At 66.7% G+C, this 53,815-nt stretch carries 62 protein-coding genes and 1 tRNA gene (2 of these 63 only partly in view); 28 read left to right on the forward strand and 35 right to left on the reverse strand.

Going from position 1 to position 53,815, the window contains the following annotated elements:
• The 5 genes in view from H8S47_RS03115 to H8S47_RS03135 are tightly spaced (at most 54 nt apart) and all read left to right on the forward strand, a layout consistent with a single transcriptional unit that may run on beyond the window.
• On the forward strand, positions 1–403 hold the end of the coding sequence (locus H8S47_RS03115; protein WP_328805410.1) for a type III polyketide synthase. It extends 662 nt beyond the left edge of the window; the window shows 403 of its 1,065 coding nt (coding positions 663–1,065); its start codon lies off the left edge, out of view; it ends in the stop codon at positions 401–403.
• Positions 400–1,080: a methyltransferase domain-containing protein gene (locus tag H8S47_RS03120; RefSeq protein WP_187502469.1), complete on the forward strand. Its 681-nt coding sequence runs from the start codon at positions 400–402 to the stop codon at positions 1,078–1,080. Before H8S47_RS03115 ends, H8S47_RS03120 begins: the two co-directional genes overlap by 4 nt.
• Positions 1,059–2,147 carry an NAD(P)/FAD-dependent oxidoreductase gene (locus tag H8S47_RS03125; RefSeq protein ID WP_187502470.1) on the forward strand — a complete coding sequence of 363 codons (1,089 nt, stop codon included), beginning with the start codon at positions 1,059–1,061 and terminating at the stop codon, positions 2,145–2,147. Before H8S47_RS03120 ends, H8S47_RS03125 begins: the two co-directional genes overlap by 22 nt.
• A 54-nt stretch (positions 2,148–2,201) precedes the next feature.
• Positions 2,202–2,612, forward strand: a complete 411-nt coding sequence (msrB, locus tag H8S47_RS03130) for a peptide-methionine (R)-S-oxide reductase MsrB (protein ID WP_187502471.1) — start codon at positions 2,202–2,204, stop codon at positions 2,610–2,612.
• A 44-nt stretch (positions 2,613–2,656) separates the two neighbouring features.
• Positions 2,657–4,876: a transglycosylase domain-containing protein gene (locus H8S47_RS03135; protein ID WP_187502472.1), complete on the forward strand. Its 2,220-nt coding sequence runs from the start codon at positions 2,657–2,659 to the stop codon at positions 4,874–4,876.
• Here the strand turns inward: H8S47_RS03135 and H8S47_RS03140 are convergent.
• From H8S47_RS03140 to H8S47_RS03150, 3 genes are read right to left on the reverse strand one after another with little or no spacing between them, the layout of a single operon-like run.
• Positions 4,852–5,526 (reverse strand): M48 family metallopeptidase, encoded by a 675-nt coding sequence (locus H8S47_RS03140; RefSeq protein WP_187502473.1) that lies wholly within the window; start codon positions 5,524–5,526, stop codon positions 4,852–4,854. The two genes, H8S47_RS03135 and H8S47_RS03140, sit on opposite strands and share 25 nt — an antisense overlap.
• Positions 5,527–5,552: 26 nt before the next feature.
• A complete protein-coding gene (locus H8S47_RS03145; RefSeq protein ID WP_398457037.1) occupies positions 5,553–5,987 on the reverse strand; it encodes a YcgN family cysteine cluster protein in 435 nt (144 codons plus the stop codon).
• Positions 5,984–6,577, reverse strand: a complete 594-nt coding sequence (locus H8S47_RS03150; protein WP_187502549.1) for an SCO family protein — start codon at positions 6,575–6,577, stop codon at positions 5,984–5,986. The genes H8S47_RS03145 and H8S47_RS03150 overlap by 4 nt, the downstream gene beginning before the upstream one ends.
• Before the next feature lie 78 nt (positions 6,578–6,655).
• Here H8S47_RS03150 and H8S47_RS03155 point away from each other — a divergent pair, with 78 nt between their 5' ends.
• Positions 6,656–7,261, forward strand: a complete 606-nt coding sequence (locus H8S47_RS03155; protein ID WP_235982573.1) for an ankyrin repeat domain-containing protein — start codon at positions 6,656–6,658, stop codon at positions 7,259–7,261.
• 174 nt (positions 7,262–7,435) lie between these two features.
• Here the strand turns inward: H8S47_RS03155 and H8S47_RS03160 are convergent, their stop codons facing one another.
• The 11 genes from H8S47_RS03160 to H8S47_RS03210 form a co-directional block, all read right to left on the reverse strand.
• Positions 7,436–7,945: an MmcB family DNA repair protein gene (locus H8S47_RS03160; protein ID WP_187502474.1), complete on the reverse strand. Its 510-nt coding sequence runs from the start codon at positions 7,943–7,945 to the stop codon at positions 7,436–7,438.
• A gap of 171 nt (positions 7,946–8,116) precedes the next feature.
• A complete protein-coding gene (locus H8S47_RS03165) occupies positions 8,117–8,746 on the reverse strand; it encodes a cell wall hydrolase (RefSeq protein WP_235982574.1) in 630 nt (209 codons plus the stop codon).
• A 189-nt stretch (positions 8,747–8,935) separates the two neighbouring features.
• A complete protein-coding gene (locus H8S47_RS03170) occupies positions 8,936–9,262 on the reverse strand; it encodes a DUF1491 family protein (RefSeq protein WP_187502476.1) in 327 nt (108 codons plus the stop codon).
• Positions 9,259–9,762, reverse strand: coding sequence for a PaaI family thioesterase (locus H8S47_RS03175; RefSeq protein ID WP_187502477.1), 504 nt, complete (start codon positions 9,760–9,762; stop codon positions 9,259–9,261). The genes H8S47_RS03170 and H8S47_RS03175 overlap by 4 nt, the downstream gene beginning before the upstream one ends.
• Positions 9,722–10,189: a PTS sugar transporter subunit IIA gene (locus H8S47_RS03180; protein WP_187502478.1), complete on the reverse strand. Its 468-nt coding sequence runs from the start codon at positions 10,187–10,189 to the stop codon at positions 9,722–9,724. The genes H8S47_RS03175 and H8S47_RS03180 overlap by 41 nt, the downstream gene beginning before the upstream one ends.
• Positions 10,190–10,291: 102 nt before the next feature.
• On the reverse strand, positions 10,292–10,903 hold the full coding sequence (gene hpf / locus H8S47_RS03185) for a ribosome hibernation-promoting factor, HPF/YfiA family (protein WP_187502479.1): 612 nt from the start codon (positions 10,901–10,903) through the stop codon (positions 10,292–10,294).
• 61 nt (positions 10,904–10,964) lie between these two features.
• Positions 10,965–11,657: a DNA polymerase III subunit epsilon gene (gene dnaQ, locus H8S47_RS03190; protein WP_187502480.1), complete on the reverse strand. Its 693-nt coding sequence runs from the start codon at positions 11,655–11,657 to the stop codon at positions 10,965–10,967.
• 15 nt (positions 11,658–11,672) lie between these two features.
• Entirely contained in the window at positions 11,673–12,248 is a 576-nt protein-coding gene (gene coaE, locus H8S47_RS03195) for a dephospho-CoA kinase (RefSeq protein ID WP_187502481.1), read from the reverse strand.
• Positions 12,245–13,057, reverse strand: coding sequence for a shikimate dehydrogenase family protein (locus tag H8S47_RS03200; RefSeq protein ID WP_187502482.1), 813 nt, complete (start codon positions 13,055–13,057; stop codon positions 12,245–12,247). Before H8S47_RS03200 ends, coaE begins: the two co-directional genes overlap by 4 nt.
• A gap of 285 nt (positions 13,058–13,342) precedes the next feature.
• Positions 13,343–13,933, reverse strand: coding sequence for a Maf family protein (locus H8S47_RS03205; protein ID WP_187502483.1), 591 nt, complete (start codon positions 13,931–13,933; stop codon positions 13,343–13,345).
• A complete protein-coding gene (locus tag H8S47_RS03210; protein WP_187502484.1) occupies positions 13,930–14,763 on the reverse strand; it encodes a pyruvate, water dikinase regulatory protein in 834 nt (277 codons plus the stop codon). The genes H8S47_RS03205 and H8S47_RS03210 overlap by 4 nt, the downstream gene beginning before the upstream one ends.
• Positions 14,764–15,091: 328 nt before the next feature.
• Here H8S47_RS03210 and hemE point away from each other — a divergent pair, with 328 nt between their 5' ends.
• From hemE to H8S47_RS03230, 4 genes are all read left to right on the forward strand, one after another.
• Positions 15,092–16,141, forward strand: coding sequence for a uroporphyrinogen decarboxylase (gene hemE, locus H8S47_RS03215; protein ID WP_187502551.1), 1,050 nt, complete (start codon positions 15,092–15,094; stop codon positions 16,139–16,141).
• The gene (locus H8S47_RS03220) at positions 16,138–16,599 is read left to right on the forward strand and encodes a CopD family protein (RefSeq protein ID WP_187502485.1); all 462 of its coding nucleotides are present in this window, start codon (positions 16,138–16,140) and stop codon (positions 16,597–16,599) included. The genes hemE and H8S47_RS03220 overlap by 4 nt, the downstream gene beginning before the upstream one ends.
• A gap of 286 nt (positions 16,600–16,885) precedes the next feature.
• The gene (gene rho, locus H8S47_RS03225; protein ID WP_031395107.1) at positions 16,886–18,142 is read left to right on the forward strand and encodes a transcription termination factor Rho; all 1,257 of its coding nucleotides are present in this window, start codon (positions 16,886–16,888) and stop codon (positions 18,140–18,142) included.
• Between the two features lie 227 nt (positions 18,143–18,369).
• On the forward strand, positions 18,370–19,089 hold the full coding sequence (locus tag H8S47_RS03230; protein ID WP_187502552.1) for a TerC family protein: 720 nt from the start codon (positions 18,370–18,372) through the stop codon (positions 19,087–19,089).
• Positions 19,090–19,360: 271 nt separating this feature from the next.
• Here H8S47_RS03230 and H8S47_RS03235 read toward each other — a convergent pair whose 3' ends face one another.
• Positions 19,361–20,062, reverse strand: coding sequence for a dienelactone hydrolase family protein (locus tag H8S47_RS03235; protein WP_187502486.1), 702 nt, complete (start codon positions 20,060–20,062; stop codon positions 19,361–19,363).
• Complete coding sequence (locus H8S47_RS03240) at positions 20,059–20,532, reverse strand: methylated-DNA--[protein]-cysteine S-methyltransferase (RefSeq protein ID WP_187502487.1); 474 nt, start codon at positions 20,530–20,532, stop codon at positions 20,059–20,061. The genes H8S47_RS03235 and H8S47_RS03240 overlap by 4 nt, the downstream gene beginning before the upstream one ends.
• Positions 20,533–20,588: 56 nt before the next feature.
• On the opposite strand from H8S47_RS03240, the gene H8S47_RS03245 reads away from it, so the two are divergent.
• The 6 genes from H8S47_RS03245 (at position 20,589) to H8S47_RS03270 (ending at position 26,289) form a co-directional block, all read left to right on the forward strand.
• On the forward strand, positions 20,589–20,825 hold the full coding sequence (locus H8S47_RS03245) for a DUF6489 family protein (RefSeq protein ID WP_187502488.1): 237 nt from the start codon (positions 20,589–20,591) through the stop codon (positions 20,823–20,825).
• Positions 20,826–20,832: 7 nt separating this feature from the next.
• The gene (mnmE, locus tag H8S47_RS03250) at positions 20,833–22,110 is read left to right on the forward strand and encodes a tRNA uridine-5-carboxymethylaminomethyl(34) synthesis GTPase MnmE (protein WP_187502489.1); all 1,278 of its coding nucleotides are present in this window, start codon (positions 20,833–20,835) and stop codon (positions 22,108–22,110) included.
• A 54-nt stretch (positions 22,111–22,164) separates the two neighbouring features.
• Positions 22,165–24,000, forward strand: coding sequence for a tRNA uridine-5-carboxymethylaminomethyl(34) synthesis enzyme MnmG (gene mnmG, locus H8S47_RS03255; protein WP_187502490.1), 1,836 nt, complete (start codon positions 22,165–22,167; stop codon positions 23,998–24,000).
• Positions 24,001–24,062: 62 nt separating this feature from the next.
• The gene (gene rsmG, locus H8S47_RS03260; protein ID WP_235982576.1) at positions 24,063–24,617 is read left to right on the forward strand and encodes a 16S rRNA (guanine(527)-N(7))-methyltransferase RsmG; all 555 of its coding nucleotides are present in this window, start codon (positions 24,063–24,065) and stop codon (positions 24,615–24,617) included.
• Complete coding sequence (locus H8S47_RS03265) at positions 24,614–25,396, forward strand: ParA family protein (RefSeq protein WP_055874932.1); 783 nt, start codon at positions 24,614–24,616, stop codon at positions 25,394–25,396. Before rsmG ends, H8S47_RS03265 begins: the two co-directional genes overlap by 4 nt.
• Positions 25,393–26,289, forward strand: a complete 897-nt coding sequence (locus H8S47_RS03270) for a ParB/RepB/Spo0J family partition protein (protein ID WP_187502492.1) — start codon at positions 25,393–25,395, stop codon at positions 26,287–26,289. Before H8S47_RS03265 ends, H8S47_RS03270 begins: the two co-directional genes overlap by 4 nt.
• A gap of 301 nt (positions 26,290–26,590) precedes the next feature.
• Here the strand turns inward: H8S47_RS03270 and holA are convergent, their stop codons facing one another.
• The 4 genes from holA to H8S47_RS03290 are packed head-to-tail and all read right to left on the reverse strand — an operon-like array spanning position 26,591 to position 31,252.
• Positions 26,591–27,610, reverse strand: coding sequence for a DNA polymerase III subunit delta (gene holA / locus H8S47_RS03275; RefSeq protein ID WP_187502493.1), 1,020 nt, complete (start codon positions 27,608–27,610; stop codon positions 26,591–26,593).
• Positions 27,607–28,137: an LPS assembly lipoprotein LptE gene (gene lptE, locus H8S47_RS03280; RefSeq protein ID WP_187502494.1), complete on the reverse strand. Its 531-nt coding sequence runs from the start codon at positions 28,135–28,137 to the stop codon at positions 27,607–27,609. The genes holA and lptE overlap by 4 nt, the downstream gene beginning before the upstream one ends.
• Positions 28,134–30,809: a leucine--tRNA ligase gene (gene leuS, locus H8S47_RS03285; RefSeq protein WP_187502495.1), complete on the reverse strand. Its 2,676-nt coding sequence runs from the start codon at positions 30,807–30,809 to the stop codon at positions 28,134–28,136. The genes lptE and leuS overlap by 4 nt, the downstream gene beginning before the upstream one ends.
• Before the next feature lie 11 nt (positions 30,810–30,820).
• Positions 30,821–31,252 carry a DUF3576 domain-containing protein gene (locus H8S47_RS03290; RefSeq protein ID WP_187502496.1) on the reverse strand — a complete coding sequence of 144 codons (432 nt, stop codon included), beginning with the start codon at positions 31,250–31,252 and terminating at the stop codon, positions 30,821–30,823.
• 292 nt (positions 31,253–31,544) lie between these two features.
• Between H8S47_RS03290 and H8S47_RS03295 the strand changes: the two genes are divergently transcribed.
• Positions 31,545–32,252 carry a hypothetical protein gene (locus H8S47_RS03295; protein WP_187502497.1) on the forward strand — a complete coding sequence of 236 codons (708 nt, stop codon included), beginning with the start codon at positions 31,545–31,547 and terminating at the stop codon, positions 32,250–32,252.
• Between the two features lie 320 nt (positions 32,253–32,572).
• On the opposite strand, the gene H8S47_RS03300 is transcribed toward H8S47_RS03295, so the two are convergent.
• A complete protein-coding gene (locus H8S47_RS03300) occupies positions 32,573–32,995 on the reverse strand; it encodes a thiamine phosphate synthase (RefSeq protein WP_328805411.1) in 423 nt (140 codons plus the stop codon).
• A 127-nt stretch (positions 32,996–33,122) separates the two neighbouring features.
• Between H8S47_RS03300 and H8S47_RS03305 the strand changes: the two genes are divergently transcribed.
• Positions 33,123–33,797, forward strand: coding sequence for a YggS family pyridoxal phosphate-dependent enzyme (locus H8S47_RS03305; RefSeq protein WP_187502499.1), 675 nt, complete (start codon positions 33,123–33,125; stop codon positions 33,795–33,797).
• Positions 33,794–34,456, forward strand: coding sequence for an HAD family hydrolase (locus H8S47_RS03310; RefSeq protein WP_187502500.1), 663 nt, complete (start codon positions 33,794–33,796; stop codon positions 34,454–34,456). The genes H8S47_RS03305 and H8S47_RS03310 overlap by 4 nt, the downstream gene beginning before the upstream one ends.
• Positions 34,457–34,654: 198 nt before the next feature.
• Here the strand turns inward: H8S47_RS03310 and H8S47_RS03315 are convergent, their stop codons facing one another.
• From H8S47_RS03315 to H8S47_RS03335, 5 genes are all read right to left on the reverse strand, one after another.
• A complete protein-coding gene (locus tag H8S47_RS03315) occupies positions 34,655–35,134 on the reverse strand; it encodes a YdcF family protein (protein ID WP_187502501.1) in 480 nt (159 codons plus the stop codon).
• Between the two features lie 41 nt (positions 35,135–35,175).
• Positions 35,176–36,219: a GTP cyclohydrolase II gene (gene ribA / locus H8S47_RS03320; protein ID WP_187502502.1), complete on the reverse strand. Its 1,044-nt coding sequence runs from the start codon at positions 36,217–36,219 to the stop codon at positions 35,176–35,178.
• The gene (locus H8S47_RS03325) at positions 36,216–36,998 is read right to left on the reverse strand and encodes an exodeoxyribonuclease III (protein WP_187502503.1); all 783 of its coding nucleotides are present in this window, start codon (positions 36,996–36,998) and stop codon (positions 36,216–36,218) included. Before H8S47_RS03325 ends, ribA begins: the two co-directional genes overlap by 4 nt.
• 133 nt (positions 36,999–37,131) lie before the next feature.
• A complete protein-coding gene (locus H8S47_RS03330) occupies positions 37,132–37,284 on the reverse strand; it encodes a hypothetical protein (RefSeq protein ID WP_175518116.1) in 153 nt (50 codons plus the stop codon).
• A gap of 81 nt (positions 37,285–37,365) precedes the next feature.
• Positions 37,366–37,452 (reverse strand) — tRNA-Leu (locus H8S47_RS03335).
• Positions 37,453–37,564: 112 nt separating this feature from the next.
• Between H8S47_RS03335 and H8S47_RS03340 the strand changes: the two genes are divergently transcribed.
• Positions 37,565–38,929, forward strand: coding sequence for an MATE family efflux transporter (locus H8S47_RS03340; RefSeq protein ID WP_235982577.1), 1,365 nt, complete (start codon positions 37,565–37,567; stop codon positions 38,927–38,929).
• Positions 38,930–39,062: 133 nt separating this feature from the next.
• Here H8S47_RS03340 and H8S47_RS03345 read toward each other — a convergent pair whose 3' ends face one another.
• Positions 39,063–39,845 carry an MJ0042-type zinc finger domain-containing protein gene (locus H8S47_RS03345; protein ID WP_187502504.1) on the reverse strand — a complete coding sequence of 261 codons (783 nt, stop codon included), beginning with the start codon at positions 39,843–39,845 and terminating at the stop codon, positions 39,063–39,065.
• A 164-nt stretch (positions 39,846–40,009) separates the two neighbouring features.
• Here H8S47_RS03345 and ftsE point away from each other — a divergent pair, with 164 nt between their 5' ends.
• From ftsE to H8S47_RS03365, 4 genes are read left to right on the forward strand one after another with little or no spacing between them, the layout of a single operon-like run.
• Entirely contained in the window at positions 40,010–40,726 is a 717-nt protein-coding gene (gene ftsE, locus H8S47_RS03350; RefSeq protein ID WP_187502554.1) for a cell division ATP-binding protein FtsE, read from the forward strand.
• Positions 40,723–41,622: a cell division FtsX domain-containing protein gene (locus H8S47_RS03355; RefSeq protein ID WP_187502505.1), complete on the forward strand. Its 900-nt coding sequence runs from the start codon at positions 40,723–40,725 to the stop codon at positions 41,620–41,622. Before ftsE ends, H8S47_RS03355 begins: the two co-directional genes overlap by 4 nt.
• Complete coding sequence (locus H8S47_RS03360; protein ID WP_398457019.1) at positions 41,619–42,155, forward strand: YdcF family protein; 537 nt, start codon at positions 41,619–41,621, stop codon at positions 42,153–42,155. The genes H8S47_RS03355 and H8S47_RS03360 overlap by 4 nt, the downstream gene beginning before the upstream one ends.
• Positions 42,152–42,832 (forward strand): lysophospholipid acyltransferase family protein, encoded by a 681-nt coding sequence (locus H8S47_RS03365; RefSeq protein WP_187502506.1) that lies wholly within the window; start codon positions 42,152–42,154, stop codon positions 42,830–42,832. Before H8S47_RS03360 ends, H8S47_RS03365 begins: the two co-directional genes overlap by 4 nt.
• A gap of 158 nt (positions 42,833–42,990) precedes the next feature.
• On the opposite strand, the gene H8S47_RS03370 is transcribed toward H8S47_RS03365, so the two are convergent.
• Together H8S47_RS03370 and hisC are read right to left on the reverse strand one after the other, a co-directional pair.
• Positions 42,991–43,899: a prephenate/arogenate dehydrogenase family protein gene (locus H8S47_RS03370; protein WP_187502507.1), complete on the reverse strand. Its 909-nt coding sequence runs from the start codon at positions 43,897–43,899 to the stop codon at positions 42,991–42,993.
• Positions 43,899–44,996: a histidinol-phosphate transaminase gene (hisC, locus tag H8S47_RS03375; RefSeq protein WP_398457722.1), complete on the reverse strand. Its 1,098-nt coding sequence runs from the start codon at positions 44,994–44,996 to the stop codon at positions 43,899–43,901. Before hisC ends, H8S47_RS03370 begins: the two co-directional genes overlap by 1 nt.
• A 384-nt stretch (positions 44,997–45,380) precedes the next feature.
• On the opposite strand from hisC, the gene metX reads away from it, so the two are divergent.
• The 4 genes from metX to H8S47_RS03395 all read left to right on the forward strand — a co-directional run bounded on the left by metX (position 45,381) and on the right by H8S47_RS03395 (position 48,037).
• Positions 45,381–46,547, forward strand: coding sequence for a homoserine O-acetyltransferase MetX (metX, locus tag H8S47_RS03380; RefSeq protein WP_187502509.1), 1,167 nt, complete (start codon positions 45,381–45,383; stop codon positions 46,545–46,547).
• The gene (locus H8S47_RS03385) at positions 46,544–46,978 is read left to right on the forward strand and encodes a GNAT family N-acetyltransferase (protein ID WP_187502510.1); all 435 of its coding nucleotides are present in this window, start codon (positions 46,544–46,546) and stop codon (positions 46,976–46,978) included. Before metX ends, H8S47_RS03385 begins: the two co-directional genes overlap by 4 nt.
• Positions 46,975–47,562: a methionine biosynthesis protein MetW gene (gene metW / locus H8S47_RS03390; protein ID WP_187502511.1), complete on the forward strand. Its 588-nt coding sequence runs from the start codon at positions 46,975–46,977 to the stop codon at positions 47,560–47,562. The genes H8S47_RS03385 and metW overlap by 4 nt, the downstream gene beginning before the upstream one ends.
• 94 nt (positions 47,563–47,656) lie before the next feature.
• Positions 47,657–48,037, forward strand: a complete 381-nt coding sequence (locus tag H8S47_RS03395; RefSeq protein WP_187502556.1) for a response regulator — start codon at positions 47,657–47,659, stop codon at positions 48,035–48,037.
• On the opposite strand, the gene H8S47_RS03400 is transcribed toward H8S47_RS03395, so the two are convergent.
• The 6 genes from H8S47_RS03400 to H8S47_RS03425 all read right to left on the reverse strand — a co-directional run.
• Positions 48,034–49,566, reverse strand: coding sequence for a sensor histidine kinase (locus tag H8S47_RS03400; protein ID WP_328805412.1), 1,533 nt, complete (start codon positions 49,564–49,566; stop codon positions 48,034–48,036). The two genes, H8S47_RS03395 and H8S47_RS03400, sit on opposite strands and share 4 nt — an antisense overlap.
• A gap of 5 nt (positions 49,567–49,571) precedes the next feature.
• The gene (gene ssb / locus H8S47_RS03405; RefSeq protein WP_187502512.1) at positions 49,572–50,165 is read right to left on the reverse strand and encodes a single-stranded DNA-binding protein; all 594 of its coding nucleotides are present in this window, start codon (positions 50,163–50,165) and stop codon (positions 49,572–49,574) included.
• A gap of 8 nt (positions 50,166–50,173) precedes the next feature.
• Complete coding sequence (feoB, locus tag H8S47_RS03410; RefSeq protein ID WP_187502513.1) at positions 50,174–52,048, reverse strand: ferrous iron transporter B; 1,875 nt, start codon at positions 52,046–52,048, stop codon at positions 50,174–50,176.
• Between the two features lie 9 nt (positions 52,049–52,057).
• The gene (locus H8S47_RS03415) at positions 52,058–52,333 is read right to left on the reverse strand and encodes a FeoA family protein (RefSeq protein ID WP_187502514.1); all 276 of its coding nucleotides are present in this window, start codon (positions 52,331–52,333) and stop codon (positions 52,058–52,060) included.
• Between the two features lie 181 nt (positions 52,334–52,514).
• Positions 52,515–53,168 (reverse strand): COQ9 family protein, encoded by a 654-nt coding sequence (locus H8S47_RS03420; protein ID WP_187502515.1) that lies wholly within the window; start codon positions 53,166–53,168, stop codon positions 52,515–52,517.
• Positions 53,165–53,815: the 3' portion of a DMT family transporter gene (locus H8S47_RS03425; RefSeq protein WP_187502516.1), read on the reverse strand. The gene runs 345 nt beyond the window's last position; only the last 651 of its 996 coding nucleotides appear in the window; its start codon lies off the right edge, out of view — the gene reads right to left on this strand; the stop codon is at positions 53,165–53,167. The genes H8S47_RS03420 and H8S47_RS03425 overlap by 4 nt, the downstream gene beginning before the upstream one ends.

Raw genomic sequence — 53,815 nt, forward strand, 5'->3', positions numbered from 1 at the left:
CGCACTCGCCGATACAGAGGCTTTGATCCGCTGGGACGTCACCGATGCGGGCTTTGCGATGCACCTGTCCGGCGAGGTTCCCGCGCGGATCGCCACGGCGTTGGCGGATACCGAGTTTCGCGCGATCGTCAGCGATGGCCGGCCGCCGGAGACGATCGACGGCTGGGCGGTGCATGCCGGCGGCCGATCGATCCTCGACGCGGTCGAGCATGCGATGCAGCTCAAGCCCGAGGCGCTGGCGGCGTCGCGGCAGGTGCTGGCGGACAACGGCAACATGTCGTCGGCGACGTTGATGTTCGTGTTCGAGCGCCTGCTCGCCGGGCCGCCGATCGCGCACGGGGTCGCGCTCGCGTTCGGGCCGGGACTGGCGGCGGAGGGCTTCGGGTTCCGAAGCGCGCCATGAGCCTAGCCATTCGCAGCCAGGCCGAAGAACTGATGGACGCCGACGACCTCGATGCGGCGACTTATGCGGACGTCGTCGGCGATCTCGCCACTGTCAACACGGTGACGATGGCGCGCCGCCCGACGCTCGATTTCCTGGCGCGGGCAACAGCCGGGCGGACACGCTTCCGGCTGCTCGACGTGGGCTTTGGCGACGGCGACATGCTGCGCCGGATCGCGCGCTGGGCCGAGGCAAAGGGCATCGAGGCGCAGCTGGTCGGCGTCGATCTCAACCCGCGCAGCGAACAGGCGGCGCGGGCGCATGGTGGCGACATCCGCTATGTCACCGGCGATTATGCCGACCTTGCCGACGAGCCCTGGGACGTGATCGTCAGCAGCCTCGTCGCGCATCACATGACCCATGACCAGCTCGTGGCGTTCCTGCGCTTCATGGAGGCGCACGCAAGCGCCGGGTGGTTCGTCAACGACCTCCATCGTCACGGCTTCGCGCATTGGGGCTTCCCCGTCCTCGCGACCCTGGCGCGCTGGCACCCGATCGTCCGTCACGACGGCACGCTGTCGATCGCGCGCAGCTATCGCCCCGACGAATGGCCGCCGCTGCTCGCCGAAGCCGGTATCACCAAGGGGAAGGTCCGCCGCGTCTTCCCGTTCCGGTTATGCGTCGAACGCCTGCGCTGATCGTCGGCGGCGGGCTCGCCGGGGCCGCGACCGCGATCGGCCTCGCGCGCGCCGGTCTGCCGCATCTGCTCGTCGAACGATCGCGCGAGACCGGCGATGCGATCTGCGGCGGGTTCCTCAGCTGGCGGACACTGGAGACGCTCGCCGACCTCGGTATCGATCCCGACACGCTCAACCCCGAGCGCGTGACGCGCGCCCGCATCTACGCGGGTACGCGACGCGCGGATGCCGCCCTCCCCCGTCCCGCGGTGTCGGTCACGCGCCACCGGCTGGACACGGTCATGCTGGCGGAAGCCGCACGGCTCGGCACGCCGGTCGAGCGCGGCGTCACCGTGCGCGAGATCGACGGCATGACGGTCCGCACCGCGGACGGCGCGACGTTCGCCCCCGACGCGCTGTTCCTCGCCAGCGGCAAGCACGACGTTCGCGGGATGGCGCGGCCGGAAGGCGCGCGCGGCGCCGACCCGACGCTGGGGTTACGCGTCCGTATCGCCCCCTCCCCGGCGCTCCGCGCGGCGCTCGACGGCGGAATCGAGCTGCACCTGTTCGACCGCGGCTATGCGGGCCTCGCGATGCAGGAGGACGGCACCGCGAACCTGTGCATGGCCGTGCATCGATCGAGGCTTCAGGCCGCTGGATCCCCCGCGCAGTTGCTCGATGCACTGGGTCGCGAGATGCCAGCGCTCGGCGAATGGGTCGCCCTGATCGACGGACGCGCACCGATCGATGCGATCGCCAACGTGCCCTATGGCTGGCGGCAGCGCGCGGGCGTCGACGCGACATTCCGGCTCGGCGACCAGGCCGGCGTCATCCCCTCGCTCGCCGGCGAAGGCATGGGCATCGCGCTGGCCAGCGGAGCCGCGGCCGCCGACGCCTATGTCCGCGGCGGTCCCGCTTCGGCAGCGCGGTGGCAGGAGGATTTCGCCCGCCGCCTCGCCCGCCCGATCGGCATCGCCAGCATCGTCCGCCAGGTCGCCGAAAGTACGCGGGCAGCCTGGTTGCTGCCGCTGATGCGCCCTTCCCTGATCCAGGTGATCGCCAACGCGACGAGAATAGGCCAGACCTAGAGCCCGTCCCTACGCCATATTGAAATCCGTCCCGCCAGCACGAGATTCAAACCCATGGACCAACTCAATCTTTCCGAAGCCGAGTGGCGCAAGCGACTCACCCCCGAGCAATATCATGTGCTGCGCGAGGCGGGGACCGAGCGTGCGTTCGCGGGCGCACTCAACGACAACAAGGCCGACGGCATCTATCGTTGTGCCGCGTGCAGCAACGAACTGTTCGACAGCGCCGACAAATATGATTCCGGCTCGGGCTGGCCCAGCTTCACCCGGCCGATCGGTCCCGACGCCGTCACCGATCACGCCGATCGCAGCCACGGCATGACCCGTATCGAGACGCGGTGCGCGCGCTGCGACAGCCATATGGGGCATGTCTTCCCGGACGGTCCGCCGCCGACCGGCCAGCGCTATTGCATGAATTCGCTGTCGCTCGAATTCCGACCGCGCAAAGCGAACGCTGCGGCTTGATGCTGCTTGTAGGGCGGGGACATCGCGCGTAATTCTGCGGCCACATGGCTCGTACGCGTTCTGCTTCCCCGTCCCGTCGGTCCCCAACTCCCCCGGCGTCACGCTGGCGGCGACGGCTGGTCGTGTTCCTGCAGCTCTGCGTCGGGATCGGCGTTCTCGCGCTCGGCGCGCTGGCGATCGCGGTGTACGTCGCGATGTCGCAGCTCCCCAGCTTCGACAGCCTGAAATCGTCGCCCAACGGCCAGATGATCCGCGTCCATGCCGCCGACGGCACCGTGATCGTGTCGATGGGCCCGAGCTTCGGCGAATGGCTCCCTTACGGACAGATCCCCAAGGTCATGCGCGACGCGACCGTGTCGGTCGAGGATCGCCGCTTTCGCTCGCATATCGGCGTCGATCCGGTTGGTGTCGCACGCTCGGTAAAGGTGCGGTATGACCGCGGTCACTGGACGCAGGGCGGCTCGACGATCACGCAGCAGCTGGCACGGACCGTCTTCCTCAACAACCAGAAGAAGTTCGGCCGGAAATTCCGCGAGGCGATCCTCGCATTCGCGCTCGAATGGAAGTTCAGCAAGGACCAGATCCTCGAACTCTATCTGAACAAGGTCTATTACGGCGGCGGGGCATACGGGATCGACGCGGCGAGCCGGAAGTTCTTCGGCCACGGCGCGGATCACCTGAGCCTCGCCGAGGCCGCGGTCATCGCCGGCCTGGTCAAGGCACCGTCCAACTACTCGCCGACCGCCGATGCCGAGGCCGCGATGGGCCGCGCCGGCGTCGTGCTGGAGACGATGCAGGAAACCGGCGCGATCACCGCGTCCGAGGCTGCCGATGCGGACGTATCCGGCCTGAAACTAGCGCCTGAGCCCAAGCAGAACAGCGTCCGCTATTTCACCGACTGGGCGCTGCCGCAGCTCGACACGCTGATCGACGAGACCACCGAGCCCCTGGAAGTCTGGACGACGCTCGATCTCAACATGCAGCGTCAAGCCGATGCGGCGATCCGCGCCAATGCCCCGGCCGGCGCACAGGGCGCACTGGTCGCGCTCGATCGTGGCGGCGAAGTGCGCGCGATGGTCGGCGGCAAGGATTACGTCTCGTCGATCTACAACCGCGCGACGCAGGCAGTCCGCCAGCCGGGCTCGGCGTTCAAGCTGTTCGTCTACCTCGCCGCGCTGGAGGCGGGCCACAAGCCGGAGGATTCGGTCGTCGACGAACCCGTCACGATCCAGGGCTGGAGCCCGCGCAACGATTCCCGGCGCAACTCCGGCGCGGTGTCGCTACGCACCGCCTTCGCCTATTCGCTCAACACCATTGCCGCCAAGCTGGGCCAGGAAGTCGGCTTCAACACGGTCGCCGACATGGCGCGCCGGTTCGGCATCACGACGCCGGTCAACGTGCATCCGTCGATGGTGCTCGGCACGTCCGAGGTCCGCGTGATCGACATGACGCGCGCCTTCGCGTCGGTCGCCAGCAAGGGCGTCGCGGTCACGCCGTACGGAATCACGCGCGTCACCGCGAACGGCCAGACGATCTACACGCATGAGGTCGATCGCAGCCATGTGCTCGTCGCGCCCTATGTCGCCGCCGAGATGACCGATCTGCTCCAGACCGCGGTCAACACCGGCACCGGCCGCGCGGCGCAGATCGGCCGCCCGGTCGCAGGCAAGACGGGAACGACCAGCTCGTCGAAGGATGGCTGGTTCCTGGGCTTCTCCAGCGGCATCACGACCGGCGTGTGGATGGGGCGTGACGACGCCAAGCCGATCGCCGGGCTGCATGGCGGCCAAGCACCGGCGCGTGCCTGGGCGGCGTTCATGAAGCCCGCGACCGCCAACCGTCCGATCGAGCAGTTCGATACGAAGGTGACCCTGCCCGAGTGGCAGCTCGAACCCGACGAGGAGAGCTATTTCGGCCAGCCCGACAATGGCCAGATGGCGGTCGACGCCGACGGCAATCCGATCGATCCAGGCGAGCCGCCGGTACCGACCGACGCGCAGACCGGCGATACGATCCCGCGGCCAGATGCGGATCAGCCCGAGACGCCGGCCGCGCCACCGGCCCCACCGCAGCAGATGAATCAGGACTGGATCGACCGTGTCACCGGCCGCAACCAGCCGCGTCAGGAGCAACCGGCAGGACGCCAGCCGCTAACCCGCGACGTGCCGCGCGATAGATATCAGGACGGCCGATACCAGGACGGCCGATACCAGGACGACCGCAACCAGGATCGCCGGTATCAGGACGATCGCCCGAACCAGTGAAGTTCGGCGCCATGCGTGCGTAACCAGACGCGCGCGGGCGTAGGATCCTCGCCGTAGAGCTGCTCGACCAGCGCGTGGAAGACCGGCGCGTGGTTCATGTGGACGCGGTGCGCGACTTCGTGTGCGACGGTGGCGCGACGGACCCAGCTCGGCGCGAGGATCAGGCGCCAGCTGTAGCGGATCACGCCGCTCGACGCGCAACTGCCCCAGCGGCCCTTGGCATCGCCGACCGCGACCTGCGCGACGCTCACCTTCGCCTTGGCGGCATATTCGGCAGTTTCGGTTTCGAGCACGGCGAGGGCGGTGCGTTTCAGCCACGCCTCGACACGCCGCGCGATCGTTTCGGTCGGCCCCGACAGCGACAAGACCGAGCCTTCGCGTACCACGGCGCGGCGGCTGCCCGGCGTCCACTCGATCGTCAGCGGTTCGTCGGCGACGGTCACGACAGCGCCGGGGACGAAGGGGCGGGGCTGGGGGAGCAATGCGCGCTGTTCGGCGATCCAGCCAGCCTTGTCCTCGGCCCAGGCCAGCGCCTGCTTCAGCGCCGCCCGCTTGGGCAGGACGAGCCGCGCGCGGCCGCTCGCAGGATCGATCGACAGTCGCGCACGACGGGCGCGAGGGTGACGGACGATCTCCAGGCCTTCTATCATCGGGCGATCACGAGGCGATCACCGGCTCACAGTTCGCGGTCGATCACGTGATATTCCAGCTCACCCGCCTCGTCCTCGCTGACGGTCCAGCCGCGCACAGATTGCTTGGCGCGGTGGACGGCCTCGCGATCGCCGCAGACGAGGTAATGCCACTCGGGGAGTTGCTCGCCGGCCGCACGCAGGCGGTAGGCGCAGGTCGAGGGCAGCCAGTCGATCCCGTGGACATTGCCGGTCGTCAGCCGCACGCATTCGGGCACATAGGCGTGGCGATGGCGGTAATCGGAGCATTGTCCGCTGCGCCGGTCGAGCAGGCGGCACGAGACGTTGGTCGCGACGAGCTCGCCGGTCTCCTCGTCCTCGAGCTTGTGGATGCAGCATTTGCCACAGCCGTCGCACAAGGCTTCCCATTGGCCGCGGTCGAGTTGCTCGATCGGCGTATCTTCCCAGAAGCGCGCGCTCACGATACCCAGCGCTTGATCTCTGTCGCCACCGCGTCGGGCCCTTGTTCCTGCGGCAGCAAAGCGATCGGCTTGCCGTCCGGGTCCATCAGATAGGCCTGGCGGCTGTGGTTTACGAGGTAGCCGCCGCCGGGGGAGGGGTCGCCCTTGCTCGAATACACCGCATATTCTGTCTTGATCCGGTCGATCGCTTGCGGACTGCCGGTCAGGCCGACCATCCGCGGGTGGAACGCGGAGACGAACTCCTTGAGCTCCGCGGGGGTATCGCGCGCCGGATCGACCGTCACGAACACCGGCACGATCTTCGCGGCGATCGCGGGGTCGCTCGCCTCGAGCTTTTTCACCGCGGCACCGATCGCCTGGACATCCGTCGGACACACATCGGGACAGAAGGTGTAGCCGAAATACATGATCCGGTATTTGCCCGCGAAGTTGCGCTCGGTGACGGCCTGCCCGTTCTGGTCGGTCAACGCGAAGGGACCGCCGATCCGGGCGCCTTCGAGCGGCGGTTTGGCGGCGGGCTGGGACGAGTTGCAGGCCGCCAACGCCAGGGCGGGCAGGGCGAGCGAACAAAGGATGAAACGAAGGGTCATGATGCCGCCAGCCTTGATCTGTTCGCTACTGCGGCGCAAGCGTCGCCAATATCCAGGACGAACCAAGGAAGTCTCTCGATGCGTATTCGCCTGATGCTCGCCACCGCCCTTCTCACGCCCGCGCTCGGTATGGCGGCGCCCGCCTTCGCGCAGGGCCAGTCGGAGGGGTACAAGTTCCTGTCCGCGGTGCGCGACGCCAAGAACAACGAGGTGCTCGAGATGCTCGGCCGCCCGGGCAGCAGCATCATCAATACGCGCGACGTGACGAACGGGGAGGGCGCGCTCCACATCGTCATCAAGCGCGGCGACGAGGTGTATCTGCGCTTCCTGCTGCAAAAGGGCGCCGACGCGAACCTGCGCGACGGCAAGGGCAACACGCCGCTGCTGCTCGCGGTGACGCTCGGGCAGACGGGCATGATCCCGATCCTGACTGCGGCGGGGGCGAACCCGAACCTCGGCAACTCGGCCGGCGAAACGCCGCTGATCCGCGCTGTCCAGCGCCGCGACGTGGGGATGATCCGCGTGCTGCTGAACGAGAACGCCGATCCCGACCAGGCGGACATCATCGCCGGCATGTCGGCGCGCGACTATGCCAAGCAGGATGGGCGTAACCCGGTCGTGTCGAAGCTGCTGGCGGATGCGCCGAAGAAGGTGCGGAAAGCGGTATCTGGGCCGAAGTTCTGAGTTTGAGCGGCGGTCGCTGAGGTCGCCGAGACCACGACGCGCTCCCCTCCCTGGAAGGGAGGGGCTGGGGGTGGGTCGGCCGGCTCGTGACGCAACCGTTGCACGGGTACGGAAACCGACCCACCCCCGACCCTCCCTTTCAGGGAGGGGGAAGAAGACGTGACGCGTTCCCCTCTAAAACGCCAAACCATCAGCATCCGGGTCCATCTGCGCGATCAACCGGCGCGCGGCCCGCCTGGCGAACGCCAGCGTGCAGCGTTTGCGGGCATGGGCGGGCAGGGGGGTGGTATGCGCCTCCCGCACGATCGCCGCGTCGTAGCGATCCGCGACGATGATCCCGGTCCGCTCGGGCAGGAACGCAGGCCCCTGCAACGGCCCGACGTCGAACCCCGCGGGCACCGCCCAGAAATACCGGTCGCAATGCCCGAGATAATCCGGCCACTTCCCGTCGCCGAGCAGGTCGGCGCGTGACACCTTGATCTCGACGATGACGATCTGACCGCGCGCATCCACCGCCATCAGATCGGCCCGGCGGCCGCCGTCGAGCGGCACTTCGGTCATCGCGGTGAGATCGTGCCGCAGCAACATCCGGATGACCCCGCGCGCCACGTCGGCGGCGCAGAGGGTCGAGTCCTGGGGGGATCCGGGTTTGTCGATGCAGGAGTCCGGCGGCATGTCGAGCATGCCCCGGAAATAGAACAATCCGCGAACGAGGCAAGCTCATTCACGGATTGTGATCGTGTTCTCAAAGGATTGTGCGCTCGCCCCTTACCCGTTCGCCCTGAGCGAAGTCGAAGGGTGTGCCCCGAGTAAAGGTGCTTCGACTTCGCTCAGCCCGAACGGGCCGGGGTCGTATCAGCGATAGAAGACGTGGTTGCCGATCGAGGCGACCTTGATCGCGCGAACCGAAGGGCGGCGATCGGGGGTGTTGAAGTAGAGCGCCTTGTCGGCCGGGCTGTTCCAGGCACTCGCAAGAGCGACTTTGGCGACGGCGACCGCGGTGCGATACGAGGCACCCTTGGTGATGGTCGGGATCTGGCCACCGCGGACGAAGCTGAACTGGCCGCGCTGCTTGACGACGGCGCAGACGTCGGCGGGGAAACGACCCGACTTGGCGCGATTGATGATGACTTCGGCAACCGCGAGCTGGCCGGTCAGCGGCTCGCCCTTGGACTCGAAATAGATCGCGCCGGCAAGGCACTGGAGCGCGTCGTCGGCGGCGGCGCTATCCTGCGCGGCAACGGCCTGGGCAAGCGTGTCGAATTCTTCTTCCTCGGCAGGAGCGAGCTGCTCAGGGGCAGTCTTCTCGATTGCGGTCTTCTCAACGGCGGCAACGGGCGTTGCGGCGGGAGCGACCTGCGGAACATTCTGCGGGGAGAGGGCGTTTAGATTTGCGAGAGCGGTCAGGCTGACCGTGGTACGATCGATACCGGTCGCATGGCCGGGTGCGCTGTTGCCGAGCAGGCCGGCGAGAGAGAAAGTCATGGCCGCGATCGTCGCAGCCCGCTGAAGAATGGTCATTCAAGCTTATTCAGATGCGGTGAGACCGTGGAGTCGATCGTACGAGCCGACCGTCCAGGCATCTCCCCGACTGCGTAACTGATCCGGATCGCACCCGTCCCAGCACAACGCCAATCAATGTTGCAATCCCCCTCTATTGGGGGGGCTTTCGAGTCAATCGTCGAGGATCGTTTCAGCGGCGAACCGTTCCGCCGCTGCGATGTCCACCTCGACGACCCACAAATCCGGGTCGCGCGCGCGCCTGCGCCGCCAATAGCCGTCGAGGTCTTCGGCAGGGGTCGAGTCGATCAAGGCGGTCCGTCCGTCTGGTCCGATTCCACGCTCCAGCAGCCGGGGAGGAGCCCCTTTGTCGATCGCGATGACGAGGATCGCGCCGCCCTGTGCATCGCCTTTCGCCATCACCGCGCCGAAGCCACCCGCGTCGTTGACCCGGCGGAGAAGGGCGCTGACGAGCACGCCGCTGGGGAGCCGACCGCTCATGCCGGCGCGCGGTATCCAGGCAGCCCGGCCAGCGCGATCCGCGAGCGCATGAACGTGCCGGTGCCCCGCGCGGCTTCTTCGCCGTCCGCATCGATCAGCCGGGCGTCGGCGACGAACACGCGTCGCTTGCCGCTGATCCAGCGACCCTCGGCGATCACCGGGCCTACTTTGAGCGGGCGGGTGAGCAGCAGGTTGAACGCGGTCGTCAGCAGGAAGCGATCGGTGACGAGGCTGTTCGACGCATAGAACGCGGCATCGTCGAGCATCTTGAAATAGCTCGTACCGTGCGCGGCGCCGCCGGCGTGATAATGCCGCTCGTCGATCGTGAAATGGATCCGCGCGACCCCGGCCTCCGGGATTTCCAGCGACGATTCGAAGAACCGATTGATCGGCGCCTGCGCATACAGCGACTCCAGCGCACGGAAATGCGCCTCCGCGCCCGCGGTGTTAGAGGAAGACTCAGGCTGCATCGCGCACCTCGTCGGCGGTGAACAGCGCATAGAGCGCATCGGGCGAACCGGCGCCGCGCAGTTTCTCCAGAAACGCCTTGTCGCGCAACCGCCGCGAGACGCGGGCGAGCGCCTTTAGATGCACCGCCCCCGCGTCGGTCGGCGACAGCAACATGAAGACGAGGTCGACCGGCAGATCATCGACCGCCTGGAAATCGACCGCCTGCGCCAACCGCACGAACACGCCGGTGACCTGCGCGAGCCCCTCGAGCTTGGCATGCGGGATCGCGACACCGCCGCCGAACCCGGTCGAACCAAGCTTTTCGCGCGCCGTCAGTCGCTCGGCGATCGTCTTTGCATCCGTATCGACGATTTCGGCCGCTATCGTCGCGATATGCTGGAACACCGCCTTCTTGTTGGTGGCGATCACGCCCGTCTGTACTGCGTCGGGACGCAGCATATCGCTGAAATCGGTCATTGTGTTCAATGTCTCAAGCGCCCCCGCGCGCGTCCGCCTTAGCGGGTTGCGCGGGGGCGTAAAGGCGCGGCCATCAGACCCGCGTCCTTATGGACCCTTCTTTTACTGGGGAGGGGAGGCCGCCCCAGTCGAAGCGGCCCGCTGTGGCTCGACCCAACCGATCGTGCCGTCGCCGCGCTTGTAGACCATGTTGTGCGCGCCGGTGCCCGCATTCTTGAACAGCAATGCCGCGGTGTTGCGCAGATCGAGCATCATCACCGCGTCGGACACGCTGGCCTCGGGAATGTCGACGCGCGTTTCGGCGATGATCAGCGGTGCGTCCGCGACATCGTCCTCCTCGACGCTCTCCTGGAACAGCGTGTAGCCGGCATTGTCATAGCCGTTGCTCTCGGCCATCGCGACCGCTTCGCCGGCATGGCGGTCCTTCAGGCGACGCATGTAGCGGCGGAGCTGGGTTTCGATCTTGGCCGCTGCGCCATCGAAGGCCGCACGCGCGTCATAGGCGTCCGAATGCCCCTTGAGCACCAAGCCCTTCATCACGTGCGCGACGATATCGCACTTGAAGCCGGCATCGTGCGGTCCCTTGCCGAACGTGACCTCGGCCGAGATGGCGCGGGAAAAATACTTGTCGGCGATACCCTGGAGTCGGTCTTCCACATGGCTGTTCAGTGCTTCGCCAGTGTCAACCTGGTGACCAGAAATCCGGATATCCATTATCGTCTCCTTGTCGGCGTTACGTAGTTCGGGTGGTCCTGTTGGCTCCACCCTGCCAGCGTCATCCGGACGCCACGGCCCCCCAAATCGGATCCTTGATCCCCTTCATAAACGCCGCATGCGCCGCAAGGTCTCCCTCGCTCACTGCGAAAATGCGTGGCGGACGAACGACCCGAGGCGCCAGTGCGACGATCGGAGTCGACGCGCCGGGGCCGGTGTCGCTGAGCAGGCCGAGGCCGATCTGGCGACCGCCCATCAGCTCGACATAGACCTGCGCCAGCAGCTGCGCATCGAGCAGCGCGCCGTGCAGCACGCGGTGGCTGCGATCGATTCCGAAGCGCGAACACAGCGCGTCGAGCGAATGCTTGGCACCGGGATGACGGCTGCGCGCGATCTGCAGCGTGTCGATCATCCGCTTCATGTGGATGATCTGACGGCCGCATTTGGTCAACTCGCCGTTGAGGAACGAGAAGTCGAAGCCCGCATTGTGCGCAACCATCGGTGCATCGCCGACGAACTCTAGCAGATCCTCGACCGCATCGGCGAACCTCGGCTTGTCGGACAGAAATTGTGCGCTCAGCCCGTGGACGTTGAACGCCTCGACCGGCATGTCGCGATCGGGATGATAATACGCGTGGAAGGTGCGGCCCGTCTCGACCCGGTTGACCATCTCGACGCAGCCGATTTCGACCATGCGGTCGCCCCCGGAAAAACTGAGGCCGGTGGTTTCGGTATCGAAGACGATCTCGCGCATCGATATGGTATCGGCTCAGATTTCCAAGGATGCAAGCACTGCCCGGACTTGCGCGCGTGTCTCGTCGATGCTCGTATCGGTGCGGATGACATGGTGCGCGCGGGCGCGTTTTTCGGCGTCGGGGGTCTGGCGCGCGAGGATCGCGGCGAACTTCTCCGGGGTCATGCCGGAGCGGGCGAGCACGCGTGCGCGCTGCACGTCCGGCGCCGCGGAGACGACGACAATCGAGTCGACCCTTTGGTCACCGCCGGTCTCGAACAGGAGAGGGACGTCGAACACGACTCGCTTGCCGGCGTGCTCCGCGAGAAAGGCGGCGCGCTCTTCGCCGACCGCCGGGTGGACGATCGCCTCGAGTCGCTTGATCGCGGCGTCGTTGCCGAACACCGCCGCGCCGAGTTTGGCACGGTCGACTGCGCCGTTCGCGGTCGTCCCCGGGAAGGCGGCTTCGATCGCGGGGACCAGCCGACCGCCGGCGCTCTGCAACCGATGAACGGTCGCGTCGGCGTCGAATACGGGCACTCCCTCGTCGGCGAACATCGCAGCGACGGTCGACTTGCCCATGCCGATCGAGCCGGTCAGCCCGATGATCATTTGACCAACAATGCCCGGAGGTCCTCGTCGCAATCGCGCGGTGGTTCCACGTGGAACAATATCTCGAATGCGACGGCCGCCTGGCCAATCAGCATTTCAAGGCCGTCGACGGTTTCGAGATCCCGCGCACGGGCCGTTTTCAGCAGACCCGTTTCGAGCGGCGAGTAGACGATGTCGTAGACCAGCGAGTCCGGGTCGAGCGCGCCGAGGTCGATATCGAGCGGCGGCTGACCGGTCATGCCCAGCACGCTGGCGTTGACGAGCAAGCGCGAGGGCGGGGCGGCGGGGCCGATCGGCAGTGCCTGACCCTTGAGCCCGAACGCCGACAGCAACGCTGCACCCTTGATCGGATTGCGGTTGAGGATGGTCACCGGCCCGACGCCCATCCGCGACAGCGCGAACAGGATCGCGCGGGCTGCGCCGCCGGCGCCGATCACCGTGACGGGCTGGCCGGCGATATCGAGATCGTCGATCGGCGCCCAGAATCCGGCGGCATCGGTGTTGGTGCCGATGCAGTCACCCGCCTGGTTGCGGAACACGGTGTTGATCGCGCCGATCGTCCCGCGGACATTGCCGGGGTCGGAAACGTGGTCGAGCGCGGCGAGCTTGTGTGGCATCGTGATGTTGCACCCGCGCCAGGCTGGGTCGGCTTTCCGCTCAGCGAAGTATGTGGGGAGCGCGTCCGCGGTGACGTGCTCGTGGCGATATTCCGCATCGATCCCGAGCGCGTCGAGCCAGAAGCCGTGGATCAGCGGGGACTTGGACTGGGCGATCGGATCGCCGATCACTTCTGCGTAAGGGCGGGTCATTAGAGGCTCCGGTGAACTCGGTTTAGTCGATGCATTTGCATAAATAGGCACACCACGCTCTTCCCGTCATCCCAGCGAAAGCTGGGATCTCCCCGTTTGGCGGGCGTTGTCTGCCTCGGGAGATACCCAGCGTCCGCTGAGGTGACGGACGGGGGTGCGGGCGGGGCTACAAACCACTCCGTCACCCCGGACTTGTTCCGGAGTCCACCGTGCCGCGAACTCACATCTCTCGATTTTGTGGAGCCGTGGATGCCGGAACGAGCCCGGCATGACGGAAGGGGGAGGTTACGCCGGCAGCTCACCACGTACGCGGAGGAAATCGAGAACGTTGAGCAGCGGCATGCCGAGCACGGTGAACTGGCTGCCCTCGATCTTGGCGAACAGCTGTGCGCCCGGGCCTTCGATCCGGTAACATCCGACGCAGCCGGCAATCGCCGGCCATTCCGCATCGAGATACGTTTCGATAAACGCCTCCGACAACGGGCGGACGTGCATCTTCGCGCGCTCGACGTGCCGCCAGATCGCCTGGCCGTTCTCGGCGATCACTGCAGCGCTCCAGAGGTCGTGCCGTTTGCCGGACATCAGCCGGAGATGCGCCGCCGCATCGGCCCGGTCGACTGGCTTGTCGAGGATCGTACCGTCCTCCAGCGCGACCAGCGAGTCGCTGCCGAGAACGAGATAGCCCGGCATCCGCGCCGACACCTTCAACGCCTTCAACTCCGCCAGCGCATCGGCGAGATCGCGCGGCGACAGATCGCGCAACGCAGCCTTCGCCGCATCCTCATCGACCCCCGCAAACGTCGCCTCGAACGGCACGCCCGCCGCCGTCAGCATCGCACGACGCGACGCGCTTTGCGAGGCTAGGATCAGGCTCATGCCTCGACCTTCGCGACGTCGTCGCTCCGCCGCTGGTTACACAAGGCAATGATCGCCGCCGCGGTTTCCTCGATCGAGCGCCGCGTCACGTCGATCACCGGCCAGCCATTGTCGGCGAACATCCGCCGCGCAAACGCGAGTTCGCGCATCACCGCCTCCTCCTCGACATAGGACGTATCCGGCTGCTGGTTGAGCGACAGCAACCGGTTGCGCCGCACCTGGATCAGCCGGTCGGCGCTGGTCGTAAGCCCGACAATCAGCGGGTTCTTCAGGCCATAGAGGATCTTCGGCGGGGGGCTCTCGACCACGATCGGAATGTTCGCGGTCTTGTAGCCACGGTTGGCGAGATAGATCGAGGTCGGCGTTTTCGACGAGCGCGACACGCCCGCCAGGACGATATCCGCCTCCTCCCATTCCTCCCACGCGATCCCGTCGTCGTGCGCGATCGTCCACTGGATCGCATCGACGCGCGCGAAATAGGCGGCGTCGAGCACGTGTTGACGACCGGGCCGCGCCTTGGCCTGCTGCCCCAGCAAGCCTGACAAGGCGTCATTTACAGGATCGAGCGGCGCCACGGCTGGCAGCCCCAACGCCAAGCACCGTTGCTCCAGAATCCGCCGTGTCGAGGGGTTCACCAGCGTGAAGATCACTAGTCCCGGATTCTGCGCGATCTCCTGGAGGATGCGTTCGAGATGCGCCTCGGTCCGGACCATCGGCCAGAAATGGCGGACCGTCTCGACGTCGTCATATTGCGCCAGCGCCGCCTTCGCGATGTTCTCCAGCGTCTCGCCGGTCGAATCCGACAGCAAATGAAGGTGGAGCCGCATCATCGGCGTTTTATCCCCAGCGGGCGGGTCCGTGGGCGTGAATCTGTGGATAACATGGGGAGAACGGCTAGCGTAACTCGTCCGCCTCGCCAAGCGACGGGTGTGCCGTGGATAACAGCGATTCTATCCACATGCTCGCGCACAGCCGGTGATTTTATCCACAGGCTGTGGGTAACGGGGAGACTTGAATCGAATCAGCGCGTTTGTGGCGGTGCGACAGGGTCAAGCTGTTGGCAATTCGGGGATCACCGCATAAGTCCCGGGTTCAACCGCCCAACCACTGCAACAACCTATTTCTAGAATCTTCTTATAGTAGAAGAAGGGTGCTCCGCTGACCGATCCGACCTCCCGTTCGCCGTCCTTAAAGCCGTTGCTGGCGACCCTTCGTGGTGAGCGCCAAGCGGTCCCGCCGCTTTGGCTCATGCGGCAGGCGGGGCGGTATCTCCCCGAGTATCGTGAACTCCGCGCGGAGAAGGGCGGGTTCCTCGCGCTCGCGACCGATCCGGACGCGGCGGCCGAAGTCACGCTCCAGCCGATCCGCCGGTTCGCGTTCGACGGATCGATCCTGTTCTCGGACATCCTGATGATCCCATGGGCGCTCGGGCAGGATCTGAGCTTTGGGGTTGGCGAGGGGCCTCGGCTCGAGCCGGCGCTGGTCGATCATGCGCTCGATCGGTTGCAGCCGGTCATGGGACGGCTGGAGCCGGTCTACGGCACCGTCGCGAAGGTCGCGGCGGCATTGCCACCCGAGACGACGTTCCTGGGCTTTGCGGGGTCTCCCTGGACGGTCGCGACGTATATGGTGGCGGGGAAGGGGAGCAAGGATCAGTCGGAGACCCGCCGTTTCGCCTATCGCGACCCGGAGGCCTTCGGTGCGATCATCGATGCGATCGCCGACAACACCGTCGAATATCTCGCGCGGCAGGTGGAGGCGGGCGTCGACGTGGTGCAGCTGTTCGATAGTTGGTCTGGCTCGCTCTCACCTGCGCAGTTCGAGCGATGGGTGATCGCGCCGACCGCGTCGATCGTCGAGCGGCTCCACGCGCGCTGCCCCGGCGTGCCGATCATCGGCTTTCCGAAGGGGGCAGGGGGCAAGCTCCCGGCGTATGCGCGCGAGACGGGCGTCGATGCGATCGGGCTGGACGAGACGGTCGATCCGGTCTGGGCACACGCGTCGTTGCCTGCGGACATGCCGGTGCAGGGCAATCTCGATCCACTGGCGCTGATCGCCGGCGGTGCGGATCTCGACGTGGCGATCGACCGGATACTGGCGGCGTTCACGAACCGTCCCCATGTCTTCAATCTCGGCCACGGCATCCTGCCCGACACGCCCATCGCGCATGTCGAGCAGCTGATCGCCCGCGTAAGGAGCACGACATGAGCGGTTTTCTTGGGCTCGCCTATGATTGGGTAAAGGCCGCGCATCTGATCTTCGTGATCTTCTGGATGGCGGGGCTGTTCATGCTGCCGCGCTATCTGGTGTATCATCAGGAGGCGCTGGCGGCCGGCAACGCGGGCGAGGCGGCGAGCTGGGTCGAGCGCGAGAGCAAGATCCGCCACATCATCCTGACGCCGGCGATGATCGTCGTCTGGGTGCTGGGCATCGCGCTGGCGCTCAACCTGGGGCTTGCGGATGGCGCGCCGGGGTTGGGGTGGCTGCACCTCAAGCTGCTGCTGGTGTTCCTGCTGACGGGCTATCACGGCTGGACGGTCGGCTATGCGAAGAAGCTCGCCGCGGGGAAGCCGACGCTGACGGGCAAGCAGTTGCGTATGCTGAACGAGGTCCCCGCGCTGGCGGTGACGCTGATCGTCGTGCTCGCGATCGTAAAGCCGTTCTGAATTTTCCCCCCTTCCTGGAAGGGAGGGGCCGGGGGTGGGTAGGCCCGCTCGAGCCCCAACGGTTCGACCAAGCGGAAACCGACCCACCCCCAACCCCTGCCTTCCCGGGGAGGGGCGGAAAGGCCCGCTTGACTAACCCGCCCCCCAATTCTAACCCCTTCTCCCAACACGGCCTCCTGGCGTCCTGCCCGGTCGTGGGTTCCAGCAGACTCGTCTCGCCCAGTTCCGCTTCCCAAGCGCACCGCCGACCGAGCGTTCTCCCGTTGATTGCTATCCGGAAATCCCCATGCATCTCAAAGACCTGAAGAAGAAGAAACCCGCCGAGCTGGTCCAGCTGGCCGAGGAACTGGGGGTCGAGAGCGCCTCGACGCTGCGCAAGCAGGACCTGCTGTTCGCGATCCTGAAGGTGCAGGCGGACAATGGCGACCAGATCATGGGGCTCGGCACGATCGAAGTGCTGCCCGACGGCTTCGGCTTCCTGCGCTCGCCGGAGTCGAACTATCTGGCCGGTCCCGACGACATCTACATCTCGCCGAACCAGGTCCGGAAGTTCGGGCTGCGCACCGGTGACACGGTCGAGGGCGAGATCCGTGGGCCGAAGGATGGCGAACGCTATTTTTCGCTGGTGAAGCTCACGGCCGTCAATTTCGACGACCCCGACGTCGTCCGCCACCGCGTCAATTTCGACAACCTCACGCCGCTGTATCCTGAGAGCAAGCTGACGCTCGATCCCGCCGACCCGACCGTCAAGGACAAGTCGGCGCGCGTGATCGACATCGTCTCGCCGCAGGGCAAGGGCCAGCGCACGCTGATCGTCGCACCGCCACGCGTCGGCAAGACCGTCATGTTGCAGAACATGGCCAAGGCGATCACCGACAACCATCCCGAGGTGTTCCTGATCGTCCTGCTGATCGACGAGCGCCCCGAGGAAGTCACCGACATGCAGCGCAGCGTGAAGGGCGAGGTGGTCAGCTCGACCTTCGACGAACCCGCGCAGCGCCACGTGCAAGTCGCCGAAATGGTGATCGAAAAGGCCAAGCGCCTGGTCGAGCACAAGAAGGACGTGGTGATCCTGCTCGACTCGATCACGCGTCTCGGTCGTGCCTACAACACCGTCGTACCGTCGTCGGGCAAGGTCCTGACCGGCGGTGTCGATGCGAACGCGCTGCAGCGTCCCAAGCGCTTCTTCGGTGCCGCGCGCAACATCGAGGAGGGCGGTTCGCTGTCGATCATCGCCACCGCGCTGATCGACACGGGCAGCCGCATGGACGAGGTGATCTTTGAGGAGTTCAAGGGCACCGGCAACTCGGAAATCGTGCTGGATCGCAAGGTCGCGGACAAGCGCATCTTCCCGGCGCTCGACGTCGGCAAGTCGGGCACGCGCAAGGAAGAGCTGCTGGTCGACAAGGCCAAGCTCAGCAAGATGTGGGTCCTGCGCCGCATCCTGATGCAGATGGGCACGATCGACGCGATGGAGTTCCTGCTCGACAAGATGAAGGATTCGAAGACCAACGAGAATTTCTTCGACAGCATGAATCAGTAAGCGGATGCGGCCTGCTGCAAGCTGCAGCAGGACTCGCACCGGTTCGGCCGGCGGGGCAGGGCCCCGACCGACGACGCGGCTTCGCCGCGGCTGACCAGAGATCCAACAGCGGCACGCGAGAGCATAGCTTTCGCGTGCCGCTTTGCTATTAAACCCCCATAACCGTCACCACCGCTAGTCGCTGGTGACCCACGTCACCGGGAGCCGAAACCTTGAGTATCATCGCCATGCTGGCCGCCGCCGCATCGGGAGCCGCCGGACCCGGCTCGCCGCTGGACATCTGGCATCACGTCGTCGCCGACTTCTCCAACCTCGGTGATCCGAAGGCCCTCGCCGCGTTCGGCTCGGTCCTGATGATCGACCTCGTCCTTGCCGGCGACAACGCGATCGTTGTCGGCGCACTCGCCGCAGGACTTCCCGCCGACCAGCGCAAGAAGGTCATCCTGATCGGCATCGGCGCGGCGCTCGTGCTGCGCATCTTCTTCGCGCTGATCGTGACGTGGCTGATGGGCATCGTCGGGCTGATCTTCGCGGGTGGCCTGCTGCTGCTGTGGGTCTGCTGGAAGTTCTGGCGCGAAATCCGCGAGGGCGCGCAGAATGCAGGGTCCGAGGAAATCGAGGGCGACGAACGCTCGGGGCTCCGGTCCTCGAAGGGTTTCGCGAGCGCAGCCTGGGCGGTTGCCGTTGCCGACGTCTCGATGAGCCTGGACAACGTCTTGGCGGTCGCCGGCGCGGCGCGCGAGCATCCCGGGATCCTCGTCATCGGCCTGCTGTTGTCGGTCGCGATGATGGGCCTCGCCGCGAACTATATCGCGCGTATCATCAACAAGTATCGCTGGATCGCGTATATAGGTCTCGCGGTGATCCTCGTGGTCGCGGTGAAGATGATCTACGAGGGCTGGGTCGGCACCGGCGAGACGCTCGGAATCATCTCGCTGCTGCGCTGATCGCGTTGCGGTTGGGATAAGAAAAGGCCTCGCCGGGATCGTCCGGTGAGGCCTTTTTCTTGTTCGCCGTCGGCGCCCCAGTCACCCCGGAACACGTCAGCGACTATCCCTCTCGAGCAAGTAAGACTTGTTTCCCCGCGAAGGCGGGGACCCAGACTGGGCTCCCGCCTTCGCGGGAGAACAAGGGAAGGCATGGCACCGTACGACTGCTGACTGGTACGTGTCCCATGGGGTATGAGCACCGAACACATTCTTGGTGACGGGATGGGCTTTAGCCCAGATTCTCTGCAAAGAACTTCGCCGTCCGCTCGTCCGCGAGCTTCGCCGCGGCATCCGACCGCCGCTCGCCGAACTCGGTCGCGAAGCCGTGGTCTTCGCCCGCATAATCGTAGATCGTCACCTTCGGGTGATCGTCGAGCCCGGCATGCATCGCCGCCTGCGCAGCCTTGTCGACGAAGTGATCCTCCTCCGGCACGTGCAACAGCACCGGGTGTGCGATCGCGTGCTTCTCGCCGAGCAGCCCGTCGATCCCGACGCCGTAATAGCCGACGCTCGCATCGACGTCGGTCCGCGCCGCGGTCATGAATGCGAGCCGCCCGCCGAGGCAGTAGCCGACCACGCCGACCTTGCTGCTATCGCCGAGCTCGGCCCGCGCCGCGCGGATCGTGGCCTCGATATCTGCCACGCCCTTATCCTGATCGAACTGCCCCATTAGCTCGAGCGCGCGATCGAACTCGGGCTTGATATCCGGATCGAGCTCGATGCCGCGCTCCAGCCGCCAGAACAGGTCGGGTGCGATCGCCAGATAGCCGGCCTCGGCGAGCGTATCGCACTTGCGACGGATCCCGGCATTCACGCCGAAGATCTCCTGGATCACGATGATCGCCGCTTTCGGCGTGCCGGCGGGGGCGGCACGGTAGGCATGGAAATCGCCGGAGCCGTCAAGCGTCGCGATGGTGGTCGTGTTCGTCATAGCAATCCTCCTTGCGGCCGCTCGTGATCGAGCAGCCTGGATTTGGTGATCGGGCCGTTGCCCGCGGAATACGCACCGAGCGCCCCGCCGGCTCCAAGGATCCGGTGGCAAGGGACGACGATCGGAAATGGATTGCGCGCGCACGCCTGACCGATCGCGCGCGGGCTCGACCCGATCGCTTTCGCGAGCGCGCCGTAACTCGCGGTCTCGCCGTACGCGATGTCGACGATTCCCTCCCGCAGGACCGCGCCGCGCTCGGTCGGCGAGGGGGCTAGCGGCAAATCGAACGCCGTCAGTCGCCCCGCGAAATACGCTTCGAGCTGTCGGATGGCATCCCGGATCGCCGGTGCATCGCTCGCCACCGCATCGCCCGACGCGAGGATCTCGATCGCATCGATCCGGTCCTCGGTACCGGTCACGCGGACCAATCCGATTGGCGTTGCGATCGAGGCTGCATCGCGCGCATACATTCCCACGCTATGCAGCGCGCGGATGGGCGGCTCAAGCGCCATCTGGGACGCGGTACATGAAGATGAATATCGAGATCGAATGCACCCCCGAAGAGGCGCGCCGCGCGGTCGGCCTGCCCGATCTGACACCAATCCACGATCGCTATGTCGCGATGATGATGGACGCGATCCCGGACGGCCAGATGAAGCCGGAGATGCTCGAATCGATGATGCGCGGCTGGCAGCCGATGGGCGAGGCCGGCATGGCGATGTGGAAACGGATGTTCGACACCGCGACCAAGAGTGGCAGCTGAGTTCCACGTGAAGACGATCTTCGCGGTATCGAGCGGGCGCCCGCCCGCGGCGATTGCCGTCGTCCGGATAAGCGGGTCGCACGCGTTTGCGGCTGCCCAGGCTCTGGCCGGACCGTTGCCAGCGCCCCGCCATGCCAGTCTCCGCGGGTTGCGTGACGGCGACGGTGCGCTGCTCGACCGCGCGCTGGTGATCGTGTTTCCGGGGCCGACCACGGCGACCGGCGAGGATCTGGTCGAGTTTCATTGCCATGGTGGCCGCGCGGTGATCGCAGCGGTCGAGGGGACCCTGTCGGTGCTGCCGGGTCTACGCCCTGCCGAGCCCGGCGAGTTTACGCGCCGCGCGCTGACCAATGGCCGCATCGACCTGACGGAGGCGGAAGGCCTCGCCGACCTGCTCGAAGCCGAGACCGAGGGCCAACGCGTTGCGGCAATGACCGCAGCAGAGGGTCGCGTCAGCCAGGCAGTTCGCGGCTGGATGGACTCGGTCGCGATGCTGTCCGCGCGGATCGAAGCGATCCTCGACTTCGCCGACGAGGACGACGTGGCAAGCGATACCGCCGCGTTCGATGCGATCGTCGGAGAGATCGACACGCTCGCTGCGGAGATCGAAACGGTGGTCGACGCTCCCCCGGTCGAGCGCCTCAAGGACGGGCTTCGCGTCGTCATCGGTGGTCCACCCAACAGCGGCAAGTCGACGTTGCTCAACCTGCTCGGCGAGCGCGACGCGGCGATCGTGTCGCCGATCTCGGGCACCACGCGTGATCGGATCGAGGTGCCAGTAATTCGCGATGGCGTCGCCTATGTGCTGACCGACACCGCCGGGCTGATCGAAACGCTCGACCCGATCGAGGCGATCGGCGTCACGCGCGCGGAGGACGCGCTGGCGGCGGCGGACATCGTCCTGTGGTTGGCCGACACCGCCCCGCCACGCGCCGACGCGATCTGGCTCCACGCGCGCGCGGACCTGCCGGGGCGGGGGGACCTGCCCGCTGGCCGGACCCTGGCAATCGCGCAGACCGACCGCGGTTCGCTCGATAGGCTCTGGGGGGAATTGCACCAGCGGGCTGCGGCGATGCTGCCGCGTGGCGATGGCATCGCGCTCAAGCAGCATCAGCGGCGGCAATGCGGGCTTGCGGTCGAGGCGCTGCGCAACCGCAGTTCCGATCCGCTGATCGTTGCCGAACAACTCCGCCAAGCGCGCGCGATCCTTGCTGGAGTCCTCGGCCTCGACGCGACGGGGGAGATGCTCGACGCGCTGTTCGGGCGTTTCTGCATCGGTAAATGATGTTCCACGTGGAACATCTTTGACGCGTTCGCTGCGTCGCTCTAGGGCGTTGGCATGTTCGATGTAGTGGTGGTTGGCGGTGGCCATGCCGGAACCGAAGCCGCAGCCGCGGCGGCGCGCAGGGGCGCGCGCACTGCGCTCGTGTCGTTCGACGCGCGGCACATTGGTGCGATGTCGTGCAATCCGGCGATCGGTGGCCTCGGCAAAGGGCACATGGTTCGCGAGGTCGACGCGTTCGACGGGCTGATCGGACGCGCGGCGGATGCGGCGGCGATCCACTACCGCATGCTCAATCGCAGCAAGGGATCGGCGGTGCAGGGCCCGCGAATCCAGGCCGATCGCACGCTATATTCTGATGCGATCCAGTCGATGCTGGTGGCAACGGCGGGGCTGTCGATCGTCGAAGGGGAGGCGACCGCGCTCCATTTCGAGGGCGATCGCATGGCGGGCGTCGTGCTGGCGGACGGCGCCATCGTGAAGGCTCGTGCGGTCGTGCTGGCGACCGGCACGTTCCTCGGCGGCCGCATTTTCCGCGGCGATGACCGCGAGGAAGGCGGCCGGATCGGCGAACGTGCAGCCAAGCCTCTGGCGGAACAGTTGCGCGCGCGCGACCTGCCGATGGCCCGACTGAAGACCGGAACGCCACCGCGATTGAACGGCCGGACGATCGACTGGGGCACGCTCGCCGAGCAGCCATCGGACCTCGACCCCTGGACGATGTCGCCGATGACCCACGCGCGTCCGCTTCCCCAGATCGCCTGCGCGATCACCCGCACGACCGACCGGACACACGCGATCATCCGCGAGGCGTTCCACCGGTCGCCGCTGTTCACCGGTGCGATCGAGGCCGCGGGACCGCGCTATTGTCCGTCGATCGAGGACAAGGTCCACCGCTTCGGTGATCGCGATGGGCATCAGGTTTTCCTCGAACCCGAGGGGCTCGATGACGCGACAGTCTATCCCAACGGCCTGTCGACATCGCTCCCGGTCGAGGTCCAGGCCGAGATGCTCGCCAGCATTCCGGGGCTCGAGCGGGTCAAGATGACGATGCCGGGCTATGCGGTCGAGTATGACTATATCGATCCGCGCGCGCTCGACACGCGGCTCGCGCTCGGCGCGATCGACGGCGTGTTCTGCGCCGGCCAGATCAACGGCACGACCGGGTATGAGGAAGCGGCAGGGCAGGGGCTCGTCGCCGGGCTCAACGCCGCGGCCTATGCGTGCGACATGGCGCCGGTGATCCTCGATCGCGCGTCCAGTTATCTCGGGGTGATGATCGACGATCTGACGCTGCAAGGCGTGACCGAGCCCTATCGGATGCTCACCGCGCGGGCCGAGTTCCGCCTGTCGTTGCGTGCGGACAATGCCGAGACGCGGCTGGGTATGATCGCCGAGGCAGCGGGCTGTCTCGGGCCAGAGCGGCTCGCACACCAGCACGCGCTGGCCGAAGATCGTGCCCGGTTCCGGGCGTCGCTCGACGGCGAACGCACCGCGACCGAAGTGGCGGACCAGGGCATTGCGATCGGTCGCGATGGCGCGCGCCGGACGGCGTATGACTGGCTCCGGTTCGAAGGCGTGACGCTCGCGCATGTCGCGCCGGACGCCGCGACGGGCATCCCGGCGGCGGTCGTTGACGAAGTCTTAGAGGACGCGCGCTACGCCCCGTATATCGAACGCCAGGCGCAGGAGGTCGCGCGCCTGCGTGCCGACGAAGCGATCCGCTTGCCCGAGGACCTCGCCTATGATCGCATACCCGGCCTGTCGAACGAGATGATCGACCGCCTGACGACCGCGCGGCCCACTTCGCTTGCGGCAGCGGCACGGGTTCGCGGGATCACCCCGGCCGCGTTGTCGGCGGTATTATTGCATACGAAACGAGTGCCAGCATGACCGAAGACAACGCACAGGCCTGGGTCACCGATCGGTTCGGGGCGGAGGCGACGGAGCGCCTGTTGGCGTTCGTCGCGATGGTCGTCGAGGAAGCGCCGCACCAGAATTTGATCGCGCCGTCGACGATCCCGACGATCTGGGACAGGCATGTGGTCGACTCGCTCCAGCTGGTTGCACTTGCGGGAGCGGATACGTCGGCGAGGCGCTGGCTCGATATCGGTACCGGTGGCGGCTTTCCCGGGATGGTCGTCGCGCTGGTTCGTGAGGGGCCGGTCGATCTGGTCGAGCCCCGACGGCGGCGTGCTGACTTCCTTCAGCTCTGCGTCGCGCGTCTTGGCCTCGGCGAGCAGGTTCGTGTCCATGCGTCGAAAGTAGAAAATGCAACCGCCGACGCGGCGATCATCTCCGCCCGTGCGGTCGCGTCGCTGCAAAACCTTTTGCGTGGCGCGGCACACTGCGCCACAACGGAGACGCGGTGGTTGCTTCCTCGGGGGCGTTTAGACGAGGAGGAGCTCGCCGCGCTCAAGCAGCATTGGCGGTTTATGTTCCACGTGGAACAAAGCGTCACGAACCCGGAGTCGTCGATCGTGGTTCTGGATCGGGTAAGCGCGCGATGATCACCATCGCGGTCGCGAATCAAAAGGGCGGGGTGGGCAAGACCACCAGCGCCATCAACCTCGCGACCGCGCTGGCCGCAACGGGAATGCGCGTGCTGCTGGTCGATCTCGATCCGCAGGGCAATGCGTCGACCGGGCTTGGCATCGGTCATTCGCAGCGTGAGCGGTCGAGCTACGACGTGCTGGTCGGCGAGACGTCGATCGAAGAGGCGGTGGTCCACACGCGCGTGCCGCGGCTCGATATCGTGCCGGCGACGGTCGACCTGTCGGGGGCGGAGATCGAGCTGGTCGATTTCGACGCGCGTACGCACCGTCTCGATCGTGCGGTGAAGGCGGCGCAGGGGCCGTGGGATATCGCACTGATCGATTGCCCGCCGTCGCTTGGGCTGCTGACGATCAACGCGATGGTCGCGGCCGATTCGCTGCTGGTGCCATTGCAATGCGAGTTTTTCGCGCTCGAGGGGTTGTCGCAGTTGTTGAGTACGGTCGAGCGGATCCGCCAGCGGTTCAATCCGGGTCTGTCGATCCTCGGCGTCGCGCTGACGATGTTCGATCGGCGGAACCGGCTGACAGATCAGGTCTCGGCAGACGTTCGCGCGGTTCTCGGCAAAGTGGTGTTCGAGACGGTGATCCCGCGCAACGTACGGCTGTCGGAGGCGCCGAGCCACGGGTTGCCCGCGCTGATCTATGATCATCGCTGCTCGGGATCGCAGGCGTATATCGCGCTCGCCCGCGAGCTGATCGGCCGGCTTCCGGCAACTGCGCAGGCGGCGGCATGAGCGACGGTAACAAGCGCGGCCGCCCGGGGCTGGGCAGGGGCCTCAACGCGCTGCTCGGCGAGATGGCGCGCGAGACGCCGGTTTCGGCTGATGGTGCGGCGCAGCAATCATCGGGTGTGCGGATGCTGCCGGTCAGTTCGCTGTCGCCGCATCCGGATCAGCCGCGCCGGCATTTCGACGAGGCGATGCTCGACGAACTGGCGGCGTCGATCGCCTCGCGCGGGTTGATCCAGCCGATCGTCGTGCGGCCGCACGGTCATGATTACCAGATCGTCGCGGGCGAGCGGCGTTGGCGGGCGGCGCAGCGCGCGCGGCTGCATGAGGTGCCGGTCGTCGTCCGCGACTTCGACGATGCCGAGACGCTCGAGATTGCGCTGATCGAGAACATCCAGCGCGAAGACCTCAACGCGATCGAAGAAGCTCAAGCGTATCAGCGGCTTGCGGGCGAATACGGCCATACGCAGGAGGTGCTCGCCAAGATCGTCCACAAGTCGCGCAGTCATGTGGCCAACCTGTTGCGCTTGCTGGAGTTGCCGGCGCAGGTGCAGTCGCAGGTGGTCGATGGATCGTTGTCGATGGGGCATGCGCGGGCGCTGCTAGGTTCGCCGGATGTGGAGTCGCTGGCGGATCAGGTGGTGGCGCGCGGACTGTCGGTGCGCGAGACCGAGAAGCTGGCGCGCGATGCGAAACCGGGGCGGAGCCGGAGCGGGAAGCCGGCCGAGCCTCGGATTCCGGACGCGGATATTGCAGCTTTGGAGCGGCAACTAGCGGATTTGCTCGGGTTGCAGGTCCGGGTGGCGCATACCGAGACTGGGGGGACGTTGACGCTGAGTTATTCGACGTTGGACCAGCTTGATATGGTGTGTCAGCGGCTTACCGGTGGGGTGATCTAAGCGCGGGTCAAACTGCCCAATCGCACCCATTCCGTTCGTGCTGAGCGAAGTCGAAGCACCTGCGCCCCGGACCACCCTTCGACTTCGCTCAGGACGAACGGGTGATAGGGGGCGAGCGGAAGAGGGGGACCGCTCACACCACCCCGTCATCCCGGCGGAAGCCGGGATCCGTGGTTGCGGCCCGCTTCATTGGTGAACGCGCTCTGTCCATGGGTCCCGGCGTGCGCCGGGATGACGGAGGTGGGGGTGGGTGAATGGGAGGTTATCAGAAGGACATGGCGCGGTGACGCACACCATAGGATTAGTTTCGCCGCGCGATCGCCTGGGATAGCGCCACCACCGCCGCCTCGGCCACAACTCCGCCGGCATTCCCGGATGCCATGATCGCGCGCTCCGCCGTTCGTACCCGCTGGATTGCGGTCGCCAGCATGACCGGCGACCAGCGCCGCAAGGACCGCGCGGTGCTGGCCTCTTCCTTGAAGAACACGCGGTGTCGTTTCATCACGGCGTCGACCGCTTCGCCGCGGTCGATTTCGCCGCGCATGTCGGCGAGCGCGATCAGGCGGCGGACGAGTTGGCGGAGCCACGGGATCGGTGAGGTGCCGGCTTCTTCGAGCACGGCGAGTTCGGCGCCGAGATCGTCGACCCGGCCTTCGATCACCGCATCGATCGCGCGGCTCATTTCCGCATCGCCTAGGTCCGCGCCGACCGCATCGAGTGCGTGGTAATCGAGGTCCGCGGGCCGATCGGGCGCGGCGTCGAGATATAGCGCGAGCTTCTCGATCTCGCGGGAGATGACGGCGCGATCGCCGCCGGTCGTATCGACCAGGCGGCGGGCGACGCCGGGGGCGGGGCGGAGGCCGTTCTCGCTCGCGATCGTCGTCGCGAGGCGTTCGGCGTCCTGCGCGGTCGGGGCGTAGCAGGCGAACGCCATCGCGCGCGGAGAGTCGATCGCGAGCTTGACGATCTTTGCGGTCGATTTGACGGTCGGGGCGATCGCGACCACCGGGTTGCCGACGCGTTCGGCCGCGAGGAGGTTGGTGAAGGCTTCGAGGCTTTCCTCGCCTGCGGAGGCGACGCGGACGAACCTTGCGCCCGCGAACAGCGACAGCGACGCGGCTTCGTCGGTTAGCCGCCCGGGGTCGCTTTTCAGCGTCGACCCGTCGAGATCGACGCGTTCGGCATCGGCGCCCATCGCCTTGGCCAGTACCCGGGCGAGGTCACTTGCCCCGGCTTCGTCGGGGCCGTGAAGCAGGTACAGGCGGATGTCGCCGCCCGGTTTGGCCAGCGCACCGCGGATTTGGCCGGCGCTGGCCTTCACTTGGCGGGCGTGGTGGCCTGCGCCGCCGCGACCGCCGGCGTGTTGCGCGCATACAGCGCAATACGCGCGACGATCTGGTCGGCGACGATCTGCGACAGGCGTTCGAGCGCGGTGTTCTCCGCCGCGATCGTCGCATATTCGGAGCGGACGACGTCGATGCCGGCGTCGGAGCCCGCGGTCGCGTCGAGCAGCACCGAATTGTCGCCGATCCGTACGAGCTGATAGCGTGCGCGCAACGTGCGGCGTTCGCGCGAGACGCTGTCGTCGGTGCGGACACCGAGGCCGCTGATCTGGTCGTCGAGGCGGATGTCGATGCGGTAGAGCGCCGGTGCGCCGTTCGAGGGCAGGCGGTCGCGCAGCGCGGTGGCCATCAGCCAGCCGTTCTTGCCCGCGATCGGTGCGATCTCGACCTGGCCGAGCGCACCGGCGACCGGGCCGCTGCTGCCGCCGGCATAGAGCGGGTGCAGGCCACAGCCCGACAGCGCGGGAGCGAGGGCCAACGCGCTAAGGATCGCTAGGCGCTTCATGCGACGATGTTCACGAGACGGTCGGGCACGACGATCACTTTCCGGGGCGGCTTGCCCTCGAGCAGGCGGACGATCTTTTCGGAGGCGAGCGCGGCGGCTTCGACCTCGTCCTTCGGTGCGCCCTTCGGGAAGACGAGCGTGTCGCGCAGCTTGCCGTTGACCTGCACCGCGATCGTGACCTCGTCGTCGACCAGCATCGCCGGATCGACGATCGGCCAGGCGGCGTCGGCGATCAGGCCGTCATTGCCTGCGGTCGCCCAGGCTTCCTCCGCGACGTGCGGGACCATCGGGCTGACGAGCAACAGCAACGTGCGGACCGCCTGTTCGCGGTCTGCTGAGGGCGCTGCCTTCTCGATCGCGCTGCATAGCGAATAGAGCCGCGCAACCGCCTTGTTGAACTGCAAGGCGTTGATATCGTTCTCGATTCCCACCGTCGTCCGATGGCAGAGTTTGCGTAAGCCGATGTCGTCGCCCTGGGCCTTAGCGGCGTCGTCAGACTCGATCAGGCGCCAGAGACGCTGGACGAACCGCCACGCGCCTTCGATGCCGGATTCGCTCCAAGGGAGATCGCGTTCGGGCGGTGAGTCGGAGAGCACGAACCAGCGCACCGCGTCGGCGCCATACTGGTCGACGATCGGCTCGGGATCGACGGTGTTCTTCTTCGACTTCGACATTTTCTCAACGCGACCGACGGTTACTTCGTCGGTCGTTCCGCGGAGGAATACCTTACCGTCACGCTTGTCGATATCGTCAGGCGATAGCCAGCGGCGAGTATGAACCTGGGCCTCGAGAAAATCGTCCAAGGACTCGGACGCGGGCTTGGACTGTTCCATTGTCCAGTACGTCTCGTGCGTGACCATCCCTTGCGTGAACAGTCCGGCGAACGGCTCGGCGATGTCGAGCATGCCGATATGCTTCAGCGCGCGCGTCCAGAAGCGGGCGTACAGCAGGTGCAGGATCGCATGCTCGACGCCGCCGATATACTGGTTGACCGGCAGCCACTTCTCCGCGCCCGTCCGGTCGAACGGTTTCGCGTCCGGCTGGCTGGCGAAGCGGATGAAATACCACGACGAATCGACGAACGTGTCGAGCGTATCGGTCTCGCGCCGCGCGTTCGCACCGCAGGACGGGCAGGGGACATGCTTCCAGGTCGGATGGCGATCGAGCGGGTTGCCAGGGATGTCGAACGACACGTCCTCGGGCAGCACGATCGGCAACTGGTCCTTGGGCACCGGCACCGCGCCGCACGCGTCGCAGTGGATGATCGGGATCGGCGTGCCCCAGTAACGCTGGCGGCTGACGCCCCAGTCGCGCAGGCGGAACACGGTCGTGCCTTTGCCCCAGCCTTCGCCCTCGGCGCGCTCGATCACGACGCGCTTGGCGTCCTCGATGTCCATGCCGTCGAGGAAATGCGAGTTCACGATCGTGCCGGCGCCGGTCCAGGCGGTGTCGCCTACGAACACGGGGGCCTCGTCATCGCCTTCGCTGACGACGCGTTTGACGGGCAGGTCGTATTTGCGCGCGAAATCGAGATCGCGCTGGTCGTGCGCGGGCACGCCGAACACCGCGCCGGTGCCGTATTCCATCAGCACGAAGTTCGCGATGTAGACGGGGAGATGCCAGGACTTATCAAGCGGATGCACCGCGCGCAGACCGGTGTCGAAGCCCAATTTCTCCTGCGTGTCGAGCTCGGCCGCCGTGGTGCCGCCACGCTTGCAGAGTTCGATGAACGCGGCTGCGTCGGGGTTAGTCTCGGCGATCGCGCGCGCGATCGGATGATCGGCGGCAACCGCGACGAAGCTGGAGCCGAACATCGTGTCGGGACGTGTCGTGAACACCTCGACGCTCTCTATGCCCCTTCCGCTTGCTGGAGGGGTCAGGGGAGGGGAGGCGTCCCCGATCGCTGCCGTCGCGTTCGCGTCAGGCCCTCCCCCGACCCCTCCCGCAAGCGGGAAGGGAGCAGTGAGTTGGAACTTGAACTGCAACCCTTGGCTGCGGCCGATCCAGTTCTCCTGCATCAGCTTGACCTTGTCCGGCCAATGTTCGAGCGCGCCGAGGCCGTCGACCAGCTCGTCGGCGAAGTCGGTGATCTTCAGGAACCACTGCGACAGTTTCCGCCGCTCGACCAGTGCGCCCGACCGCCAGCCACGACCGTCGATCACCTGCTCGTTGGCGAGCACGGTCATGTCGACCGGATCCCAGTTCACCGCCGATTCCTTGCGGTACACGAGCCCCGCCGCGAACAGGTCGAGGAACAGCGCCTGCTCGTGGCCATAATATTCAGGCTCGCAGGTCGCCAGCTCGCGCGTCCAGTCGAGCGCGAAACCGAGGCGCTTCAGCTGCGCCTTCATCGTCGCGATGTTGGCGCGCGTCCAGGTGCCCGGATGCACGCCCTTTTCCATCGCCGCGTTCTCGGCCGGCATGCCGAACGCGTCCCAGCCCATCGGATGGAGCACTTCCATGCCCTTCATCCGACGGAACCGCGCGAGCACGTCGCCCATCGTGTAGTTGCGGACATGCCCCATATGGATGCGCCCCGACGGATAGGGGAACATCTCGAGCACGTACGAGCGCGGCTTGGTCGACAGGTCGTCCGCGGCGAACGTCTTGCGCTCGTCCCAGACCTTCTGCCACGCCGCGTCCGCCTTCAACGCATTGAAACGCGACGCCATTATATCAGTCCTCAGCCCGCGATCGAGGCGCGGCGCAGGTCGCGGGCCTTGGTCAGGATGATGTCCTCGAGCTTCTGCGTGGTCGCGGCCTGGACCGGCGACGAGACCCACTGGCCGTTGCGGTTGACTTCGCGGAGGGCAGCGACGCGCAGCGCATCGGCGCGCAGATCCTGGTCGAGGATCGAGACGGTCACCTTCATGCGCTCGGTCGGGGTCTGCGGGTTGGTGTACCAGTCGGTCACGATCACGCCGCCGTTGGAGTCGGTCTGGAGCAGCGGCATGAAGCCGAGCGTGTCGAGGCTCGCGCGCCACAGATAGCTGTTCACGCCGATCGTCGTGATCTTCGACGCGGCGAGATCCGCCTGAGGACGAGCGGAACCGCCGCCGCAAGCGACGAGAGGCAGGGCAAACAGCACGACTGCGATACGCGAGCGGCGGAACATGGGCATCATCCTGGCAAGAAAATCTGCCTCATGCTCTACAGGCCAGCCCGCGCGCCCGCAAGCAGACGCCCGCATGTGCGAGCGGCGGCGCACCGAGCAAGAGATTCGCATGCGGATACGTCCGATTCGGTAGCGCTATCGCCGCGATATGTGTGCTGATTGCAACACTGTCCGACAATTCGGCGACGAAGGGGCAAATACGCCGGTTCTGCGGCCTTTGCTCTGGATCAATTCATGTTAGATGCTGTTTAACAGGATCCGATTACGGGATTCGAAGGACAGATTCGTTGTGATGACGCGTGGGGGAATATTCGGGGTGGTTGCCGGGGCGCTTGTCGCCACCGCCGCAATCGTCGCGCCCGCGTTCGGTGCCAGCGAACAGTCTGCGCGAATCGCCAAGCACAACGTCGCTTCTGTTCGCGGCATCGGGTCGTTCACCCCCGCCGCCGCCGATCCCCGCCTCGCTGCGATGTTCGCGCGCGGTGGCTTCGATGCCGGCAGCTTCCGCTTCACCCCAGCCGAGACCCGGCAGGACAACCGCGCGGTAACCGTCGCGGTCCGTGCGCAGACCAACCGCGGCATCGCGAACACGGCCAGCCTCGCATCGACGACACCGACCGTCGGCATCGCGCCGATCGCGTACAACCTCGGCATGTCGGTCGGCTGGAAGCGGTTCGCGATTTCGGGCGACGTGAACAAGCTCGATCTGGGTGGCCTGCCGGGCAGCCGTCAGGCGGCCGACCTGGCAATCAGCTACAGTGCCAAGCGTTTCAGCGGCACCGTGAAGGCTGCCGCGGATCGTCCGCTGGCAAACACCTCGAACCTGATCGAGGAAACGCCGAGCTATTCGGTCGATCTCGGCGGCTCCTACTCGCTGACGCGTAACCTGGCGGTGACGGCGGGCGTCCGGTATCGCTCGGACCGCGAGCGTTTCGTCAAGGTCGACGACGATCGTCGCGACAGCCAAGCCGTGTATCTGGGCACCGCCTTCCGCTTCTAATCGACCGAGTAGCGGCGGTTCGTCGTAGTGCTCGACCGGATTTCGCCATTTGTGGGTGAAACCCTCGCCCATCGCCGCCTCCGGCGTCTCTGCGCATCACCTCGACCCCGTCACCCCAGCGAAAGCTGGGGTATCCCTCGATACAGATGAAGCGTGCCACACGATGAGATCCCAGCTTTCGCTGGGATGACGTTGGGGGGTGGGCAGCGTGGTGCCCGAAATTTCCTGGCACTTTTGGGTCGAGCAGCTTTGCAGAGCGGGTGGAGAAGTTTAGCAGACCGCGAGCCAACCAGCCGCCAAGTCGGACAGGGTACCCAAACCTAGCGGACCCATGCGTCGATCGCCGCCCAGCCATGAAATCCGAACCGCCGGATTCGCCGCCAACGCGACTCGTCCATCCCGCCTAGCGCGATCACGGGTATCCCGAGCCCGCGCCCGATCCGCATCGCCCGTGCCGGCCCAAGCCCGGACGCCCCCGCATGCGACCGCGTGGCATGAACCGGCGACACGAACAGCGCATCCGCCCCCGCGCGCCGCCCAGCCAGGGCCTCCGCGCGATCATGCGCCGGCCACGTCCTGATCCGCCAAATTGCCCGAGCCCGCACCCGACCATGCACCCCGTCCGCCGCGATCGACGAATCCCCGGCCACGACCACGACCAGTCCGCGCGCGGACGCGACACGCTTCACCCGCCGCAGCATCGCCCGCCGCTCGCCCGCAGGCGTGGCATAATGGCGAAACACTATCCCGGATCCCGGTGGCACCCTGCGCAAAGCCGCCCACAATGCGTCCCCCATCCGCTCATCGGTCATTAACCAGCGCTCGGGGATGGGCTTTCGAACCGTCACGCCGCTGCCTATAGCGCCCGGCATGACATCTGACGACACCACACCGCTCGCGTCCATCCGCACCCGGATCGCTAAGGCCGCCGAGATCGCCGACCGCCGGGTGACCGACGTCACGCTGATCGCGGTCTCCAAGACGCACCCGGTCGAGGCGATCGAACCGCTGCTCGCCGAAGGCCAGCGCGTGTTCGGCGAGAACCGCGTCCAGGAAGCTGCGGAGAAGTGGCCGGCCTTGCGCGAGAAATATCCCGACGTCGAACTGCACCTGATCGGCCAGCTCCAGTCGAACAAGGCGGCCGAAGCCGTCGCGCTGTTCGACTGCATCCACGCGGTCGATCGCCCGTCGCTGGTCGACGCGCTGGCCAAGGCGATGACCGCGAGCGATCGCCGCCCGGACTGCTTCCTCCAGGTCAACATCGGCGACGAACCGCAAAAGGGTGGCTGCGTGATCGCGGACCTGCCCGCGCTGGTCGAGAAGGCGCGCGCCGCCGGACTGCCGGTCGCCGGGCTGATGTGCCTGCCGCCTGCCGATATCGAACCGGCGCCGTATTTCGCGCTGTTGGCGAAACTCGCGCGCGATCACGGGCTGACCGGCCTGAGCATGGGCATGTCCGACGATTTCGAGACGGCGGTGACGATCGGCGCGACCCATGTCCGGATCGGTAGCGCGCTGTTCGGTGCGCGGGGGACGGGCGCATGAAGTTCGACGCACTGTTGTTCGACTTCGACGGCGTGCTGATCGACAGCGAAGCCGTCGGCAACCGCCATATCGCGGAGTGGCTTACCGCCGCCGGTCATCCGACGACGGCCGACGAGTCGATGGCGAACTTCATGGGGCTCGCCGGGCCGCAGTTCATCGACGCGGTCGAGCGTTGGATCGACCGGCCACTGACCGATGACTTCTACGCCGCGCGCAAGGCCGAGGACGAGCGGGTGATGGCCGCGGGCGTCGACGCGATCGAGGGTGCGGTGGCGTTCGTCCGGTCGCTTCCCGCCGATTTGCCCAAGGCGATCGTCTCGTCGAGCCCGGTCAGCTGGATCGCACGGCACCTGGAGCATATCGGCCTGCGCGACGCGTTCGGCGACCACCTCTACAGCGGCCGCGAACACGTGACGAACGGCAAGCCTGCGCCAGACCTGTACCTGTTCGGGGCGCGGCAGCTTGGGGTCGATATCGCGCGAACGGCGATCCTCGAGGATTCGCCTGTGGGTGCGACCGGGGCTGTGGCCTCGGGCGGCTACGTCATCGGCCTGTCGGCAGGGTCGCACTGCAATGCCGAGCATGGCGCGCGGCTGAAGGCGATCGGGGTGGATGCGCTGGCGGAGAGCTTCGACGACGTGGCGCGTCTGCTGGCTTAGACGCGGTCGACGTTCAGTCGGCCTATTCCGAAAGATGCAGGCTCCCCTCCCTGAAAGGGAGGGGCAGGGGGTGGGTAGGCCCGCTTTGGCCGCGACAGTACGGTGATACGGAAGCCTACCCACCCCCGACCCCTCCCTTTCAGGGAGGGGGGAAGTCGTGGACATTTCGATGCTGGCCCCTGCGCTGGCAGGTGTTGGTCAGCCCCGCTTCCGCCGCCAGATGGCACCGATCCCCGCAACCAGGTCATACGGGATCGCTGCCACCTCCCGAGTCCGCATCTTGAGCTGGTAGCGCCGGCTCCCGCCATGCGGGACATGGATCGCGCTCGCGGGCATGCCGAGCATCGCGAACAGCATCTTGATCCGCGGCTGGTGATAGCCGTCGGTGCAGATCATGCACTGCGCGTACTTGCCCGCACGCGCGAATGCGGTCGCGGCGACGACGCTCTGCAACGTATCCACGCTCGCTTCGTCGAGATGGATTCGCGACGGATCGACCGTTTCCGCCAGCACGCCGGCCATAACCGATGCCTCCGAAGGCCCATGCGTCCCCTTCGCGCCCGAGCAGAACAGGTCCGCATCGACGTACCGCGCCGCCGCCGCGGCGGCGAACGCGATGCGTCGCGCGAGCGTCGGGCTGGGGCTGCCATCGGGGCGAACGGCCGCACCGAACACCACGATCAGGCGCCGGGAGGGTGGTGGCGAGGGTGGACTGTCGGTCAGAACTGATGCCCCGTACGATCGCGCTTGGTCGCAAGATACTGCGCGTTGTGCGGGTTCGAGGGCAGGAAATGCGGCACGCGCTCGATCACCGTCACGCCCGCCGCCTCCAGCCCCGCAACCTTGGCCGGATTGTTCGTCAGCAAGCGCACCTCACGCTGCCCGAGCAAATTCAGCATCCGCGCCGCCACCCCGAAATCGCGCGCATCGACCGCAAAGCCAAGCCGCGTGTTCGCATCGACCGTGTCGAATCCCTGGTCCTGCAACGCATAGGCGCGCAGCTTGTTGACCAGCCCGATCCCGCGCCCCTCCTGCCGCAGATAGAGCAGGATGCCCCAGCCGCTGTGCTGGATCGCGTGGATCGCAGCGTGCAACTGTGGCCCGCAATCGCATTTGAGGCTCCCGAGCACGTCGCCCGTCAGGCACTCGCTGTGCAACCGTACCAGCGGCGGCTGGCCGTTGGGCTGGCCGATCAGCAGCGCGATATGCTCGTCCGCGCTTTCCGGTGATCGGAAGGCAACGATCTCCGCATCCTCGGCACCTTCGACCGGCAACCGCGCACGCGCCGCCAGCGTCAGGCGGTTCGCATCCTCATGCGCGTCGATGTCGGCGTGCGTAATCGACACCTCGGGTTCACCGGTGCCGAGAAAAAATGCCGGCAGCAACCCGGCGATCCGCGCCAGCCGCAATGCCGCGGCGGCGGCGTCGGGATCGGCCAACGCGACCGTATGGAACGGTCCCTTCATCGGCGTTGCCAGGTCGAACTGCGGATCGGCCAGCGCGGTCGCTGCGGCGAAATCGATCCACGGCGCGCGATCGACCAGTACCGGCTCGGTCGGATCGGCCGCCGCAAGTTGGTTCGCCAGCTTCAACGTCGCCGCGCGCCCCGACGAGATCAGCACGCCGCCATTCCCGTCGGGGTCGAACGCCGCCAACCGCTCAGCATCCGCCGTCTCGACCGCCAGCAGCACCAGCCCGTCGATCGCGATCGGCCAGCCACGCCGCAACGCATCGACCGCACGCGCCGCTGCGCGCGGGTTCAAAACGCGAACTCGGTCATGATCGGCACGTGGTCGGACGGTTTCAGCCAGCTCCGGCAGCGCTCATAGACGTGATGCGACACCGCGGCTTCGGCGGCAGAACCGGTCGCCCACATATGATCGAGCCGCCGGCCACGGTCCGACGCTTCCCAGTCTTTCGCGCGGTAACTCCACCAGGTGAACAGCCGCGCGGGCGCAGGATGGAATCGGCGCCCAAGATCGACCCAGTCGCCCGCCGCCTGCAACCGGCCGAGCGCCTCGACCTCGATCGGCGTGTGGCTGACGACGTCGAGCAACTGCTTGTGGCTCCAGACGTCCGATTCGAGCGGGGCGATGTTGAAGTCGCCGACGAGAATCGTCGGGCCGGGGAGCGTTTCCGACCAGGTCGTCATCCGTTCGATGAAGTCGAGCTTCTGGCCGAACTTCGGGTTGACCTCGCGGTCGGGCACGTCGCCGCCGGCCGGGACGTAGACGTTCTCGAGGCGTACGCCGTTTGCGAGCCGTACGCCGATGTGACGCGCCTCGCTGTTCGCCTGCCAGTCGAACCGGTCGTCCTCGACCAACGGCACGCGGCTGAGGATCGCGACGCCGTGGTGCATGCGCTGGCCGTGCAGGACGATGTGCTCGTAGCCGAGCGCGCGGAACGCCTCCAACGGGAAGTCGCCGTCGATGACCTTGGTCTCCTGCAGGCACAGGATGTCGGGTTGCTCGTCACGCAGGAACTGCTCGACGATGGCGATCCGGAAACGGACCGAGTTGATGTTCCAGGAGACGATCTTCACGGCCGCGATGTAGCGTTGCGCGGGGATGGGGACAAGGAAGGGTGCGGCGAAGGGTGGGGCGCGACCGCAGCGCTTTAACCTCGGGAGGGACACGCGATTATCGTGGGATCGACAATGGGTCCCAAACGCGCCGCTATTTCTCGTCGGTGGTCAGCTTCACCTTGTTCGGCAGCTTCTTGCCCTTGGTCCGGCGCGAGGGCAGCTGGACCGGGTTCTTCTTCTTCCACTGCGCAAACGTCATCGGGCCTTCGGGCGTTTCGATGATCGTATCGTCGATCGAACTCATGCAAATTCCTCCGGCAAGCCCAACGCACGAGCGTAGCGAAAGGGGGACCCTCAAAGGGGTGGTTCACTCTATCGGGGAAAATGGTGCGGCCAAGAAGACTCGAACTTCCACGGGCTTTCGCCCACAACGACCTCAACGTTGCGCGTCTACCAGTTCCGCCATGGCCGCCCATGAAACATCACCGGGCGGACCCGGCATCTGGTAGGCGAGCGCCACTAGCAAGGGTTTGAACGCTACGCAACGGCCTTTGCGAAAAAGCGTTCGTCCGGTACCGGAAACGATGCCCCGCTTCCTTTTTTCGACCGATACCAGAGCCGAAACGCGGCGCGTTCTCGCGCTGGCGTGGCCGGTGATGCTGACCAGCCTCAACTGGACGATCCTCCACGTCACCGACGTGATCGTGGTCGGGCTGGTCGGCGCGCACCAGGTGGCGGCGCTGGGGGCGAGCCGATCGCTGACGTTCATCGCGATCGTTACCGGGCTTGCATGGCTGTCTGGCGTGCTGGTCCATACCGCGCGTGCCGACGGGGCGGGCGATCTGCCGCGGACCGGGCAGGTGCTGCGCGAGGGGCTGGTCCTCGGGCTGCTGCTAGGGCTCGTCGTCGGTTGCGTCATGTTCGTGTTCGCGGATCCGATGCTCGCCGGGATCGGCGTCGCGCCCGGGCTGGTCGAGCCGGCGGGGCGGGTCGTCCGCGTCATGGCCTTCACCTATCCGCCGCAGTTGATGATCGTCGCCGCCAGCTTCTTCCTGGAAGGCGTCAGCCGACCGCGCCGCGTCGCGGTGGTCAACCTGTCGATCCTGCCGCTCAACGCGCTGCTGGCCTGGGCGATGTCGGGTGGTCATCTCGGACTGCCGGCGATGGGCGCGGTCGGGGCGGCGACCGCCACGGCGATCGCGTCGGGTCTCGGCGCGGTCGGGATGATCGCCGCCGCGCTGACTTTACCGCGGGCGAAGGAGCGCGGCGTTCGGCGAATCGATGCGGCCGCATGGCGCGGGGTGCCGGCAGGGATCGCCGCGCTCGCGGTATTCGGGATCGTTCCCGCGGTCGCGTCGGGGCTGGAGCTGGCCGGCTTCTCGATCCTGATCGCGCTGTCGACGCAGTTCGGCGACGACGTCGCGCATGCGTTTCAGATCGTGTTCTCGGTCCACAACGTCACGTTCGCGCTGGCGCTCGGGCTTGGTTCGGCCTGTGGCGTTCGCGTCGGCAATGCGGTGGGCGAAGGAGAGCCCAAAGCCGGTATCTCGCGCGCGCTGATCGCCACCGGGCTGTCGATGCTCGCGCTGGGTGCGTGTGGGATCGTGCTCATCGTCGCGCGAGGGCCGATCGTCGCCGCGTTTCCGTCGGATGCCGCCACTCACGCCGTTGCGCTGGCAATGCTGCCGGTGTGGGCGCCGTTTATCCTGTTCGACGGCGCGCAGGTGGTGCTGGTCTACGCGCTCCGCTCGCTCGGCGATCAGGTGGTCGCGGGGGTGAACAGCATCGTCGCGTATTTCGTCGTCACCGGTGGGGCGGGCTGGTGGATGGTGCATGCGGGGGTGGGACCTATGGCACTGGTTTATGCCTCCGGGCTCGGGATGCTGACGGCGGCGGTGCTGCACGGCGGCCGGTTCTGGATCGTGAGCCGGCGGTTGCGGCGCGCTTGATTTATCCTCCTCCGCAAGGGGGAGGTGGCACCGCAGGTGACGGAGGGGGGGAACGCGCAACGCTTGTCGCCTTTCCTCCCCTTCCGTCTGGCAAGTGCCAGCCACCTCACCCTGGCGGGGGAGGATCGAGCTGTTATCGCGTCGCTTCGCCTGCAAAACTCAGTTCGAGGCGCTTCGAGTTCGCGGGTACGTTCAGCGTCGCCGAGTTGAAATCGATCGCGCCGCCCGGCGCCAGCGTCCGCTGCTGCGGGGTGATCGTCCAGCTATAGACCAGGCGTCCCTGCGCATCGCGGAGTTCGGCGCGGATGTCGGGGACGCGCTGGCGCTGGTTGGACGGGTTGGTGACCTGGCCGCTGACCGCGAACAGTTCGGAGCCGTTATCCAGTTCGCGCCGCTCGATCGGATTGTCGCGCAGCCGCAGCGGTGTCTCGTCGCTGCCGATCCCGATACCGAGCTTCACCGCGACGCCCGGTGCACCAAGGTACACGATTGCCCCCGCTGCGATCAGCATCAGCAACCCGGCGAGAATCGCCACGATCGTCCAGCGTCGCGTCGTGTTGCGGCGCGGGCGAAACGGCGGCTGCTCGGTGACCGGCGGAAACGTCGGTGCGGCATAGGTTGGCGCGCTTGCAGCCTCGGGCGTCGCCGGCGCGGTCGTCACCGGCGAAGGGGGCGCGAAGGGCACGAATCTTTCAGCCGGCTCTGCGACAGGCGTCCGTGCCAGTGGGGCTAGCGGCGGCGGGGCAGGCGCGAGCGGGGTCGGTTCGGGCGGGTCGAGCGCGTCCTCGACCACCGGCGCGGCGGCCTGGAACCAGCTGTGCCGGCAATTGGCGCAGCGCACGGTCCGTCCGTCGGTCCCGATCGCGCTGTCGGGCACCAGATAGCGGGTGCTGCACTCGGGACATTGGAGGATCATGGATACGCTTCACCAGCGGCCGCCGGAGCGCGACCGTTCTCGTGCCGAATAAGCACGCCGCCGACGGATGTGGCAAGCTTGAAGCGGCCCGCGCTTTCATGCGAAAGCGCCGATACGGGCATTGGCACGGGCATCAAGCGGGCGAAAGCGGGCGCAACCACGTCATGGCGAATATCGTCCAATTCGAGAATGTCGGGCTTCGTTACGGCTCGGGTCCGGACGCTGGACCGGAGACGCTGTCGGACGTCAGCTTCACCTTGCGGAGCGGTGCGTTCTATTTCCTTACAGGCGCGAGTGGCGCCGGCAAGACCTCGCTGCTGAAGCTGCTGTATCTCGCGCAACGCCCGACGCGCGGCGTGATCCGGCTGTTCGGCGAGGATGCGGTGGTGTTGTCGCGCGATCGCCTGCCGGGGTTTCGCCGCCGGATCGGCGTGGTGTTCCAGGATTTCCGGCTCGTGCCGCATCTGTCTACCTGGGACAATATCGCGCTGCCGTTGCGGGTGGCGGGCATGCCCGAGGCGGATATCGAGCAGCCGGTGCGCGAGATGCTCACCTGGGTCGGGCTTGCCGAGCGGGCCGATGCGCGTCCGGCGACGCTGTCGGGCGGCGAGCAACAGCGCGTCGCGATCGCGCGTGCCGTCATCGCCCGCCCCGAAATCCTCGTCGCGGACGAGCCGACCGGCAATGTCGATCCCGACATGGCCGAGCGGCTGCTGCATCTGTTCGAATCGCTCAACAAGCTGGGGACGACTGTCGTAGTCGCGACGCACGACTTCCATCTGCTCGGGCGGATTCCGGGCGCGCAGATGATGCGGCTCGATCGCGGGCGGCTGCTCGATCCGACGGGGTCGCTCCGCTATCCGCCGACGCGGCCCGAATGATCGGTCGCGCCACCAAAACGCGGTCTTCGGCCGAACGGCGCGTCCTCGACGAAGCCGGTGGCCTGCGCGCGATGACGTGGGTGATGGCGATCATGCTGTTCCTGACGATGCTCGCCGCGGCACTTGGCCTCGCGACGGCGGGCGCGGCGCGCCTGCTCGATCGGCAGTTGGCGGGACGGTTGACGGTGCAGATCGTCGATGGCGATCCGGTGCGCCGTGACGTCGCCGCCGCGCGCGTGCTTGCCGCCTTGCGCAGGATGCCGGCGGTGGCGAAAGCGACGCCGGTCGATCGCGCCGAACTGACACGGTTGCTGCAACCCTGGCTTGGGTCCGACGGCGCCGATCCGCAATTGCCGGTGCCGGCGATGATCGACATCGATCTCGCCGATCACGGCGAGGCGGCGGCCGCGGGTGTCGCGGCCTCGGTGCGGCGGCTCGGCCCAACCATCCGCGTCGATCGGCATGAAAGCTGGATGTCGCCGGTCAACGATGTGATGCGCGCGCTGACGTTTCTTGCACTGGCGCTGGTCCTGCTGATGGCGAGCGCGACGGCTGCCGTCGTCGTGCTCGCCGCGCGCGCCGGGCTCGAGACGCACCGCGCGACGATCGCGGTGATGCACATGCTCGGCTCGACCGATCTCCAGGTCGCCCGGCTGTTCCAGCGGCGGATCGCGCTCGACGCGACGATCGGTGGCGTTGGCGGCGGTGTCGTCGCGCTGCTGGTGGTCGGGTTCATCGGCATCCGGTTGCACGGATTGGGCTCCGAACTGCTCGGCGGCGTGACGCTCGGCGGGGTCGACTGGGTGCTTCTAGCGCTGCTTCCGGTCGCGTTCGTCGTCCTCGCCACGCTCGCGGCGCGCGTCACGATCGTCCGCGCCTTGAGGCACATCCTGTGATCGTGCGGTTCTTCGGCACCCTGGGTCTCGCCTGGGCATTCGGGTTCGCGATGTTCATGCTGCTGCTGCCCAAGCCGCTCGACGGTTTCACGACGGATGCGATCGTCGTGCCGACCGGCGGGGCAGGGCGGATCGACCGCGGCATCGCGCTGCTCCGCGATCATCAGGCGAAGCGGATGCTCGTGACCGGGGTCGCGCCGGGCGTGCGGCCGATCGATCTTGCGCTGGAGTACCGGACGTCGCCCGCGCTGTTCGCCTGCTGTATCGATCTTGGTGCGGACGCGGTCGATACGCGGTCGAACGCCGAGGAGACCGCGCAGTGGGTGCGGGTGCACAAATACCGGTCGGTGCGGCTGGTGACGTCGGACTGGCATGTCGCACGCGCCCGGATGGAGCTGTCGGCGGCGCTCGACAAGAATGTGGTGATTCTCGGCGACGGCGTGCCGGGTACGCCGAGGCTCGGGACCTTGGTCAACGAATACAACAAGTTGATCCTTCGCCGGATCGCGTTGTGGATTGGATATGGCGGATGATCTGGCTGCGTAACTGGGCGTTCATGCTCGTTTTCTATACGATCTCCGTGCCGATCGTGGTGACCGTGCCGATCTCCGCGCTGTTCGGCTCGCGCGCGGTGATCGTGCATTCGACGATCTGGACGCGCTTCCATCGCTGGTGCGCGCGCGTGATCCTGGGCGTGCATATCCGCGTCGAGGGGACGCGACCGACCGAGCAGGCTTTCTACGCCTGCAAGCACCAGGCGATGTTCGAGACGCTCGAATTGCAGGCGTTGTTGGACGGCCCGGCGATCGTCTTGAAGCGCGAGCTGGCCGACATCCCGGCCTGGGGTTGGGCGGCGCGTAAATACGGCGCGATCGTGGTCGACCGCGAGGCGTCGGCCAAAGCGATGCGCAACATGATGCGCGAAGCGAGCGCGGCCAAGGCGACTGGCCGCTCGATCCTGATCTTTCCCGAGGGGACGCGCGTTTTGCCCGGTGAGCATCCGCCGCTGAAGCCGGGCTTCGCAGGGCTGTATCGAGCGCTGAAGATGCCGACGGTGCCGATCGCCTGCGACAGCGGACTTGTGTGGCCGAAGAAGGGGTCGAAGCTGCCGGGGGTGATCACCTTCCGGTTCGGCGAGGTGGTGCCGCCGGGCCTGCCGCGTGAAGAGGCGGAGGAGCGGGTTCATGCGGCGATGAACGCGCTGGATTAGGTCGAACGGCTTACCCAACAAGTCCACACCCCGGCGGAGGCCGGGGCCCAGTTGGGTAGGCCGGAGTAACGGTGCGCAACGCACATCAGCGACGTTCCCCAACTGGGCCCCGGCCTCCGCCGGGGTGGCGTGCTTCTGAACGGTGGGGGGGCTTCTATTTACCCGTGCGTACGCCCGAAATCCTGCACGTCGTCGTCCTGCCCCTGCTCGACGATGCTCCGCCGGATCGCCCGGGTCCGCGTGAACAGGTCGAACAACGCGTCGCCGTCGCCCCATCGGATCGCGCGCTGGAGGTGGCTAAGATCCTCGGAAAAGCGCTGCAACATCTCCAGCACCGCCTCGCGATTGTTGAGGAAGATGTCGCGCCACATGGTCGGGTCCGACGCCGCGATCCGGGTGAAGTCGCGGAAGCCGCCGGCGGAATATTTAATGACCTCGGACTGGGTCACCTCCTCCAGATCGCCTGCGGTGCCGACGATCGTGTAGGCGATCAGATGCGGCAGATGGCTGGTGACGGCGAGGACGCGGTCGTGATGCTCGGGCGCCATCGTCTCGACCTGCGCGCCGAGCCTGCGCCAGAATTCGGAGACACGCTCGACCGCGACCGGGTCTGCGCCTGCGGGGGGCGTGACGATGCACCAGCGGTGGCGGAACAGCGTCGCGAAGCCGGCTTCGGGGCCGCTCCGCTCGGTGCCAGCGACCGGATGCGCGGGGATGACGATCGCGTTCGGCAGGGCTTCGGTCAGCGCGCGGACGATCTCGGCCTTGCAGCTGCCGACGTCGCTGACGACCGCGTCGGCGGGGAGTTCGGCTGCGAACTCACGCGCGACATCGCCCATGATGCCGACGGGGACGCACAGGATTACGAGGTCGGCGTCGATCACCGCTGCGCCGGCGGAGTCCGCAACGTCGTCGCAGAACTGCAGCCGGTCTGCCGCCTCGCGCACGCTGGCGTCGGCGTCGTAGCCGGTGACGCGGACCGTCGGCATCGTTTCCCGTACCGCGCGCGCCACCGACGAGCCGATCAGTCCCAGCCCGATGATCGTGACGCGCGCGAACGGCAGCATCAGGCGCTTTCGACCAGGTTGCGCAGTGCCGCAGTGACGCCGCGCGTTTCCTCCTCGGTGCCGATCGTGATGCGCAGCGCGTTGGGCAGGCCCTGGCCGGGCAGCCAGCGGACGATATAGCCCGCCTCCATCAGCCCGTGATACGCGGCGTCGGCGGTCAGCTTGCCCTCGAACAGCACGAGCACGAAGTTCGCCTTGGACGGTACGCAACGAAGCCCGGCATTGCCCATCTGCCCGATCTGCTCGACGAACCAGCCGCGCCACTGGTCGTTGTGCGCGCGCGTCGCCTCGACGAAGGCGGTGTCGGCGATCGCGGCGACGGCGGCGGCCTGGCCCGCGGTGGTCACGTTGAACGGTGCGCGGATGCGGTGCATCGCGTCGATGATCGGCGCGCAGGCATAGCCCCAGCCGATCCGCTCCGCCGCCAGCCCGTGAATCTTCGAGAAGGTCCGCGTGACGAGCACGTTCGCCTCGGTCATCGCCAGCGCGAGACCGGCATCGTCCTCTTCCGGCGACAGATATTCGGCATAGGCCTGGTCGAGCACGAGCAGCACCGACTTCGGCAGGCCGGCATGCAGCCGCGCGATTTCGGCGCGCGGCGTGAACGTGCCGGTCGGATTGTTCGGGTTGGCGACGAACACGACGCGGGTGCGCTCGGTGACCGCGGCGAGGATCGCGTCGACGTCGGTGGCGTAGTCGCGGTCGTCGACGATGACGGGTTCCGCCCCCACCCGTCGCGTCGCGATCTCGTAGACCGCGAAGCCGTAGCGGACATGGATGATCTCGTCGCCCGGGCCGGCATAGGCGCCCGCGACCAGATGCAGGATCTCGTCCGAGCCGGTGCCGTAGATCACGCGTGCCGGGTCGAGGTCGTAATGCGCCGCGAGCGCCTCGCGCAGCGCGGTCGCGCCGGCATCGGGGTAGCGTTCCAGCGTCCGGTCGGCAGCATCGAACGCGGCCTTCGCGGCGGGGCTGGTGCCGAGCGGATTTTCGTTCGACGACAGCTTGATCACCGTGCGGCCATCGTCGGTCGTCGAGCGACCGGGCGTGTACGGCGCGATCCCCAGAATCCAGGGCTTCGGCGCGGGTGCGGGCATGATGTTTGTCATGGCCGCGGGACATAGCGGGCGCGGTGCCGCGGTGGCAAATATTTGTGCGTGGGTGGGATGGTGTTTGGCCAAGGTCGGCATCGAGCCCGCCCGCTTCCCCCCGCCATCCTGACGAAAGTCAGGACCCAGAGCCACGGAAGTCACCGCTCGTTACCCTGGGTCCTGACTTTCGTCAGGATGACGGAGGAGGGGGGACGGATGACGGGACGATGCGGATGATCCTCCCCCGCCAGGGGGTGGCGCGAAGCGACGGAGGGGGAGGGTGACGCAACAGCGGTTTTCCTTTCCTCCCCCTCCGTCTGGCAAGCGCCAGCCACCTCCCCCTGGCGGGGGAGGATCGAGGATGCGGCGCTGGCATGACGACGGGCGCTTATGGTAGCGCGCGGCATGCTCGACACGCCTGCCATCGACCCCAGAACCGGCCACGACACCGACCAGCGCTTCGGCCTCGCGCGGCGCGTCACGTTGCCGGGGCCGCTGCGGCTCGACGGCGGCGTGCTGCTATCACCGGTCGACATCGCGTATGAGACCTATGGTACGCTCAACGCCGACGCCTCCAACGCGATCCTGATCTGCCACGCGCTGACCGGCGACCAGCATGTCGCGTCGAACCACCCCCGCACCGGCAAGCCCGGCTGGTGGACGCGGATGGTCGGCGAGGGCAAGCCGATCGACCCCGCACGCCACTTCGTCGTCTGCGCGAACGTGCTTGGCAGTTGCATGGGCTCGTCGGGGCCGGCGACGATCAATCCGGCGACCGGGCGGCCCTGGGCGATGGGGTTTCCGGTCATCACGATCCGCGACATGGTGCGCGCGCAGGCGATGCTGCTCGATCATCTCGGCGTCGGCGTGCTCCACGCGGTAGTCGGCGGATCGATGGGCGGGATGCAGGCGCTGAGCTGGCCCGCGACCTTCCCCGACCGCGTGAAGGCGTGTGTCGTCATCGCCTCGACCGCGCGGCACACCGCGCAGAACATCGCGTTCCACGAGGTTGGGCGCCAGGCGGTGATGGCCGACCCGAACTGGCGCGGCGGCGAGTATCACGACGACGCAGCGCCGACCGCGGGGCTCGCAGTCGCGCGGATGGCGGCGCACATCACGTATCTGTCCGAAGCCGGGCTGACCGAGAAGTTCGGTCGTCGGCTCCAAGCGCGCGATGCGAAATCGTTCGGGTTCGACGCGGATTTCCAGGTCGAGAGCTATCTGCGCCACCAGGGGCTAGCCTTCACCGACCGGTTCGATGCGAACTCGTACCTCTACATCACGCGAGCGATGGATTATTTCGATCTCGCCGAGGAGCATGGCGGGCTGCTCGCCAACGCCTTCCGCGCGACCAAGTCGCGGTTCTGTCTCGTCAGCTTCGACACCGACTGGCTGTACCCGACTGCCGAGTCGCGCGCGATCGTTCAGGCGCTGAACGCGGCCGGCGCGCCGGTCAGCTTCGTCGAGCTGTCGAGCCCCTACGGCCACGACGCATTCCTGCTCGAGGCGCCCGATCTCAACCGGGTCGTCGACGGTTTCCTGAGGGCTGGCCGATGACGATCATCCTTTCGGACGACGCGAGTCGGTTGCAGATCGACCGCATCCATGGCTGGCTGGCGAGCAGCTATTGGTCGCCGGGAATCGAACGCGATCTGGTCAAGCGCGCGATCGCCGGCTCGCATTGTCTCGGTGCTTATCGGGACGACGCGCAAGTCGGGTTTGCGCGGATGATTACCGATCATGCGACCTTCGCGTGGCTTGCCGACGTCTGGGTCGAGGAGACGGCACGAGGGCAGGGGCTCGGGCGCCGAATGGTGAGCTGGTTCCTGGACCACCCATCGTTCGCCGGGCTGCGGCGGATCGGCCTCGTCACTGCCGACGCACACGGCGTATACGCCGACCTCGGCTTCCATCCGCTGGTCCGCGCCGATCGCTATATGGAGAGGCTCGCCCCCGGCCTCGCCGAGCAATTACGGACCGCGCCATGACCTTACGGACCGACCTCGCCGTCATCGCCGAGAACGTCGCGCAAGGCAGCCGCGTGCTCGATATCGGCTGCGGCGACGGTGCACTGATGGCGGCGCTACGCGACACCCGCGACGTCGATGCGCGTGGGCTGGAGATCGACGCGCACAACGTCGCCTCCGCGGTCGCGCGCGGGCTATCGGTGATCCAGGGTGATGCCGATATCGACCTCGCGGGCTATCCCGATGGCAGCTTCGATTACGCGATCCTCAGCCAGACGCTACAGACCGCACGCGCGCCCGACCTCGTGCTCGATCACCTGTTGCGGATCGGTCGGCGCGCGTTCGTCAGCTTCCCCAATTTCGCGCATTGGCGCGTGCGGCTGTCGCTGCTGTGGGGCGGGCGGATGCCGGTGACGCGGCAATTGCCCGAGAGCTGGTACGACACGCCGAATATCCACCACGTCACGATCGACGATTTCCGCAGCTTCGTGAAAGCGCGCGGGATCATCGTCGAGGATGCGTGGTTCCTGTCCGGTGACAAGCGGACAGGCGCGGGGGGCGCCAATTTACTGGCCGAGCACGCGGTTTTCCTGCTGCGGCGGTAATGATACAGCGATAAATGTAATATTATGTCGCCGAATGCTGATCGAGATCAGTATCGCCACGGAACCGATCGGTCGGCGACCGGTTAACACGCCGATGACCAAGACCGCCCTCATTGTCGAAGACGAGATTTTCGTCGCGCTCGACCTCGAGAGAATCCTCACCGATGCCGGCTACGGCGTCGCGGGGATCGCGGCCGATCGCGAGAGCGCGATCGCGGCGGCTCCCGGGTGCAGCTTCGCGTTCGTCGATATCAATCTGCGCGATGGCGCGACCGGGCCCGAGATCGCCAAGCGGATGTCGGACGAATACGGCGTCAAGGTCGTGTTCGTCACAGCCAATCCCGCGCAGATCGGTGATGCGGAGTGCCTGGGTTATATCCGCAAGCCGTTCAGCGACGCGGCGATCCTCGCTGCGGCCGCCCTCGCTTGCGACGAGCAGCCGGCGATCCACGATGACGTCATCCGCATCGTCTAGCGGCTGAACGCGGCCTTCGGGATATCGAGCACGACGGTCAGGCCCGAGTCGTTCCAAATGCGCTCGATCTTGCCACCCAGTTGGCGCACGGCACTCATCTCGATGAGCTGCGTACCAAACCCGGCTGGCGTCGTCGGTTCGATCACGACGGGCCCACCGTCCTCGCTCCAGGTCAGCGTCACCGTGTCGTCGCTTGCAGCTACGGCGATCCGGACGGTGCCCAGTTCGGTGGCGAGCCCGCCATATTTGGTCGCGTTGGTCGCCAGCTCGTGGAACAGCAGCGCCAGCGGCGTGGCGGAGCGATCGTCGATCGCCACGTCGTCGCCCGATACGATCACGCGAACGCCATCGACGCGCTGATACGGCTCGAACAGCTCCTGCAACAGGCCGTGCAGGCTGTTCTGCGCCGCGGAAGGGCGTGAGTTGGCGCTGTGGGGCCGGACGAAGTCGTGCGCGCGGCCGAGTGCGGTAATGCGGTGGCGCAGGTCGGTCGCGATGCCGGCGAATTCGGGTTTGCCACGTGCGGCGAATGCGATCAGCCCGGCGATCACTGCGAAGATGTTCTTGATGCGGTGGCTCAGCTCCTGGCTGATGACCTCGCGCTCTTCATAGGCGAGCTTCTGTTCGTGGATGTCGGTGCACGTCCCGAACCAGCGCTGGATCGCACCGCTTTCGTCGCGCACCGGCAGCGCGCGGCCGAGTACCCAGCGGTACGTGCCGTCGAAATGCCGCAGCCGATATTCGATATTGTACGGCTCGCCCGTGTCGAGCGAGTGACGCCACAGCGCCCAGGCACGATCCTGATCCTCGGGGTGGAACATGTCGTTCCAGCCCTCGCCATCGGTCGTCCCCACGGGCGTGCCGGTAAACTCGTACCAGCGGGCGTTGAAATAATCGTGGAAGCCGTCGGGCAGCGTCGACCACACCATCTGCGGCATCGTGTCCGCCAGCGTGCGGAACTTCAGGTCGCTCGCCTCGAGCGTACGCCGCGCCTCGGCCTCGGCCATCGCCTGCTCGCGCGCGGTGCGGCGATCGTCGAGCCGGCCCATCGCGGCCTTCGCGAGCAAGGTCATGCCGTCGCGCTGAAACCGGTTCAGCCCCTCGCGCGGATCGGGCGCCAGCACGCACAGCGCGCCCAGCGGCACGCCTTCGCTGGAGACCAGCGGCGCACCCGCATAGAATCGTACGTACGGCGGACCGGTCACCAGCGCGTTGTCGACGAAGCGCGGGTCCTCCTGCGCGTCGGGCACTTCCATCACCTCGTGATGGTGCATCGCGTGCGCGCAGAACGACATGCTGCGCGGGGTCTGCTCCAGATCGGTGCCGGTGCGCGACAGGAAACGCTGATACTCTTCCTCGACCAAGCTCAGCAACGCGACCGGCGCGCCGCAAAGCTCGGCCGCGAACGACACGATGTCGTCCAACTGGCCCTTCGCGCGCGCGCCCGCCACGTCGTAGGACGCAATTACGCGCGCGCGTGCAACCTCGTCGAACGTGGTGGTTGGCGGTAGAGACGTCAGCGTCGTCACGGAGATCAGAACGGCACGTCGTCGTCGAGATCGTCCGAGAAGCCGCCGGTCTGGCCGAAGCTGCCACCGCGCGCACCGCCACCGCCGCCCGAGGGCGCGCCGCCGCCACGGCTGCCACCGCCGCCGTAACCGCCGCCGCCACCCGACGAACCACCGCCGAAGTCGTTGCCGCCACCGCCGCCGGCCCAGTCGTCGCCGCCACCACGGCTACCACCGCCGCCGCCTGCACCACCGCCTGCGCCGCCGTTCGGGCCGTCGAGCATCGTCAGCACGCTGTTGAAGCCCTGCAGCACGATCTCGGTCGAATATTTGTCCTGGCCCTGCGCGTCCTGCCACTTCCGGGTCTGGAGCGCGCCCTCGATATAGACCTTCGAGCCCTTGCGCAGATACTTTTCCGCGACGTTGGCAAGACCTTCGTTGAAGATCGCGACCGAATGCCATTCGGTCTTTTCCTTGCGCTCGCCCGACATCTTGTCCTTCCAGGACTCGGATGTCGCAATGCGCAGATTGACGACCTTGCCGCCGTTCTGGAACGCCTTGCTCTCCGGGTCGCGACCCAGATTGCCGACGATGATGACCTTGTTGACGCTGCCTGCCATGATGCCCCTCAGAGGCCGGCGAACACCGCCAGCCAGTATGTAATGCCAGCCATGATGTAGGCGGCGGCGAACAAATAGCCAACCATGAACGCCGGCCATTTCCACCCATTGGTCTCGCGACGGGTGACGGCGATGGTCGAGATGCACTGCGGCGCGAATACGAACCACATCAGGAAGGCGAGCGCGGTCGGCAGGCTCCAGCGACCGCGCAGGTTCTCGACCATCGCCTTGCCGCCCTGGTTGCTGTCGGGATCGTCGATTGCGTAGACCGTGCCGATCGCTGCGACCGCGACTTCGCGCGCGGCCATCGCCGGGATCAGCGCGAGGACGATGTCGCGGTTGAAGCCGATTGGCGCGAACACCGGCGCGATGCCGTTGGCGATCCTACCTGCGACCGAATAATCGACTGCCGAAATCTTCGGTGCACCGGCGGGCTGCTCGGGCGGCTTGGGGAAGCTCAGCAGCACCCACAGGATGATCGTCGAGGTCAGGATGATGCCGCCGGCGCGCTTCAGGAAGATCTGCGCGCGGCTCCACAGCCCGATGCCGACGTCGCGCCACTGCGGCCACTGGTATTTCGGCATCTCCATCATGAAGCCCGACGACACGCCCTTGGTTACCGTCCGGCGCAGCACCAGCGCGGCGACGAACGCACCGACGATGCCCATCACGTACAGGCCGAGCATCACCAGGCCCTGCAATCCGACGAACGGCAGCACCTGCGTGTTGGGAATGAACGCGCCGATGATCAGCGTGTAGACCGGCAGGCGCGCGGAGCACGTCATCAGCGGCGCGATCAGGATCGTGGTCAGCCGGTCCTTCTCGTCGTCGATCGTCCGCGTCGCCATGATACCCGGGATCGCGCAGGCGAAGCTCGACAGCAAAGGAATGAACGCGCGACCCGAGAGCCCGACGCTCGCCATGACGCGGTCCATCAGGAACGCCGCGCGGACCATGTAGCCGCTCGCCTCGAGGACGAGGATGAATAGGAACAGGATCAGAATCTGCGGCAGGAACACGATCACCGCACCGACGCCTTTGATCACGCCATCGACCAGCAGCGAGCGGAGCAGCGAATCGGGCATTTCGGCGGTGATGAACGCCTGGAGCGCGGTGAAGCCCGCGTCGATCGCGTCCATGAATGGTTGTGCCCAGCTGAATACCGCCTGGAACATCAGGAACATGATCGCGAGCAGCAGGATCGGCCCGGCGACGGGGTGCAGCGCGACCGCGTCGAGCATGTGCGTCCAGCGACGAACGGTCGTCTCGGATACGGTCGCCGCGGTGGCGATCGTACGGGCGCGACGCTGGAGCGTGACTATGTCGTCCTGGACGCTGCCGTCCGATTTACGGAGGCGCATCGGGCCGTTGACGACGATGCCCGACAGCGCGGCCTTGAGGTCATCGAGACCCCGCTTGCGTACCGCGACGGTCGGGATCACCGGCACGCCGAGTTCGCGTTCTAGCACCTTGGGGTCGAGCTTCAGCCCGTCTCGCTCGGCGAGATCGACCATGTTGAGCGCGACCACGACCGGCAGGCCGAGCGCGATCAGCTGCAGCGTGAAGCGCAGATGGTTGTCGAGATTGGCGGCATCGACGACGACGACCAGCGCGTCTGGCAGGCGCTCGCCGTCCTGCGTACCGGTGACGACGTCGCGCGTGACACGCTCATCGGGGGAGGATGGCTCGAGGCTGTACGCGCCGGGCAGGTCGACCAGTTCGATCGGCCGCCCGTCATCGAGCATCAGCCGCCCGACCTTCCGCTCGACCGTGACGCCCGGATAATTGCCGACCTTTTGCCGCGCACCGGTCAGCGCATTGAACAGCGCGCTCTTGCCGGCATTGGGATTGCCGACCAGCGCAACCAGCGGTGCTGCGTTCATTTTATGGGATTATTCAGCCGCGGCAGGCATCGGCAAAACCTGGATCGCGCCGGCGACGGCACGACGGAGCGCGACGGTCATGCGACCGATCCGGCAGGCGATCGGGCCTTGGCCGAGCGTCGCACGGTGCAGCACCTCGACATCGACCCCCTCGTCGAAGCCCAGCTCGCGCAGACGACGTGCTTCCGGCCCTGCAAGGCGCGCCCACTCGATTGCCGCAACAATGGCGTGCTGCTTGCGCGGCAGGGTTTCGAGGCTGACGGAACGATCGAGGCGAGTGTCCATGATGCGAGTGATTATCAGTAACGCTCGCGGAAGGGAAGCCCTAAGCGGCTCGGCCGACCGCTAACGCCCCGTCATCCTGACGAAAGTCAGGACCCAGAGCCAAACAGGACGGCGTTCGTCGCTCTGGGTCCTCGGTCGCGCCCAGGATGACGAAGTTTGGGAGACGTCCGCGCTCAAACCCTCAGGTCATCGGATAGCGCAGGCGCCCAACGAATCGCGACAGGCTGAAGCTGTGCTCGGTTCGCTTGAGGAAACCGGCCTTGGCCTTTTCGAACTGCATGATCTCGTTGATGCGGCGACCCAGGAACGCGCGCGTTTCGGCCAACCCTTCGCTCTCGTCGTCGAGAAACACGGTGATCGTCGACGCGTACACGCCGAGCAGGATGGTACGCTTGGTGTAGTAATTATAATCCGTCGAGACGTCGCCGGCTGCGCGCCAGATCGTATCGACCGTCCGCCAGCCAAGCCGCGTCGCCTTCGCCAGATTCTGCGGGAGCGCGAGGATCGCCACCGCTCGGCGCAGCGATTCGCGATCGATCGACGTCGCATCGAGTCGCGCCTCGACCAATGCGGTGATCTTCTCGCGGATCTTCATCAGCGCGAGCCGCTCGGGCGGCACGGCGGCGAGCATCACGCCGTCGATATGCGCGAACCACGCGTCGATCATGTCGACCGGGCCGTCCTTGAACGCCAGCGCGGCGACGTCGGTGTCGATTCCCTCCGCCTGCGCGGCCATGTCGCGCGCGGCGTCGCTCCAGCCGTCGAACGCGGCGTTGGAAGCGATGCCGGGCGCCAGCAGGGCGCGGATTTCGTCGAGCGTAAGGTCCTGGGTCATACCGTCTCCTGCCGTCCAAAATCAGGCGTATCAAGCGCGTCTTCAAGAGGTAACGCTTCGGGACCCGGTCCCTGGCGAACGAGGACCAGCGCGACCGCCACCATTACGACGCCGACCAGATCCGCCGTGCCAAGCCGCTCGCCATATACCAGCCAGCCGACCAGCCCCGCCACCACCGGCTGGATCAGCAACGCGATCCCGATCACCAGCGGCGTGAAGCGGCCGAGCGCATAGATCATCAATCCCTGGCCGAGCACCTGGCTGCACAAGGCGAGCCCGATAAGCGGCCCCCAATGCGTCGGCAAAACGCGCTCGCCCATCGCCAGGGCGAATATCAACGGCGGCACGATGCCTGCGAGCGTCGACAGCGTCAGCGCGGATATCGGGGCGAGCGTCGCCCGGGCGCGTGCCATCAGGATGAAATAGACGGTGTAGAGCAGCCCCGCGAGCAGGCAGAACAGATCGCCCGCCAGGTTCTTCGCATCGAGCTGATACGACCGCCCGAGCAGCAACGCGCCGCCCGCCGCCGCCAACGCCAATGCAAACCCTTGCGTCCGCGTCGGCCAGCTTCGCACGATCAGGAACCCATAGATCGGGAAGATCAGCGTCGCGACGTTGCCGAACAATGTCGCGTTGGCGAGCGTCGT

Origin of the sequence: Sphingomonas albertensis (genome assembly GCF_014358075.1) — a bacterium.
Taxonomy (GTDB): domain Bacteria; phylum Pseudomonadota; class Alphaproteobacteria; order Sphingomonadales; family Sphingomonadaceae; genus Sphingomonas; species Sphingomonas albertensis.

Excerpts from the sequence above, each read along its gene's own strand:
- H8S47_RS03120 (WP_187502469.1), top strand. The coding sequence starts at position 400 with ATGAGCCTAGCCATTCGCAGCCAGGCCGAAGAACTGATGGACGCCGAC.
- H8S47_RS03125 (WP_187502470.1), top strand. The coding sequence starts at position 1,059 with ATGCGTCGAACGCCTGCGCTGATCGTCGGCGGCGGGCTCGCCGGGGCC.
- msrB (WP_187502471.1), top strand. The coding sequence starts at position 2,202 with ATGGACCAACTCAATCTTTCCGAAGCCGAGTGGCGCAAGCGACTCACC.
- H8S47_RS03135 (WP_187502472.1), top strand. The coding sequence starts at position 2,657 with ATGGCTCGTACGCGTTCTGCTTCCCCGTCCCGTCGGTCCCCAACTCCC.
- H8S47_RS03140 (WP_187502473.1), bottom strand. The coding sequence starts at position 5,526 with ATGATAGAAGGCCTGGAGATCGTCCGTCACCCTCGCGCCCGTCGTGCG.
- H8S47_RS03150 (WP_187502549.1), bottom strand. The coding sequence starts at position 6,577 with ATGACCCTTCGTTTCATCCTTTGTTCGCTCGCCCTGCCCGCCCTGGCG.
- H8S47_RS03155 (WP_235982573.1), top strand. The coding sequence starts at position 6,656 with ATGCGTATTCGCCTGATGCTCGCCACCGCCCTTCTCACGCCCGCGCTC.
- H8S47_RS03160 (WP_187502474.1), bottom strand. The coding sequence starts at position 7,945 with ATGCTCGACATGCCGCCGGACTCCTGCATCGACAAACCCGGATCCCCC.
- H8S47_RS03165 (WP_235982574.1), bottom strand. The coding sequence starts at position 8,746 with ATGACTTTCTCTCTCGCCGGCCTGCTCGGCAACAGCGCACCCGGCCAT.
- H8S47_RS03170 (WP_187502476.1), bottom strand. The coding sequence starts at position 9,262 with ATGAGCGGTCGGCTCCCCAGCGGCGTGCTCGTCAGCGCCCTTCTCCGC.
- H8S47_RS03175 (WP_187502477.1), bottom strand. The coding sequence starts at position 9,762 with ATGCGCTGTTCACCGCCGACGAGGTGCGCGATGCAGCCTGAGTCTTCC.
- H8S47_RS03180 (WP_187502478.1), bottom strand. The coding sequence starts at position 10,189 with ATGACCGATTTCAGCGATATGCTGCGTCCCGACGCAGTACAGACGGGC.
- hpf (WP_187502479.1), bottom strand. The coding sequence starts at position 10,903 with ATGGATATCCGGATTTCTGGTCACCAGGTTGACACTGGCGAAGCACTG.
- dnaQ (WP_187502480.1), bottom strand. The coding sequence starts at position 11,657 with ATGCGCGAGATCGTCTTCGATACCGAAACCACCGGCCTCAGTTTTTCC.
- coaE (WP_187502481.1), bottom strand. The coding sequence starts at position 12,248 with ATGATCATCGGGCTGACCGGCTCGATCGGCATGGGCAAGTCGACCGTC.
- H8S47_RS03200 (WP_187502482.1), bottom strand. The coding sequence starts at position 13,057 with ATGACCCGCCCTTACGCAGAAGTGATCGGCGATCCGATCGCCCAGTCC.
- H8S47_RS03205 (WP_187502483.1), bottom strand. The coding sequence starts at position 13,933 with ATGAGCCTGATCCTAGCCTCGCAAAGCGCGTCGCGTCGTGCGATGCTG.
- H8S47_RS03210 (WP_187502484.1), bottom strand. The coding sequence starts at position 14,763 with ATGATGCGGCTCCACCTTCATTTGCTGTCGGATTCGACCGGCGAGACG.
- H8S47_RS03220 (WP_187502485.1), top strand. The coding sequence starts at position 16,138 with ATGAGCGGTTTTCTTGGGCTCGCCTATGATTGGGTAAAGGCCGCGCAT.
- rho (WP_031395107.1), top strand. The coding sequence starts at position 16,886 with ATGCATCTCAAAGACCTGAAGAAGAAGAAACCCGCCGAGCTGGTCCAG.
- H8S47_RS03230 (WP_187502552.1), top strand. The coding sequence starts at position 18,370 with ATGCTGGCCGCCGCCGCATCGGGAGCCGCCGGACCCGGCTCGCCGCTG.
- H8S47_RS03235 (WP_187502486.1), bottom strand. The coding sequence starts at position 20,062 with ATGACGAACACGACCACCATCGCGACGCTTGACGGCTCCGGCGATTTC.
- H8S47_RS03240 (WP_187502487.1), bottom strand. The coding sequence starts at position 20,532 with ATGTATGCGCGCGATGCAGCCTCGATCGCAACGCCAATCGGATTGGTC.
- H8S47_RS03245 (WP_187502488.1), top strand. The coding sequence starts at position 20,589 with ATGAAGATGAATATCGAGATCGAATGCACCCCCGAAGAGGCGCGCCGC.
- mnmG (WP_187502490.1), top strand. The coding sequence starts at position 22,165 with ATGTTCGATGTAGTGGTGGTTGGCGGTGGCCATGCCGGAACCGAAGCC.
- H8S47_RS03265 (WP_055874932.1), top strand. The coding sequence starts at position 24,614 with ATGATCACCATCGCGGTCGCGAATCAAAAGGGCGGGGTGGGCAAGACC.
- H8S47_RS03270 (WP_187502492.1), top strand. The coding sequence starts at position 25,393 with ATGAGCGACGGTAACAAGCGCGGCCGCCCGGGGCTGGGCAGGGGCCTC.
- lptE (WP_187502494.1), bottom strand. The coding sequence starts at position 28,137 with ATGAAGCGCCTAGCGATCCTTAGCGCGTTGGCCCTCGCTCCCGCGCTG.
- leuS (WP_187502495.1), bottom strand. The coding sequence starts at position 30,809 with ATGGCGTCGCGTTTCAATGCGTTGAAGGCGGACGCGGCGTGGCAGAAG.
- H8S47_RS03290 (WP_187502496.1), bottom strand. The coding sequence starts at position 31,252 with ATGTTCCGCCGCTCGCGTATCGCAGTCGTGCTGTTTGCCCTGCCTCTC.
- H8S47_RS03295 (WP_187502497.1), top strand. The coding sequence starts at position 31,545 with ATGACGCGTGGGGGAATATTCGGGGTGGTTGCCGGGGCGCTTGTCGCC.
- H8S47_RS03305 (WP_187502499.1), top strand. The coding sequence starts at position 33,123 with ATGACATCTGACGACACCACACCGCTCGCGTCCATCCGCACCCGGATC.
- H8S47_RS03310 (WP_187502500.1), top strand. The coding sequence starts at position 33,794 with ATGAAGTTCGACGCACTGTTGTTCGACTTCGACGGCGTGCTGATCGAC.
- H8S47_RS03330 (WP_175518116.1), bottom strand. The coding sequence starts at position 37,284 with ATGAGTTCGATCGACGATACGATCATCGAAACGCCCGAAGGCCCGATG.
- H8S47_RS03340 (WP_235982577.1), top strand. The coding sequence starts at position 37,565 with ATGCCCCGCTTCCTTTTTTCGACCGATACCAGAGCCGAAACGCGGCGC.
- H8S47_RS03345 (WP_187502504.1), bottom strand. The coding sequence starts at position 39,845 with ATGATCCTCCAATGTCCCGAGTGCAGCACCCGCTATCTGGTGCCCGAC.
- ftsE (WP_187502554.1), top strand. The coding sequence starts at position 40,010 with ATGGCGAATATCGTCCAATTCGAGAATGTCGGGCTTCGTTACGGCTCG.
- H8S47_RS03355 (WP_187502505.1), top strand. The coding sequence starts at position 40,723 with ATGATCGGTCGCGCCACCAAAACGCGGTCTTCGGCCGAACGGCGCGTC.
- H8S47_RS03365 (WP_187502506.1), top strand. The coding sequence starts at position 42,152 with ATGATCTGGCTGCGTAACTGGGCGTTCATGCTCGTTTTCTATACGATC.
- H8S47_RS03370 (WP_187502507.1), bottom strand. The coding sequence starts at position 43,899 with ATGCTGCCGTTCGCGCGCGTCACGATCATCGGGCTGGGACTGATCGGC.
- hisC (WP_398457722.1), bottom strand. The coding sequence starts at position 44,996 with ATGCCCGCACCCGCGCCGAAGCCCTGGATTCTGGGGATCGCGCCGTAC.
- metX (WP_187502509.1), top strand. The coding sequence starts at position 45,381 with ATGGTAGCGCGCGGCATGCTCGACACGCCTGCCATCGACCCCAGAACC.
- H8S47_RS03385 (WP_187502510.1), top strand. The coding sequence starts at position 46,544 with ATGACGATCATCCTTTCGGACGACGCGAGTCGGTTGCAGATCGACCGC.
- metW (WP_187502511.1), top strand. The coding sequence starts at position 46,975 with ATGACCTTACGGACCGACCTCGCCGTCATCGCCGAGAACGTCGCGCAA.
- H8S47_RS03395 (WP_187502556.1), top strand. The coding sequence starts at position 47,657 with ATGACCAAGACCGCCCTCATTGTCGAAGACGAGATTTTCGTCGCGCTC.
- ssb (WP_187502512.1), bottom strand. The coding sequence starts at position 50,165 with ATGGCAGGCAGCGTCAACAAGGTCATCATCGTCGGCAATCTGGGTCGC.
- feoB (WP_187502513.1), bottom strand. The coding sequence starts at position 52,048 with ATGAACGCAGCACCGCTGGTTGCGCTGGTCGGCAATCCCAATGCCGGC.
- H8S47_RS03415 (WP_187502514.1), bottom strand. The coding sequence starts at position 52,333 with ATGGACACTCGCCTCGATCGTTCCGTCAGCCTCGAAACCCTGCCGCGC.
- H8S47_RS03420 (WP_187502515.1), bottom strand. The coding sequence starts at position 53,168 with ATGACCCAGGACCTTACGCTCGACGAAATCCGCGCCCTGCTGGCGCCC.